The following is a 57,671-nucleotide window of genomic DNA, read 5'->3' on the forward strand; positions in this document are numbered from 1 at the left end:
TGCCTGAATGGCTTTCCCAAACTCATTTTAGGACGAGCAATATTCATTCATGCATAAAATACCACCCTGCCTCAAGCAATAAACCCACCGCGATCAAAATAAAAATCACAGCACAACCTCGATTAAGGTATTGCAACCTTTTTCCTTGATGCAGCCATTGTGCCAAAGTTTTTCCAGAATAGGCATAAATCAACTGCCATGTGATCTCAATTACAAAAAAACTGACAATTAAAATTAAATATTGTGGCAGAGTTGACGATGTTGTTTGTACAAATTGCGGGAAAAATGCGGCAAAAAATAAAATTGCTTTGGGGTTTGATAACGACACCCCCAGACCAATACGGAACAGCCTACTCGGCGTGGGTGCTACTTTAATGATGTCGGCACCCGACAAATCATGACTGCGTGCATGCCATGCCTGCCAACCTAAGTAAGCCAGATACAATGCACCCAATGATTTGCCGATTTCAAACCATGCAGGCCAGCGACTACTCACAATGGAGACCCCGCCAATAGATAGGCCCAATAAAATCAGCAAGCCCACACTCAATCCCAGTAAAGTGTAGACCGTTTTACGCAAACCATAATTCAAACCATACTGAAAAGCCAGCAACATATTGGGACCCGGCGTTGCCGAAATCACCACATTACTGAGCACAAACAGCCACCATGTACCCCAACCCATAGCGCACCTTCAACAATAAGGCTGCCTGAAAAACATTCAGGCAGCCTTAAATCAGTCACGGTTAATAGAAATTAGACGCCGAAATAATCCAAAATACTGTGTGCAGCATCGCGACCTTCAGCCACTGCAGTTACCACTAAGTCAGAACCTCGAGTGACATCACCCCCCGCAAAAACTTTGGCATTCGCCGTTTGTTGCTTGTGCTCGCCTTTGGCTTCTATACGACCACGGCCATCTACAGTAACACCCACAGCGTTTAGCCATGGCATGTCATGGGGTGCAAAACCAAACGCAATGATCACCGCATCACAAGGCAAAACCATCTCACTGCCAGCAACCACTTCGGCCACTCGGCGACCACGTGCATCTGGGCGCCCAATTGAGTTTTCACCAATTTAATGCCCGTTACATTACCCACCGCATTGGTTTCAATGCCTACCGGTTGCACATTAAATTGAAATTTCACGCCTTCTTCTTTGGCGTTATTGAATTCTTTTTTAGAACCCGGCATATTGGCCGCATCGCGACGATAGGCGCAAATCACTTCAGCCGCTTGCTGGCGAATAGAAGTGCGCACACAATCCATGGCTGTATCACCGCCGCCCAAAACGACCACTCGTTTACCTTGCATCGATACATACTGATCACTGGGCAAACCCATCACATGCTCGGTATTACCAATCAAAAATGGCAATGCAGAATACACGCCATTGGCTTCTTCATTTTCAATACCTGCCCGCAAGCCTTGATACGTGCCCACACCTAAAAATACCGCATCATATGTATCCACCAGCTGATTCAAGCTGATATCTTTGCCGATCTCGACTCCTAGCTTAAATTCAATACCCATTTCTCCGAATACTTGTCTGCGCCGCGTCATGACACTTTTTTCAAGCTTAAAAGAAGGGATACCAAATGTGAGCAAACCGCCGATTTCTGGTGCGCGTTCATACACTGTTACGTCAACACCATTGCGGATCAATACATCTGCACAACCCAAACCGGCTGGCCCTGCACCGATCACGGCCACTTTTTTACCCACTTTTTCGACACCACTGACATCCGGTTTCCAACCCATTTCAAAGGCTTTCTCCGTGATGTATTTCTCAACGTTGCCGATGGTGACTGCACCAAATTCTGCATTTAATGTGCAATCGCCTTCACACAAACGGTCTTGCGGGCACACACGCCCACAGACTTCAGGCAAGCTATTGGTGGCGTGCGCCAATTCAACCGCTTCAATAATACGCCCTTCATTGGCTAATCTTAGCCAATTTGGGATGTTGTTGTGTAAGGGACATTTGTTTTGGCAATAGGGATTGCCACAGGCCAAACAACGATCAGCCTGAGCAGCCGCTTGCGCATCGGTAAAATATTGATAAATTTCAACAAATTCAGACTGTCGGGTAGCCAGAGGGATTTTCGGCGGATCAACGCGCGGCAAATCAATAAACTGATACACGTTTTCTCGTTGGCTCATGGGTGTTTCCTTGAATATTTTTTTATTTATGCACAATGGCATGATTTGTATGTGCCCAGCGATTCAAGCAGCCTAGCTGGCTGCCTGAAAGCCAGATTATTGGGTTACCGCACGCAGTTCCGTGACAGTGCGACGCTTGTGCCCCAATAACGCGTTAACATCATTGGCTTTGGGTTTGACCAACACAAAGCGGTCAACATAGTTGTCCCAATCGCCCAAAATACGCTCACCCAGTGGGCTGTGTGTGTTTTCCACATGTTCGGCAATCAAACCGCGCAAATGCTCCTGATGCGTCGGCAAATCCGTAATGCTTAGGCCTTCGGTCAATTCGGTGTTCAGGCGATGGTCAAAACCGCCGTCCACATCCAATACATAAGCAAAACCACCGGTCATGCCTGCGCCGAAATTAATGCCTGTTTGACCCAATACACACACCACCCCACCGGTCATGTATTCGCAGCCGTTATCACCAATGCCCTCAACCACCACAGTGGCACCGGAGTTACGCACACCAAAGCGTTCGCCCGCTTTACCAGAAGCAAACAGTTTGCCGCCTGTAGCGCCATACAAACAGGTATTGCCAGCGATGGTGGCTTCTTCTGGTTTGAATGCGGTGCCGCCATGTGGCCGGATGACGATCTTACCGCCAGCCATGCCTTTGCCCACATAATCATTGGCATCACCTGTCAGATACAAATTAACGCCGCCAGCCAACCACACACCCAAACTTTGACCTGCCGTACCATTCAAACGAATATCAAACTGCTGTTCCAAATTACCACGATTGCCATATTTCTCGGCAATTTGGCCAGATAAAGTTGCGCCCACTGAACGATCGGTATTGTCAATGTCGTAGCTCAAGTCCACGTTACTACCGCTTGCCAACGCATCACCAATATCTTTCATGATGCTGCGATTGAGGCGCCCTTTATCAAATGGCGGGTTATTTTGAGTGCAATGCAATGCACTGCCTGCTGGTACTTTGGGCGAATACAACAAGCCACTCAAATCCAAAGTGGCGTGCTTGGGCGTAGTACCTGCAATAATTTCCAACAAATCCGTACGACCAATCAAATCCGTGAGCTTAGCAACACCTAACTGGGCCATAATTTCACGAACATCTTGAGCAATGAATTTAAAGTAATTCATGGCTTTTTCAGGCAATCCGTGGAAATGCTTGTTACGCAAAGTTTCATCTTGCGTGGCCACACCAGTCGCACAATTATTTAGATGACAAATACGCAAATACCGACAACCCAATGCTACCATCGGCCCTGTGCCAAAACCGAAGCTTTCAGCGCCCAAGATCGCGGCTTTGATAATGTCTAAACCCGTTTTGAGGCCACCATCAACTTGCAATCGCACCTTATGGCGTAGATTGTTTTCCACCAAAGCCTGTTGTGCTTCAGCCAAACCCAATTCCCAAGGGCTGCCTGCATATTTCACACTGGTCAACGGGCTTGCACCGGTACCCCCATCGTAACCAGAAATGGTAATCAGATCGGCATAAGCTTTGGCCACACCCGTAGCAATCGTACCCACACCAGGCAAAGATACCAGTTTTACAGAAATCAGCGCACGTGGGTTAATTTGTTTCAAGTCAAAAATCAGCTGCGCCAAATCCTCAATGGAATAAATATCATGATGTGGTGGCGGTGAAATCAAAGTAGCACCAGGCACGGCATAGCGCAGTTGGGCAATGTATGGAGTCACTTTATCACCCGGTAATTGGCCACCCTCACCGGGTTTAGCGCCCTGCGCCACCTTAATTTGAATCACATCGGCACTCATCAAATAAGCTGGGGTCACACCAAACCGACCAGAAGCCACTTGCTTGATGCGTGACACCTTTTCAGTGCCATAGCGTTTGGGGTCTTCACCACCCTCGCCCGAATTTGAGAAGCCACCCAAACGATTCATCGCAATGGCCAAAGACTCATGAGCCTCTGGACTCAATGCACCGATCGACATAGCCGCGCTGTCAAATCGTTGATAGAGATTTTCCGCCGCTTCAACTTTATCCAGCGCAATGGGCGTTTTATTCTCGATTTTCAAGCGCAATAAATCACGCAAAGTGGTGACTGGTCGGTTGTTCACTGCATCCGCATATAAGCGGTATTTGGCATAGTCACCAGTATTGACCGCTGATTGAAGTGTATTCACCACTTCAGGATTGTATGCATGGTATTCACCTTGCGGCTTGAACTTCAAAAAACCGCCCGAATCCAAGGATTTACTGCGCTGCCATGCGACTTTGTGAAAGCGCTGTAATTCAGCATCCAACTGCTCAAAGGTTGCTCCTTCAATGCGACTGGCCATCCCTTTAAAGCATAAATGAGCCACTTCATGATGGAAACCAATGGCTTCAAACAAACGAGCACAACGGTAAGATGAAATGGTGGATATCCCCATTTTCGAAATAATCTTGTACAAGCCTTTATTGATACCATTGCGAAAATTGGCCATGACCACACGCAAGGGCTTGGCAATCGCACCAATGCTGACCATGCGCGCCAAACTTTCATACGCCAAATAGGGGTACACAGCAGTGGCGCCCAAACCAATCAACACCGCAAAGTGGTGCGGATTGCGAGCAGAGCCAGTTTCCATAATGATGTTGGCGTCACAGCGCAAATTGGTATCGACTAAACGCTGCTGAATTGCACCTACTGACATCGGCGCAGGAATCTGGATTAAATCCTTACCAATTTTGCGGTCAGACACAATCAGCAACACTGCGCCATTTTTCACCGCATCCACTGCGGCATCACACAGTTTTTCAATGGCCTGTTCCAGCCCCATTTCTGCGGGATTGTAAACGGCATCCAAACGATGACTTTTATAGTGCGCTTCAGGCAACTTTAAAAGTTGCATCATGTCAGAGTACAACAGCACTGGTGATTTAAAATTAACCCGATGCGACATCCCTTCTGCTTCAAAAAATACACTCATTTCTCGACCAATACTGGTGGTCAAGCTCATCACGTGTTTTTCTCGCAAAGGATCGATGGGCGGATTGGTCACCTGCGCAAAATATTGGCGGAAATAATCGTAAATGAGACGGGGACGCTGAGAAAGCACGGCAAAAGGCGTGTCATCACCCATCGAGCCCACTGCTTCTTGACCGTTTTCGCCCAAAACGCGCAACACGCTTTCCATCTCTTCTTGATCATACCCAAACTGCTTTTGAAACACCGCCAATTTAGCGGGATCCAAATATGGCTCGCCCACCTGATCATCTGGCAATTGCTCAAAAGGAATCAGCGAAAGTACATTTTTATCCAACCACTCTCGATAAGGGTGCCGCGCTTTCAATTCATTATTAATGGCACTGGAATGCAGCAGCTTACCTTCCCTAGTATCAATTACCAACAATTCACCAGGGCCGACACGGCCTTTTTCCAACACTTCATCCGGCGCGTAATCCCAAATACCCACCTCAGACGCAATGGTGATCAATCCATCTTGGGTAATCACATAACGCGCTGGACGTAAACCGTTGCGATCAAGGTTGCAAGCCGCGTAGCGGCCATCACTCAACACAATGCCTGCGGGGCCATCCCAAGGTTCCATGTGCATAGAGTTGAAGTCGTAAAACGCGCGCAAAGCATCATCCATGTCTGGGTTATGCTGCCATGCCGGTGGCACCAATAAGCGCATAGCGCGGAATAAATCCATGCCACCATTCACAAACAATTCCAGCATATTGTCCAATGAGCTGGAATCAGAGCCCGTTTCATTCACAAAAGGAGCTGCCGTTTGTAAATCAGGAATCAGCGGTGTGTGGTATTTGTATGCACGCGCCCGCGCCCATGCCCGGTTGCCTGAAATGGTATTGATTTCGCCATTGTGCGCCAAATAACGAAATGGCTGAGCCAGCTGCCAGCGCGGTAAAGTATTGGTGGAGAAGCGTTGATGAAACAAACAAATCGCAGATTGCATGCGCAAGTCGGCCAAGTCTAGATAAAACTTAGGCAAATCTTTGGGCATGCACAGACCTTTATAAATGGTGACCTGATTAGACAGGCTGCATATATAAAAGTCGCGGTGGCTAATGCGTTTTTCAATGCGCCGACGCGTCATAAATAAACGCCGCTCCAAATCACGCGGCAGCCAACCCGCTGGCGCATTCACAATCACCTGACGAATAATGGGCATGTCAGCCAACGCAATCTCACCCAACACCGCTTGATTGATGGGTACTTCACGCCACATCGCTACGCCTAAGGTTTCTCGGGTCAGCTCTTCTTCAATAATGGCCTGATATTCTGTTGCCAAAGCCTCTTCATGAGGTAAAAACACCATCCCCACGGCAAAGTTCTTAGCCAAGGCAATGCCAGCTTCTTCCGCTACTGCTTGAAAAAACCGTTTCGGCATCTGCATCAACAAGCCGCAACCATCCCCAGTTTTCCCATCGGACAAAATAGCGCCACGATGCTGCATACGCGACAAACCCAAGATGGCAGTACGCACCACTTTGTGGCTTGGTTCGCCCTGTATGTGGGCAATCAATCCGAAGCCGCAATTTTCTTTTTCTAAGGTGCGATCATATAGTTTGGTCATTCCAAAACCTCTTTTGCTGGTAGTACTTTAGTAGTGTTCTTTTGGGCAAAGCAAGAGCGTTAAAATACAAAACTTTACCGCACTGCGTCAAAGTTTTTTTGCACTGCGAAACTAATTTTTTCATTTGTATGTCAGAATCATTTGAACAAATCCACTAGGTGCGTTTTTATTCAAATTACATCATGTGCCATTTTCAGCATTTTTCACCACATCCCACTAGTGAATGCCAGATTTATGGTTGATTCTCCTTTATAGAAGAACCAGCATCTATATCTCAATCCATGCGCCAGTGTACTGTGTACACAACAATGGCGCCGATTCTAGTTATCCCAAACACACCTGCCATTTAATCAGCGTTATGGGATGCCAATAAGGCCGGAAGCAAACGGACAATCCACTGCCGCAATAACATTAATTGCCCATGGAAAAAATGTCCGGCTCCCGGCACCACCACCACAGGCATGCCTTGCTCTGCAGCCCAAACCAAACCATTTTTCAAAGGGATCACATCATCATCCTCACCTTGGATCAGTAAGGTTCGCAAAGCATCAAATGCCGGTGGCGCAGGCACAGTGTATTTACCCACTGCAGGGGCAATGAGCAATAGCGCATCCGGCTTAGCGGTACGCGCCGCAAACAGTGCCACATAACCACCAAAAGAAAAACCCGACAATACAAACTGGGTGGCTTGAGGATGTTGTGCACGGGCATAATCAGCCACAGCCAAACAGTCCACCACTTCACCGCGGCCATAATCATGCTGTCCGTCACTCAATCCCACGCCCCGAAAATTGGGCAAATAGCAATGAAAGCCCAATTGCGACAAAGCTTTTGCTGCCGTTTGTACGACTTTATTGGTATTCAACCCGCCTTGCAGCGGATTGGGATGATTGATGACAGCCACACCGCGACCCATACCTTGCGCTGGCACATAAAGGGTTTCCAAACGCCCCACAGGTCCTGCTATCCACAATTGTTGCTGTTTAGCCAACATCCGAATTTTCCTCCTCTAGCGGATCCAGCAATAAACGCTCAACAGGGCGGCCTTTCGCCAAGTCCTCATCTAAGATTTCCTGTAAATCAGCGTCATCCACATAGGTATACCACCGCCCTTCAGGGTAAATCACCAAGCAAGGACCTTCGTCACAACGCCCCAAACAGCCTGATTGGCTAACACGCAGCTTGCCTGGACCAATTAATCCTTGTTTTTTGGCATGCCCTTTGATGTAATCAAGCGCACCAGCACCCACCTCGTCATCACCACAACTTTGACGACTCGGATCATTGCGTTGATTACAGCACACAAATACATGCCGTTGAAAATAAGCCATTTTGCATTCCTTTATCAAAGAGCGCCTAGATAAGCAGGCTGCCTGAAACCTTCATTCAATCAAAAGACAAGCCAGAATGATGATGGTGTTGTTGTGACTTAATCGCAGCCAACATAATGGGCAAATCCAGATCAAACTGAGCGGCTCGCTGTTGCGCGCGTTTCTTTAACGCTGCCCAATCGCGCATCGTGGGTGTTTCTTGGAAAGCCAGCACCGCCACATTGCCATGCGTTTGTGCAGGCACCATCAAAACACGATGATCAAACACTGCGCGCAAACGACGCACAAATGTCTGGAATCGTTTATCGCCCTGCCACCAATTGGTTACAAACACACCGCGATCACTTAATGCGGTGCGGCAGTCTGCAAAAAATGGCTCGCTAACCAATTCATCAATGATTTGTTCGCCATCAAACCCATCCACCAACAGCACATCCGTTTGGCCGCGCAAAACTTTCACATATTCGGCGCCATCCGCTTCAATCACTTCAAAGCGATCACTTTCAAACGGCAATTCAAACAGTCCACGGGCAATTTGGATCACTTGGGGATTGATTTCAATTGCAGTCTGGCGCGTTTCAGGCAAAAACGCATCAATCCAGCGCGCAAAAGAACCGCCACCCAAACCAATTTCAGTGATGTGTTTGGGCAACTCGTCCACGAACAACAGCCACGCCATCATGGCGCGGCTATACGACAATACCAGCTCACTGGGATTGTCCAAATTCATTGAGCTTTGTATGGTGGGCGTACCCAAGTGCAAAGAGCGAATATTGCCTTCTTCGGAAATACCCACCTCAGGCAAGGCGTGTCGCCCGGGACGCAGGCGGCGATAAGGATGTTGTGGCATAAATATCGAGAATCACGCTGCCTTTTCAGGCAGCCTTAGTGGTTTAAGCATCGGTGCCGGCCAATAAATGCAGTGCTTCCTGATATTTGGCCAATGTTTTGTCAATCACATCCGCAGGCACTTTCGGTGCAGGAGGTTGCTTATTCCAACCACTCTGCGTTAGCCAATCGCGGATAAACTGCTTATCAAATGAAGGCGGGTTGGTGCCCACTTGGTATTGGTCTGCCGGCCAAAATCGGCTGGAATCAGGGGTCAATACCTCATCCATTAACGTGAGTGTTCCGTGTTCATCCAAGCCAAATTCAAATTTGGTGTCGGCAATAATAATGCCTTTCTGGCGAGCAAATTCAGCAGCTTGTGAATACAAGGCAATGGCCTTTTCACGCACCTGGCGGGTTAATTCTGAACCCAGTAAACGTTCGCACTCAGCCAAGCTGATGTTTTCATCATGGTCTCCCACGGCAGCTTTGCTTGAAGGGGTAAAAATCACTTCCGGCAACTGCTGTGCTTCTTGCAAGCCAGTTGGCAGGGTAATGCCGCAGATGGCACCTGTTTTCTGATAATCCTTCCAGCCGCTCCCCGCCAAATAACCCCGCACAATGGCTTCAATTTTTAATGGCTCAAGCTTTTTAACCACCACAGCCCGCTTGGCCAATGCTTTGGCTTGCGCTGGTGGCAAAATATCATCAACCGTTTCGCCAGTAAAATGGTTAGGCATCACATTTTTGAGTTGTTCAAACCAAAAATTGGAAATTTGTGTGAGAATTTCGCCTTTCCCAGGAATCGGGTCATCCAAAATCACATCAAATGCCGATAAACGATCCGAAGCCACCATCAACATACGCCGGCCATCGATTTCATATAAATCACGTACTTTGCCTGAATAAATCTTTTTTAACCCCAATTCGCTCATGACCCGCCTTTCTGAATTTCAGGTGTGTATCGACTGGCGCAGCACCAAGACACAAATATGCAGATTGGCAATGTCCATACCAATATGTTAACGTTAATCGTCCTGCGCTCAAGCCAACAGCAAGACGTTTATTTTAACCGAAAATTACGTCTTTCAGGCAGCTTGTGTACTTGAAAATGGTGTTTTACCACCCAGATATTTTTCGTGGTACCCATTTTAATGCCAACATGGCCTTTAATTGTTATCTCCTGCACGAAAGGAAACCATCATGAGTAAAGATTTTGAAGCCCAGAAAAAAGAATTGATGAAGGAAGTGCGTTCCGTATTAAATGAAGTAGAAGATTTGTATGAGTCTTCTGTGGATAACGGTTCTGAGCAAGCCAAAGCGCTGAAACAAAAAGTCCAAGAAAAATTAACCAAAGCCAAAGACCACCTGTGGGACATGGAATCTACACTCACTGAAAAAGCACGTGAAACGGCAGCACGCACCGACGAATTAGTCAGGGAACAACCTTACTACGCCATGGGCGCCGCCGCTTTGACAGGTCTATTGGTGGGCTTGTTGATGAGCAGCAGTTGTAAACGTCGTTAATGGTGTGATTGATATTTCAGGCAGCCAAGTAGGTTGCCTGAAATAAATAAGCCACGTCATGAATCATTATATTGATAACCAACCACACTGGGACACACCATCATGGGCTTAGGCGATCATGCACGCCAATTTAAAAGCTGGTTAACCTATGGCAGCGAGCTGCTGTGGCTGCGCCTAAGAATGCTGCGTTTGGATGCCATTGCGCAATTGCGCAGCGTTATTTTTCTGTTTGTGGCGGCCTTGTTTTCGACGGTGGCCTTTTTTCTTGGTTTTATCAGCTTATTGTTCGCACTCAACAGCGTGCTTTCCCCTGTGGCCAAAATGTGGGTATTTTTTGGCTTAACGGGTTTGTTTTTCTTAGTGGTTATCGGTTTATTGTGGTGGGTGGCTCGACTATGGCAGCAACAGGGCCGCTTTATGGAAGACACTTTACATGCAATGGAGCAGGATTTTGCCTATCTAAACAACCGCGATACCAGCATAGGAAAGAAAAACGATGAGTAAACGCACACCCACTTGGCAGCAACAAAAAGAACTCCTCAACCTTAAAGCGGAAGTGGTGCGTTTAAAACTGGTTTCTGAACAATTAAAAAGCAGGTCCAGTCGGCAACAACCCACCCTGGATTGGTCGCGGTGGTTAGGCATGCTGGATGGCATCCCACTAACTGGATTGGCGTTTAAACTGCTCAACAAGCCCAAAAATTGGCGCAATAAAATCGTTTTGGGCGCCCTATTGAGTGCAATCACACTGTGGCGCAAACCACGTCAAGAAAACAAATAAACAATAAAAAAGAAGCAGGCATTTGCCTGCTTCTTTTTTATATTGATAATCAACTATTAAACGCCCCGCAACAAATCATTCACACTGGTTTTAGCACGGGTTTTAGCATCCACTTTTTTCACAATCACCGCACAATACAAACTGTGGCTACCATCTTTCGCCGGCAGGCTGCCTGAAACCACCACTGAGCCAGCAGGTACACGGCCATAACTGATTTCACCGGTTTCACGATCATAAATTTTGGTGGATTGACCAATGAATACACCCATTGAAATCACGCTGCCTTCTTCCACAATTACACCTTCCACAATCTCCGAACGCGCACCAATAAAGCAGTTATCCTCAATAATGGTAGGAGCCGCCTGTAAAGCTCGAGTACTCCGCCGATACCCACACCGCCACTTAAATGCACGTGCTTGCCGATTTGCGCACAAGACCCTACGGTGGCCCACGTATCCACCATGGTACCTTCGTCCACATAAGCACCAATATTCACATAAGAAGGCATGAGCACCACATTTTTAGCCACGAAACTACCGTGACGCGCTACAGCACCGGGCACCGCACGGAAGCCGGCTGCCTGAAAATCAGCCTGATTCCAAGTCGAAAATTTGGTGGGTACTTTATCAAAATAGCGGTTCACGCCATCATCAGCCAACGCATTATCAGCAATTCTAAACGACAACAGTACGGCCTTTTTCGCCACTCATTGACTTGCCAGTGTCCATTTTTTTTCTCGGCTACGCGCAAGACACCTGAGTCTAGCTGCCGAACTGTTTCCAAAACCGCTTCTTTGACTTCTGCGCTGACTGAAGTCGGGGTGATCTCAGCACGATGTTCAAAAGCCATTTCAATGGTATTTTGCAAAGACATAAACAATCCAATTCCTTATTACAGAAGTTAAGCTCAATCTTTATTTGCCCAATTATCTACCAACACTGTTGGCACAATAGGCATGTCCAAAGATTGAGGACAATATTGATCCAATGCATTTTTGAAGTCAGAAAAATCAATTTCACGGGCACCAAACCGTGCTAAATGATCGGTATGTACCTGACAATCAATCAAAGATACGCCTCGTGCGCGCAGGTAACGCACCGCATGGACAAATGCCAGTTTAGATGCATCCCGCACATGCGCAAACATTGATTCACCATAGAATACCCGGCCAATCACAATGCCATACAAGCCTCCGCTCAGGCGCCAATGCTGATATTCATCTTGTGTCCAACACTCAAATGAGCAAGCATGCCCGGCTTGGTAAAGATTGCGGTACGCCTCTTGCATTTCCGGCACCAGCCAAGTCCCCACTTGCCCTGGACGGTATGTGCGCGCGCAACGGCGAACCACTCCTTCAAAAGCGTGGTCGACAGTAATCCGATAAGTCGAATTACGCAATGTCTTCGTCAATGAGCGCGAAACTTTAAATTCTTCGGTCCACAACACCATACGCTTCGAAAACGCCCACCACATAATCGGGTGGGCATCATCATACCAGGGGAAAATACCCTGACGATAAGCGGCCAAAAACCGCGAAACCGATAAGTCGCCGCCTACTGCTACCAAGCCATCGCGCTGCTGTTGAGCCTCTTCAATATCGGGGAAAATAACTTCATCCGCTGTTAATTGAGGCAAATGAATGTTTGTTTTCATTCACACTCCACCATCACTTAATTGTATGCTAATCCAATCACAGCAAATGTTTGTCGTTTTTCTGGCAATCAGCACAAACACCATACATATATAAGGCATGGTCCACAATACGATAACCATTGGCTTTGGCTATTTTCTCTTGCAGGGCTTCAATTTCCTCACTGCAAAATTCGGTGACCTTGCCACATTTGACGCAGACAATGTGATCATGATGGCCACCACGATTCAATTCATATACCGCTTTGCCCGTTTCAAAATGATGGCGTAACAGAATGTCGGCCTGTTCAAATTGGGTCAACACCCGATAAATGGTGGCCACACCAATTTCCACACCTTCCTCCAGCAGCAACCGATAAACGTCTTCGGCACTCAAATGTTCTTCAGGGCGCGCCTCAAACAAGTCCAAAATTTTCAGACGAGGCCCCGTTACTTTCAAACCGTTGCCTTTTAATTGGGCTATATTATTATCCATGGCTGTTTCACCGCTGTTGGTCAATAATCGCTATAATACGCATTTTTAAAGCAATTGCCCACTGGCGCTTGCTCTGCGATAAATTGTATTTATCACCCTTGCCATGAGGTGTTTTCATGAAAAAAACGTTTTGCTTACTCACCGCTGCTCTACTGAGCGTGAGTGCCTGCTCAGTTGAGCGTGTCTCTAATTTCCCTTCTTATAAATTAAAAGTGGTTCAAGGCAACGAGTTGGATGCCCAAGCCATTACACAACTGCAAGCCGGGCTGAGTAAAGAACAAGTGCAAATGTTACTGGGTACGCCATTATTGCAAGACCCGTTTCATCGCGAACGCTGGGATTACGTGTTTGTCACAACCCGCAATGGACTGGTTCAAGAAAACACTGCGCTCACCTTGTATTTCAATGCAGAAGGGCAATTGATTAAAGCAGAAGGTGATGCTTTACAAAAAGCCCGTGAACAATTGACTGCACAAGCGGCCGCAGCAACACAAGCCGCAGCAGCCTCTGCAGCCCAATAAATTGGCGAGGTTACTGAACTATGTCTGAATCAGCATTAAAAATTGCTATCGCTGGCGCCAATGGCCGAATGGGGCGAGCCTTAATTGAAGCCATTGAACACAATCCCAATTGTGTCTTAAGCGGTGCATTGGAACATGACCAATCCCCCGCCATTGGACTCGACGCAGGATTTACGGTGGGCCTGAAAACTGGCATTACCATCAGCCACGATGCAATCAAAGTATTGAGTGAAAGTGACGTTCTAATTGATTTTTCGCGCCCGGCCAGCACCTTAAACTATTTAATGACCTGTGAAAAATTGAGTGTCAATGCCATTATTGGTACCACTGGTTTTGATGAAGCAGGCAAAGCAAAAATCGTGTCCGCAGCAGAAAAAATTGGCGTGGTATTTGCGCCTAACTTTAGCATTGGTGTCAACCTAACCTTTGCTTTGCTACAAACGGCAGCACGTATTCTGAATGACTACGACATCGAAATTATTGAAGCACATCACCGCCATAAAGTTGATGCGCCATCTGGTACCGCCTTGCGCATGGGAGAGGTGATTGCTGAAACATTGGGCCGAGATTTAAGAAAATGTGCAGTTTATGGACGAGAAGGCCATACTGGTGAGCGGAAAGCAGATACCATTGGCTTTTCCACCATCCGTGCCGGTGATATTGTGGGCGACCACACGGCTTTATTTGCCACTGATGGTGAACGTGTAGAAATTACCCACAAGGCCTCCAGTCGCGCCACTTTTGCCAATGGCGCAGTACGTGCTGCTTTGTGGTTGCGGCAACACCATCAAGGGTTATTCGACATGCAAGACGTGCTCGGTCTAAAGCCATAATCCGTTCCGCCTAATCACAAAATAGGTATTGGATTCTTCCGATACGAAACTACTCACCCAAAGGCCTCATTCAACAGAGGTCTTTGCGTATCCACAAATTTCCAAATGCCCACATCTACCAAGAAGACATCAGCGAATGGCTGATGGCGAGTGGCCAAAATATCGTTAATCCTGTTGGTAAACCTACCCAATTCTTTATTTTTCCTTATGAGTAAAGAGCTCCTAGCTGTAATGGCTGCCTGAAATAGTTTTACACATGCTACTGTTATTACTATCTATACCATAGTTTCTATATAAAGCTGGCAATAGTGTTCTTTTTAAAGGACTAGTGTAATGAGTGCAATTTTTCGAATGATATTGCGGCAATGACTTTGAGATAAACAGTATTAAGCAGTGAATTGAAAGCCAAAAAGTGAAAGTTTTGGTGCCCGCACCGCCTCGATATTTGCGCAAAAAGGCGATATGTATATTGATGGACACGCCAACAAATCCTTACCGAAGAAATATGACGGCGCTATTCAAAACGGGCGCAAGAAAATGGATATTTAACCATATGCTGGCAAGGGTATGACTTGATTGAAAATGGATTCCATCAAGAAAGTTTATCAAAATGGCCACGAGCCAAATGGTAAATCTAACCTCTTCCCATTACACAAACCAGCAATCACTAGCACAGTGCCAATAGCTCAAATACTCTAGCGGTCCGATACATATAAGATGAATCATTAAGGAAGAATTAATCGACTCAAATACTCTTGAACCCGCAGTTGCGCAAAAAATTTGAGTGCAGCCATCACCCCCCTCATGAAGCAAGTTAGTTGAAAGGCTTGCTGCGATTATGGGCATTAAAAACAAGGATGACGCCAAAAATTCATACCCAAAAATCGATTCCTTTGCCTTTTAAAAAAAGTAATTTTTTTAAAAGGATAGCATCTCCAACATACACTGTTTCAATTCAAAAATCTGAGCGGATATGCTTTACTGAGCCAAGAAATCTATGCGTCAATTTTCACAGATAGCCAATCGGCTATTTTTCTTGCCTACCTTTTGCTGAATCAGACGCGACAATCAAATTTCGCCGTAGGTGCATAAATAAGCCGTATCCATGTCTACTTTTAGCTGAAACTCTTGCTTGGAAGCCACTTGAAATGACGATCCGGCCACAAACGTTTGCCATTCGGCGCAATCCGGCAACTTCACAGTTAAAGCACCACTGACAACAGTCATGGTTTCCAAATAATCCGTGTTAAATGTGTACTCACCCGGCTGCATCACCCCCACCGTTGCGGGCAAATAAGCTGTTTTAAACGCAATCGACACCACTTTACCATCGAAATATTCGTTTACGCGCGCCATCATTTTATCCTTCAATTGTTTTCAGGCAACCAATCGCCATGATGCCTAGCTAGCATTCATTCAACAACCACACCCGCATGTTCGGCTTGGGCATCTGCATGATAACTAGAACGCACCATGCACCAATAGCCGCATGTTTAAACCCGATTTCATAAGCATGCGTTTCAAACGATTTAAACTGCCCCGGCGTCACATAACGCATCACGGGCAAATGGCCATTACTCGGTTGCAAATATTGGCCCACAGTAATCATTTCCACATTATGCGCGCGTAAATCGGCCATCACCCCCAATATTTCTTCATCGCTTTCGCCTAAGCCCACCATAATTCCAGATTTAGTGGCCACATCTGGCATCATCGCTTTATATCGTTTAAGCAAATCTAATGAATGTTGGTAATCAGCACCAGGCCGAGCCTGCTTATACAAACGAGGGGTTGTTTCCAAATTGTGATTAAGCACATCTGGCGGTGTTTTGGCCAAAATTGCCAAAGCCACATCCAATCTGCCTCGAAAATCCGGCACCAAAATCTCAATTTGGGTATGCGGGCTAGCTTCTCTTATCGCCGTAATACAGTCGGCAAAATGCTGAGCGCCACCATCGCGTAAATCATCCCTATCCACGGAAGTGATCACCACATAACGCAAATTCATGGCACGTACAGAATCAGCCAAATGTCCAGGTTCCGCAGGATCTAAAGGATTGGGGCGGCCATGGCCCACATCGCAGAATGGGCAACGGCGGGTACAGATATCACCCATAATCATGAACGTAGCCGTACCCTTGCTAAAACACTCACCAATATTCGGGCAACTTGCTTCCTCGCAAACGGTATGCAATTTTTGCTCACGCAAAATATTTTTGATTTCAAAAAACTTTTTTCCCGTAGGCAATTTAGCCCGTATCCACTCCGGCTTTTTCAGCTTTTCTTCCAAAGGTATCACCTTAATAGGGATACGCGCGGTTTTAGCAGCACCTTTGTGTTTCACGCCTTGGCTATTGTCTTGGTTCATACCGCTTCTTTCTGTTCGTGTGTGCCCATTGCTGACACATTGAGTTTGATGGCCAAATACTCAGTCAACTTTTCGGCTACTTCATTCACTGAGGGACAAGGTTGCAGATAATCGGCCATCTGGGTCATGGCCAGCCCCGCATAACCGCAAGGATTGATGTGAGTAAACGGTAATAAATCCATATTCACGTTCAAAGCCAACCCATGATATACCGCGCCATGTTTAATACGCAGCCCCAGGGATGCAATTTTCTTTTCTCCCACATAGACACCCGGCCGCTTAGGATCACTCGCCGCATTGATCCCATAATCAGCCAACGTGGCAATAATGCTGTTTTCCAGTTGCGTCACCAATGTGCGAACGCTGATTTTGCGGCGTTTAAAATCAATCAAGGTGTATACCACCAATTGACCTGGGCCATGGTATGTGACTTGTCCGCCGCGATCAATTTGCACCACGGGAATGGAATCATGCACCAAAATGTGTTCGGGTTTCCCAGCCATGCCTTGAGTAAACACAGGTTGATGTTCCACCACCCACAATTCGTCTTCTGTATCTGGCGTGCGCTGATCTGTGAACGTTTGCATGGCTTCAAAAACCGGCCGATACGCGCACAAACCCCATTGAACTACTTTCATTAGAGTACTACTTTCACCAACGGGTGCGCTGTTAAGGCACGATAAATATCGTCCAACTGTTTTTGGCTTTGGGCATTGATGGTCACCGTGGCGCTCAAATAATTACCTTTACTGCTGTCTCGGGTGCGAACGTGCTGCTCAGTGGTGTCGGGCGCATGTTCCTGCACTACTTTCAATACTGTTGCAGCAAATTCTGGATGTTGCGCACCCATAACCTTAATGGGAAAGTCTTGTGGAAATTCCAAACTGGTTTGGCGTTCTTCTGTCATGGCACATTCTTTCTTTAATAAGCGTAGCAACACAAGCGCTGACACTTTTCAACCCCCATTCACAATAGATTAATTCTACCGCAAACCCTCGCCAACTGCTATGTACCCAAAAGGAGGAAAGCAAGTCTGTTTGAGAAATGCAATCTACTGTTTTAGGATTCATTTTTTAAAAATAACCGCTTTGGTCCAGCGCCTCTTCTACCATAGGCATGCGGCATGAGCACTGGAAATCGGGTAAAATGCCGTTTTTAATGGATTGTTAATTTGGGTCTGGGCCACACCATGTTGGTATTGGGTATTGAATCTTCATGCGATGAAACGGGCGTCGCACTGTACGACACAAAAGTTGGGCTTATCGCCGATGAGCTGCACACACAAATTGCCATGCATGCAGAGTATGGCGGTGTGGTACCAGAACTTGCCAGCCGTGACCACATCCGCCGTTTGGTACCCCTTACACAAGCTTGCCTGAAAAAAGTGGGTAAATCCTATGCCGATATTGACGCGGTGGCCTTTACCCAAGGCCCAGGCTTAGGCGGCGCTTTGTTGGCGGGTGCCAGCTTCGCGAATGCACTGGCCTTCGCACTCGGAAAACCCGTCATCCCTGTTCACCATCTTGAAGGCCATATGCTTTCTCCACTGCTCGGTGACCACAAACCAGATTTTCCCTTCGTGGCATTATTGGTATCAGGCGGACATACTCAATTCATGGCGGTAAAAGGAGTTGGTCAATACACATTATTGGGCGAAAGCGTGGATGATGCCGCCGGAGAAGCATTCGACAAAACCGCTAAATTATTGGGTCTCCCTTATCCTGGCGGTGCCTTATTATCTGAGCTCGCTAAGCAAGGACGGCCGGGCGTGTTTACCTTTCCGCGTCCAATGTTGCATTCTGGCGATTTAAACATGAGTTTTTCAGGACTCAAAACGGCCGTGCTCACTGCCGTTAATAAAATCAAGGCCGAAAACACATCTTCCCAAGTCATACCAGACGATTTGCGCAACGATATTTGTCGCGAATTCCAAGATGCAGTGGTTGAAGTTTTGAGCACCAAAGCACAGCAAGCACTGAAACAAACCCATTATAGTCGTTTGGTTGTAGCTGGCGGCGTGGGTGCCAATTGGCAGTTGCGCGACACCTTGAACCAGTTACCCAACACCGACACGTTCTTCCCACCCATGCGCTTTTGCACCGACAACGGGGCCATGATTGCGTTTGCTGGCGCCATGCACCTGCAACAAGCCAAGCCAGTAGCCGGATTCAATGTCAAACCGCGCTGGCCGTTAAGCGACATTGTCAGCAGCCCCTTCCCTGCCTAATTCAGGCAGCCTGATGCCTGCCCAATACACAGCCTCGATACCATGATAGAACTCAAAAAACTTACCTTACAGCGCGGTACCAAAGTCCTGCTTGAACACGCCAATTTAAGCATCAATCCGGGCCAACGGGTGGGCCTTATCGGTAAAAACGGTACCGGCAAATCAAGCTTGTTTGCACTGATCAAAGGTGAAATTAACCAAGATGGCGGTGATATTCTCATTCCCAAACATTGGCGTTTGGCGGCAGTAAAACAAGAAACGCCAGCACTGGATGAGGCGGCGTTGGTTTATGTTTTGCAAGGTGATGCCGAGCTGCAAAATTTTCAGGCAGCCTTAAAAGCAGCGGAAGCAGATGGCGACGGTATGCTGCAAGCCGAATACCATGCCAAACTGGAAGAAATTGACGCCTATACAGCGCCTGCGCGCGCTGCACGTTTACTCAGTGGTTTGGGATTTTCGGAAACAGCGCAACAGCAACCTGTTAAATCATTCAGCGGTGGCTGGCGCATGCGCTTAAATTTGGCACAAGCATTGATGTGCCGTGCTGATTTGTTGCTGCTGGATGAACCCACCAACCATTTGGATTTAGAAACCGTATTGTGGCTAGAAAACCATCTGGCGAGTATGGCCAGCACACAAATCATCATTTCTCATGACCGTGATTTCCTCAACGCCACCACCACCCAAACAGTGGAATTAAGCCAGCATCAGCTCACTTTATATGGCGGCAATTATGATTTTTACCAACAAGAACGGGCACAGCGTTTAGCCCAGCAACAATCCGCTTACGTCAAACAACAAGCCCACATCCAACACCTGCAATCGTTTATCGACCGCTTCAAAGCCAAGGCCACCAAAGCCGTGCAGGCACAAAGTAGGATGAAAGCATTGGCGAAGCTTGAGCGCATTGCACCAGCACACTTAGACAGTGAATTTTCATTTGAATTTGCGCAACCAGATCATTTACCTAATCCTTTACTGAAGCTGGATCACATTAGCTTGGGTTATGGCGAACATGCCATCTTGAACAATGTGGACTGGTCTATCGAATCGGGCGCTCGTTATGGCTTATTGGGGGTGAACGGCAGCGGTAAATCTACTTTGATCAAAGCCATTTCAGGCAGCCTCACGCCGCTTTCAGGCGATATTGTTCGCGCCGAAAAATTAAAAATCGGCTATTTTGCACAGCACCAACTGGATACGTTGCGCACAGATCAAAGCCCGATTTGGCACATCCAACAGTTGTCTCCAGACATACGCGAGCAAGAAATTCGCAATTTTTTAGGTGGATTCCATTTCGTTGGTGATATGGCCTTACAAGCCATTGAACCTTTCTCTGGTGGAGAAAAAGCCAGACTGGCGCTGGCCATGATCGTGTGGCAAAAACCCAACTTATTACTGTTGGACGAACCCACCAACCACTTGGATTTAGACATGCGCCATGCACTGACACTGGCACTACAAGGCTTCCAAGGTGCGTTGATTGTGGTTTCGCATGACCGTAGCCTATTAGAAGCCACAACCGATGCCCTAATGTATATCGACCAAGGCTGCCTGAAAACCTTTGATGGCGATCTGGCTGGCTATCGCCAATGGCGTCTGGCACAAGAATCAGACAATCATCCAAGCGCCTCTAATCTCAGTCAACCTGCAACCAGCCCCAACCGCAAAGATCAAAAGCGATTGGAGGCACAAATTCGCCAAGAAATAGGTCGTCTGAGCAAACCACTGCAGACCAAAATCATTCAAGCTGAAAAAAGCATGGCCGAGGGGCAGCAAAAGCAAGCCGAATATGAGGCGTTTTTGGCCAGTGAAGACGCTTATACCGAAGCCAATAAGGCACATTTACAACAAGCACTTAGCCAATTGGCTGAAATTAAAGTAAAATTAAACGCATTGGAAGAACAATGGCTGTCTTGGCAAGAAGAACTGGAACACATCCAGCAAGACATACCAGATCGCTTTCAGGCATAAGGTACGGGTTATGAATGAATTAAACAAACAAAGACCACAGACAATTTTCGCTTTGGGCATCGGACTACTGCTGATCAGCACGCCCAGTTTGGCTAAGGTTTATACATGCATTGAAAATGGCGACGTAGTCTATACCTCCAACCCCAAAGGCAATTGTGCAGTTGCCCAGCTGCCTAAAATCGGCAGTTACAGCGACAGTCGCCCCAGCTATCGTACGGCCAGTGCGGCACCCAGCGTGCGCGCTAAGCCACAACCCGTGAGCAGTCGCCGCAGTGCCGCTGTAGCCGGGCCTCAGCCAGCGGTGAACATTGTACCCAAAGGCAGCGATAATTCTCGCCGATCCATATTACAACAAGAGTTGGCCAATGAGCGTCGCGCGCTTACCCAAGCCCAGCAAGCATTAAGCCAAGGGCGCGCCATGAAAGGCAGCAATTACAACCAATACCAAGCCAATGTCCGTCAGTTGGAAGGAGCAGTTCTGGATCGGCAGCAAAACATTCAAGCGTTGCAACGTGAATTAGGCCGCATGTAAACGCGGCTCAAGTTAAAGCAGAAACGAGACCATCATGAAGCATCAATCTATCCTATTTTATGGTTTAGTCGTAACCGGCTTACTGATGAGCACAAGCGCTATGGCACAGGTGTACGAGTGCCGCGACAGCCGTGGTAACCGGCTCTACACTGAGCAACCCAACGGCAACCACTGCCGTGCTGTTGCTGTTCGAAATACCGGTACCTTCTCAAGCGTTCCAGCCTATCAGGCGCCCACCAGCAGTAGCCAAAGTCCAGCCGCCAAGGAATCTGCTGTACCACAAAACCACGGCAATTCAGCCCAAGTTCAGGCAGCCCAAAAACAGCTGCGTGACGCCCAGCAAGCTCTGGAATCAGGTAAACAAGTTCGCTACGGCAATGAGCGCAATTACGCCAAATACCTTGAACGCATCCAAGGCCTAGAAAATAATGTCAAAGCCAAGCAACAAACTTTGCAACAATTACAACAAAATGTTGAATAAGATACATAATATTTAATAAAGCACATGGAATTATATAAACACTGATGACGTTGGCATCATCGGTGTTTATTTTTTAGCAGCCCTCAATTTATCTTGGCTAGCCAGCTCCCGTGACAAAACCAAACGCTTCTGCTTTTCGGTCGCCGCTTTCAAAGATTCTTCCACAAAATCAATATGAGCGCAGGCCATATCAGCAGCTTTTTTGGGCTGCCGCCGCTTAATGGCTTGATACAAGGCCCGATGCTGGGCCATTAATTGCGGCTGCCAGTCAACCACCCCAAACATATTGGCTAAATTGTCTTGAGTGTGCTGATGCAACATCCGCAATAGGCTGCCTGAAAGTTGGGCAAATAAAATATTGTGTGCCGCCTCTGCAATACTTTGATGGAATGAAACATCCGCTTGAGATTGTTGCGCCACTTGCCGCTGCTCTGTGCCCGTTTCTTCCATTTGCTTTAACCAAAACTGCATGCGTACCAAATCTTCTTCAGTACGACGCAATGCAGCCATGGATGCCAAGGTACCTTCCAAATAACGACGGAAATCCAACACGTCATCACGCAAATAATCATGCCGGTCAATCAAGTTTTGCCAACTACCCAAGAAATCTTGATGTAAATGGGCGCTCACATAGTGCCCTCCGCCAGGTCGGGTTTCCAATAAATGCCGTGCCGCCAATAGGCTCAACGCGTCGCGCAAAGGCGGGCGTGATACACCAAATTCCTCCGCCAAATGTCGCTCTGCAGGCAACCGCTCGCCCACGGCATAAATGCCATTTAATATCCGTTCTTCCAGTACATCGGCAATTTGATCCGACAGTTTCTGCACCGCAACACGACTCACCTCATCTCCTTATATTATTTTAATTTGATTTAAATAATTCATTTTTACATATAAAAAAATTTATTATTATGATTTTAAATAATTATTTTTTTAAATTTATTCAAAAAAACGATTAACCAGATGCCGATTCATCAAAATATTAATAGCAACATAAATTTTAACAAATCAAAGCATTGACCAGCGTGGTTAATTTTTTTAAAGTATTATCCCTATTTGTAAATTGGTATTACCAATTTACCGAATAACCCGCAACACATCAAGTTTGATAAAGATTTTTTGAACCACAGAACAATATTATTTATTCTGCTTTAGGAGAACCAAATGGAAACTTGGGTACAAAACTACTCAGCCGTTGGCGGTAATCTGTATTTAACCGCCGCCATTGCGCTGATTCCCATTGTTTTTTTCTTTGTTGCTTTGGCCATTTTGCGTATGAAAGGCTATTTGGCTGGTGCCATTACCTTATTGTTGGCAATCGGAGTAGCAATTTTTGCTTACAACATGCCCACCGGCATGGCCATCTCATCTGCATTGTATGGCTTTGCATACGGCCTTTGGCCCATCGCTTGGATTATTATTACCGCAGTTTTCTTATACAAAGTCACCGTAAAAACAGGCCAATTCGACATCATCCGAGCCTCGGTACTCTCCATCACCGAAGACCAGCGCTTGCAAATGTTGCTCGTAGGCTTCTGCTTTGGTGCGTTTTTGGAAGGGGCTGCAGGCTTTGGTGCACCAGTAGCGATTACCGCCTCATTACTGGTTGGATTAGGCTTTAATCCTCTGTATGCTGCGGGTTTGTGCTTGATTGCCAATACGGCTCCAGTGGCCTTTGGTGCTTTGGGTATCCCCATTCTGGTGGGCGGCAAAGTATCTGGCTTAGATCCCTTCCACATTGGCCAATTGGCTGGTCGCCAATTGCCTATTTTGTCAATTATCGTTCCATTTTGGCTAGTCGCCATGATGGATGGCATGCGCGGCATTCGCCAAACCTGGCCAGCCATTTTGGTTGCAGGCATCACATTTGCAGTAACGCAATTTTTTACCGCCAATTTTATTGGGCCCGAACTGCCAGATGTAACCTCTGCATTGGTGAGTTTGGTGTGCTTGTCGGCATTCTTGAAAAAATGGCAACCCAAAGAAATCTTTACTTTTGCAGGCATGAAGGTACCCAATTTAAATCGTGCGGGCAGCGGGTATTCTGCAGGGCAAATCATGAAGGCTTGGTCACCTTTTGTAATATTGACGGTATTTGTTAGCATCTGGACGGTAAAAGCCATCAAAGGTGCGTTGGATAACATCAGCCAAATCAGCATTCATTGGCCCAATCTCGACAATTTGGTGATGAAAGCTGCACCTATTGTGGCCGAACCCAAACCTTATGAAGCCGTATTTAAATTAAACTTGCTCAGTGCAGTGGGCACATCCATTTTGCTAGCGGCACTGGTTTCAGTGTGGTTGCTCAAAATGAAACCTAGCAATGCAGTGAAAACTTTTGGTGAAACCCTACACGAGTTGCGCTACCCCATTTTATCCATCGGCTTGGTATTGGCCTTTGCCTTTGTAGCCAACTATTCCGGTCTCTCCTCCACCTTAGCTCTGGTGTTGGCCGATACCGGTAAAGCATTCCCATTCTTCTCTCCTTTCTTGGGTTGGTTGGGAGTATTCCTAACAGGCTCGGACACGTCAGCCAATGCCTTATTTGGTGCTTTGCAAGCCAGCACTGCGCATCAAGTGGGTATGCTGCCAGAACTAGCCGTGGCTGCAAACACAGTAGGTGGGGTAACGGGCAAGATGATTTCACCACAGTCTATTGCCATTGCCTGCGCAGCAGTGGGCCTAGCAGGCAAGGAATCCAACCTATTTCGTTTCACAGTAAAACACAGTTTGATCTTCTGTTTTTTTGCTGGTGTGATGTCGTTAATCCAAACGTATTTGATTCCATGGACCCTACACTTGTTTTAACCTTTGATTAATATAGTGAAACATCATCATACCCTACCATCTGGTGGGGTATTTTTGCTTGTCGGCGCAGGTTTAAATTGTGTAACCCAAACCAGAGTAGCTCAAGTAGTTTGGCCGGACACCTAAGATTGAATGAACTTCTGCTGAAAATATATGGAAGAACGTCATTAAACTACATGAGAACGATTGTAAGCACGACGTTTAGCACGAAATGGCGCGCGCCCATGACGAGTGATGACTCAGGCTGCCTGAATTGCCTATGCCGACAAAACAACACCAAAAACGCAACCACACCGCGTTTATATACACGCCTTGTATCATTTCATTGGTGCTTTGCACAAATTGGCTGTGGTTTTTATCGTAATTGGGCTAAAATAAATCCCCTTTTCTCAAAGAAATCAGCGCCGCCAGAGCGCGAATGGAACACGCATGAGCAGCCATCCCGCACAACGCATACGCGAAATCCCCTATAATTACACCTCTTTTTCCGATCGCGAAATTGTCATCCGCCTATTGGGCACCGACGCTTGGTCCGTGTTACAGGACTTACGCGGACAGCGACGCACAGGCCGTTCGGCACGCATGTTGTTTGAAGTACTGGGTGATATTTGGGCTGTGATTCGTAACCCATACCTAATCGATGACTTACTTGAGCATAAGCATCGCCAACTGGCTCTGGTGCGCGAGATGCGCCATCGCCTCAGTGAAATTCAAAAACGACGAGATAATAATGAGCAAGTACTGATTTTGCTTCAGGCCGCCGAAAAAGCAGTCACCACCTTTGATGAAAGCTTCGCCATCACACGCAACAAACGCGAGCAAGTATTCAAGCGCTTAAGCAAAATTACACATAAAGACAACATCCAGTTTGACGGTCTGGCACGAGTGAGCCATGTAACCGATGCCACTGACTGGCGTGTTGAATACCCATTTGTGGTACTCAATCCTGATCATGAAGATGAAGTGGCGCCATTGGTGCGCGCTTTAATTGAGCTGGAACTCACCATCATTCCGCGCGGCGGTGGTACCGGTTACACCGGTGGTGCCATCCCGCTGGATGCCATGAGTGCCGTCATCAATACTGAAAAATTGGATCGACACAGCGGCGTCCAGTTGGTTCAACTACCAGAACTAACCGGCTCTCGTCCTGTGATTGCTTGCGGTGCTGGCGTGGTTACCCGCCGAGTAGAGGAAGCCGCAGCCGCAGCTGGATGGGTATTTGCAGTGGACCCCACTTCCGCCGATGCCTGCTGCGTAGGTGGTAATGTGGCCATGAATGCGGGCGGGAAAAAAGCCGTATTGTGGGGCACTGCATTAGACAATCTGGCTTGGTGGAAAATGGTTAATCCACAAGGCGAATGGTTGAAAATTGAGCGGGTTCGCCACAATTTCGGCAAGATTCACGATGAAAAAACCGCAGTATTCGATGTACATACGCTAGACCAAGACGGAAAAAATATTGTTCATACCCAACGACTCGAAATTGAAGGCCACCGTTTTCGCAAAGTAGGCTTGGGAAAAGATGTCACGGATAAATTTCTTGCAGGGGTACCCGGTGTACAAAAAGAAGGCACAGACGGCATCATTACCAGTGTGGCGTTTGTCTTACACCGCATGCCAAAATTTACCCGTACCGTCTGTATGGAGTTTTTTGGCACCGTGGCCAATGCCACCCCTGCCATTGTAGAGGTGCGCGATTATTTACTGGGCCATGAAAGCGTTCAACTGGCGGGTTTAGAGCACTTGGATTGGCGCTATGTCCGTGCAGTTGGCTATGCCACCAAAGCAGCAGGCAAAGGGCGCCCCAAAATGGTATTGCTGGCAGACATCGTGTCTGATGATGAAGCTGCTGTTCAGGCAGCCGCTGCCCACATTGTACGCCTAGCCAATGCCCGAGATGGCGAGGCTTTATCGCAGTGACCCCAGAAGCGCGCAAAACATTCTGGCTCGATCGCTCACGCACTGCTGCCATCGCCAAACACACCAATGCGTTCAAAATCAATGAAGATGTGGTCATCCCGTTAGAGCGACTGGGTGAATATTCTGACGGCATTGAGCGCATCAACATTGAATTGTCCATTCAAAACAAGCTGGCCCTGTGCGATGCTTTGATTGATTATTTGCAAACCAAGCTGCCTGTCGACAAGCTGGATACTGACCTCTCCAGCAAAGAATTGCTGGGTTCGCGCAAACAACATGCCCTGGATTATGTGCGTCAAATTGAGGAACGTTGGCGCTGGCTGCTGACCCATCTGGATGCCCCGCTCACCGAATACTTGCATGAGTTTCCGCAAAAATTGGAAGATGATGCGCCTGCTGGCGAGCATTCCTGTTTCATTGCCATGCGCGATTTCCGTTTGCGCGTATCAGTGAAGCGCGACATCATGAAGCCGTTGTCTGAAATTTTCAGCGGCAAAACCGATACCCTGATTTTACAGCAACTGGCCAAAATCCACGGCCAAGTGGTGCGCGGCCGGGTATTTGTGGCCTTGCACATGCATGCCGGTGATGGCAATGTGCACACCAATATTCCCGTCAATTCTGACGACTATGACATGCTTCAAACGGCACACCAGGCTGTCGCCCGCATCATGAAACTCGCTCGCCATCTCAACGGCGTCATTTCCGGTGAACATGGCATTGGCATTACCAAGCTGGAGTTTTTGAGTGCGGAAGAAATGCAGCCTTATTGGGACTACAAAAAACAGGTCGACCCAGAAGGACGCTTTAATCGCGGCAAACTCATGCCAGGCGCCAATCTGGAAATGGCCTATACCCCTTCATTTGAGCTTTTGGGCGTGGAATCACTGATTCTGGAGCAATCCGACTTGGGTACCATTGCTGATTCGGTTAAAGATTGCTTGCGTTGTGGTAAATGCAAACCTGTGTGTTCTACTCATGTACCGCGAGCCAATTTACTCTATTCCCCGCGCAACAAAATTCTTGGGGTGGGCTTATTAACAGAAGCTTTTTTGTATGAAGAACAAACGCGTCGAGGCGTATCTTTAAAACATTTTACCGAACTCAATGATGTAGCAGATCACTGCACGGTCTGCCACCGCTGTGTTAAACCTTGTCCGGTGAATATTGATTTTGGTGATGTAACCGTGGCCATCCGCAATTATTTGCGCAAAACCGGGAAAAAACGCTTCAACCCCACGGTAGCGATGGGCATGGCTTTTCTGAATGCGACGGATCCCAATACAATTAAAGCTTTGCGCGCAGGTGTGGTGCGCATGGGCTTTAAATTGCAAAATTGGGGTTATGAACTGGGCAAGTATTTCAGCTTGGGTCTGATTAAAAAACAAAAAGCAGCACCACGCGCAACGTTAGGCAAACCGCAGATCCGTGAAGAGGTCATTCACTTTGTGAATCGACCACTTCCACGGCATGTGCCCATCAAAACCGCTCGGGCACTTTTAAACATCGAAGACGACAAAACCGTGCCCATCATCCGCAACCCCGCCATCGGCGAAGAAGCGGAAGCGGTTTTTTATTTTCCAGGCTGCGGCTCGGAGCGCTTATTTAGCCAAATCGGCTTGGCCACACAAGCCATGCTGTGGCATGCAGGCGTGCAAACCGTGCTGCCACCGGGCTATCTGTGCTGTGGCTACCCTCAGACTGCAGGCGGCAACAAAGATAAAGGCGACCAGATTACCATGGAGAATCGGGTTTTATTCCATCGAGTGGCCAACACGCTGAATTACCTCGACATCAAAACCGTGGTAGTGAGCTGCGGAACGTGCTATGACCAGCTGGCAGATTATCACTTCGATAAAATTTTCCCCGGTAGCCGCGTCATCGACATCCATGAATTTTTACTGGAAAAAGGCATTAAGCTTGATGGTATTGAGGGCCGCCAATACCTGTATCATGATCCCTGCCACAGCCCTATGAAAACCACTCAACCAATTAAAATTGTGAATGAGTTAATGGGCCAATCGGTGCCATTGAGTGACCGGTGCTGCGGTGAATCAGGGATGTTTGCCGTGAGCCGGCCCGACATCGCTACCCAAGTGCGATTCCGTAAATTGGAAGAGATTGAAAAAGGCAAAGCGCAGCTGCCGCAAGGTGAGCCGGTAAAGATCCTCACCAGCTGTCCTGCATGTTTGCAAGGTTTGAGTCGCTATGAAGATGATGCCGATATCAAAGCTGACTACATCGTCATTGAGATGGCCAAACACATCTTGGGTGACAACTGGCAAAACGAATTTGTCCAGAGAGCCAGCCACGGTGGCATTGAAAGGGTGTTGCTGTAATTGGTTTAGGTAAATAAAAAGGCTGCCTGAACGTTTCAGGCAGCCTTTTTTGTCAATAGACAATCTTATTTATGGGTATTCTGCCACGTATCGCGCAAGGTCACCGTGCGGTTAAATACAGGTTTTTCAGCAGTGTAATCATAGCGATCTGTCACAAAATAACCCAAGCGTTCAAATTGATAATGCGCTTCCGGTGCCAAAGTTTTGGCCACAGGTTCCACCCAAGCATCAATTTCGGTCATGGAATCGCCATTCAAAAAATCAGTAAAATCAAGGTATTGACCATCTTCACCACGCACAGCATCTGGGCGCTCTACAGTAAATAGGCGGTCATATAAGCGCACTGTTGCCGACACAGCATGATCAGTCGAAAGCCAATGGATAACACCTTTTACTTTGCGACCTTCTGGTTTTTTGCCCAACGTATCGTGATCAATTCGGCACTTGAGCAAAACCACACGACCGCTGCTGTCCTGCACCACTTCCTCACATTTGATGACGTAGCTGTAGCGCAAGCGCACTTCACCACCTGGCGTTAACCGTTGCCACCCTTTCGGCGGCTCCATGGCAAAGTCGTTGGCTTCGATATACAGTGTTTTGCTCAACGGCATCATCCGCTCGCCCATTTCAGGCTGATTGGGGTGAAATGGCGCCATGCGGCTTTCAGTGGCGGCTTCGTCATAATTGACCAATTCCACTTTAATCGGATTCAGCACCGCAATCATGCGTGGTGCGGCATGCTCCAACTCTTCTCGAATGGCACTTTCCAACACACCCATGTCAACCACATTTTCACTCTTGGAAATACCAACCCGTTTGGCAAACAGGCGTAAACCCTCTGGGGTATAACCTCGGCGACGCATGCCGGAAATCGTGGGCATGCGGGGATCATCCCAACCTTGCACATGACCTTGAGTAACCAATTGATTGAGCTTACGTTTAGAGGTAATGGAATACAACAATTCCAAACGTGAAAATTCATACTGATGTGGATGATTGTCAATGGCAATGTTGTCCACCACCCAGTCATACAAAGGACGATGTGCTTCAAATTCCAAGGTACACAAAGAATGTGTGATGTGCTCTAATGCATCTGAAATCGCATGGGTAAAATCATACATGGGATAAATCACCCATTTATCGCCGGTACGATGGTGGTGCACACGCCGGATGCGATAAATCACAGGATCTCGCATATTGATGTTGCCTGCGGCCATGTCGATTTTCAAACGCAAGGTTTTACTGCCATCGGGGAATTCACCGGTGCGCATGCGTTCAAATAAATCTAAATTTTCGTCAATACTGCGTTCACGATAAGGGCTATTTTTGCCTGCTTGGGTCAATGTTCCACGGTACTCGCGCATTTCTTCTGCATCTAAATCATCGACATACGCTTTACCATCACGAATCAATTGCAGTGCAAACGCGTATAACTGATCAAAATAATCAGAAGCGAAATGTTCTTCATGCCAATGAAAACCCAACCATTGCACATCTTCCTTAATGGCGCGCACATATTCTTCGGATTCTTTTTCCGGATTGGTGTCATCAAAACGTAGATTGCACAAGCCGTCATAGAGGTAAGCCAAGCCAAAATTCAAGCAAATGGATTTGGCATGGCCGATGTGTAGATAGCCATTTGGCTCAGGCGGAAAGCGCGTTTGGATGCGGGCGTATTTGCCGCTGGCCAAATCTTCTTCAATAATGGTGCGAATGAAATGATTATCGGCGAATTGATCTTTGTTTAACATAACCGGTCGATTGAGTGAGTAAGCGATTGCTGACGGTTTTAAAGCAAATTTTTGCCCCTAAATTAGCCCGCCAAACTGTTTTTTATTATACCTGATTTTGCTCTGCAACATCGGCTGCCTGAAAACACAACAGCCTCTGCAATAAGCAGAGGCTGTTGCTGTTAACCTACCTTAATTACTGGCAGCTGAAGCCGTGGAAGCTGCAGCAGCATCTTTACTACCACTGAAATACTTGGCATAAATTTTATCATACTCACCATCTGCTTTAATGGCCGCAATACCATCATTCAGGGTTTTCAGTAATTCATCATTACGGCCTTTTTTCACTGCAAAGCCATAAAATTCTTTTTCGAATGCCGGATCAACCATAGTATGCAATTTAGCATCTGGATTGTTGTTAACAAAATTTTGTACCACCCCATTGTCGCCCACAGACGCATCTACGCCACCATTGAGCAATTCTTTTAAAGCCAGCGGCATAGATTCAAAGCGTTTGATACTGGAACTTTCTTTACCCAATAATTTCTGTACCACCTCATCCCCTGTCGTGCCTGTTTGTACAGACACCAAATGCCCTTTTAAATCAGCAAACGATTTAATACTGCTGCCCTTAGCGCCAGTCACAATCATTTGCGTGGCTTCAAAATAAGGCTCAGAAAAATCCATGCTTTGTTTGCGTTCATCTGTGATGGTGACGCTGGACGCCACAATATCCGCATCGCCTGTATTCAACGTTGCAAAAATACCTTCCCAAGGCGTATTTTTAAACTGCAATTTGATATTTTGCTTAGCGGCGATGGCATCCAATACCTCGCGAGTGAAGCCGACAATCTGCCCATTCTCTTCATATTCAAAGGGTGCATAAGTGGCATCAGTAGCCACCACATAAGCTTTACCTGCAGCAGCGGTGCTGGCGGCAGAAGCGCCCGATGCCGCAGGCGCGCTTTTTTCACCCGAACATGCACCCAATGTCAATGCAGCTGCAATCGCAGCCAATGAATAAGACCATTTTCCTTGCAACATGTTTTTCTCCCTCAAGATATGAATGGCGATTGCCAGCTGGTGCTTATCATACACAGGCTGACCATGCTTGCAAGAAATAACAAAAAATCTGATGTAAGTAAACCTTCGCGGCCAAGGGCGGATTATGACACCGTTGATTTAGCCGATGAAGCCAACGCCAAATCAGTCGTCTCGTTGCCATCATCTGCCTGTTGGGGATTTATAGCCATTTTATCCGTGGTTTGAGGCGAACGCACAGAAGCCTGAATCACCTGCCAACTGGCCTCAGCCAAAGCCTGCCTGGTCATACTGGCCGCTGTTATATTAGGCAGCAGTGTCAACGTCACACCGTTGTGGCGCTGACACAATAAAGCCAGCAGCGACTGCCATAAAGTGGTGTCTGCGGCATAACTGGCCGCCGCACGCCAATGCCTATTTTCATCAGTATATCGAATTGATAGCGGTTGAACCTGGGTTTTGGCGTCGATAGCGGCCTGAAACAATGCCGATTTAAATGGCAATACATCAAACCCCTCACTGGAAGTGCCTTCTGGGAAAACTGCCACACCCTGTCCTTTTTTCATTTGGCGGGCCATTTGTGCGGCCATGTGCTGCGCAGCCTGACGAGAACCACGCCGTAAAAACAAGCCGCCCGTGCTGGCCACCAACCAACCTATCAGCGGCCATTGCGCAACCTCATCCTTGCATACAAAACCAACCGGCTGCCAAGCATTAATCACAAACACATCCAACCATGACACATGATTGGCCACCAGCAAGTTGCCTGAAGCCATTTTTTTCATACCTGCAGAGTGATGCTCAACAATGCATTCGACGGCGCAAATGGCCAGTAATTGGCGCGACCATCGTTGTATCCATCGCTTTTTTTGGGCGACACTGGCCCAAGGAAATAGCAAAGCCACTTTCAGGCAGCCCAATAATAAATGAGCACCGAAACGCATCAAGCGATAAAGCAACCGGATTTCATTCATGCAAAGCGCCTGTAGAAAAATGGCGAGCATAACGGCCATTTAAACGGGAAAGCGGCAACATAACCAGCATATCAGCCGAATGAAAATCAGCATCCCAGTGTGGTTCCCCACAAATATAGGCCCCAGCACGCAAATAGCCCTTAATCAATGCAGGGCAATCTACTGGCAATTCCTGTTGCAAAGCATGAATAGGTAAAGGATTTTTGGGGAATACGCGGTACTCAGCAGGTGCATAGTGCTGTTGTTGAATCTGATGGAACAAGCTCGCGGCAAAATGACCACCATCAGCCATACTCACACTGCCGCAACCCATCATGTATGAGCGTTGCGTCTGCTGCATAAACTGCATCAGCCCTGCCCACAACATGGTAATCACCGGGCCGCCGCGAAAATCGGCATGCACACAAGCTCGGCCCAATTCAACGGTTTGTGGCAAAACATGTTGTAACCGAGTCAGATCAAACTCACCGGCAGAATACCACCCACCTGCGGCATGGGCTGCTTCCGCGGTCAATAAGCGATAACACCCAACGACCCTATCCTCTTGGTGCTCACGCACGATCAAATGGCGGCAAAACGAATCATGATGATCCACGTCCAAACCATCTTGCGCCACGATATTGGCGCCCATTTCTTCAGCAAAGACCCGATAACGCAGTCTCTGAGCTTCAGCCACTTCGCGATCACTGTGCGCCAAACTCACACTGAATCGGCTGCCACGAATACTGACTTGGGTGCGACTTTGTATGCTCAACATCCCTTTGGTTCCTTCTAACAGGTTCTCAGGATGCCTACTTTACAAAGCCAATATGACAAAATTAAGATGCGTAATCAAATTCTCGCTACCCATACCCCCGAGGTCACGCCTAATATCATAATTCAGTGCAGCGTAGGTTGCGGTAGCCATGCGTTAACAAAGCCCATGTGATGCATCCACTCGCGCAACAGCAGCAATCGTGCAGGGAAATCGGATTCAGTAGGCAAGTTTCGGGGCATCGGTAACCCTTCCGCCGTGGCCGATAAGGATTTAAAAGCAGCCTCGATCACAGTCAAAGATAATTGCGCAGGCCCTTGCTCAGGGCGCAAGGCGCCTGGTAAAGCCGCAAAAACAGACTGGCGTATCCACAATGCGGCGTCCGCTATGATCAGCGTTCGCATCGGTGCGATGGCGTCTTCAACGGTTTGAATCGCCATTTCCCAAGCGTAAGCACTGGCCGGATTATTTGAAAAAAAACGTTGCGTTAACGTATGCGCGCCCAAAGGCAAGGTGTGTTGCTGCCATCCCGTCAGCGAATGCATCATCACCCGCAAAACATCATCAGCCAAATCTAAGCACACCAGATTACTTTCAGGCAGCCCAGCCGGCAGCCAAATGGGCATTGCACCATCCATGATTCACTCCTTTTGTTGACTGTCTAGTGGGCCTCAATGGTTTTTCAAGAAAAATGTCACATCACCATGTGTGCCATTCAGGCATCACCATCCAAAATAAAAGCCAAGCAAGGCTTGGCTCTGATTCGAATCAATTATTTCGTCTACCCCGCCACTCGCTGTTGTTCTGTCGTAGCCGAGAGTTGCAAACTCGCTGATGTCCATGCACGAATTTCACCCACCAATGCGGGATCTGCCGCCAAGCGATGCCCATAACTGGGAATCAAGGCCTGTAATTTTGACTGCCATTGGCTACGCATCAAATCAGGAAAACATTGAGCCAGCAATTCCAACATGACTGATACCGATGTTGACGCACCAGGAGAGGCACCCAGCAAAGCCGATAAACTGCCATCTGCGGCTTTCACAATTTGTGTACCAAACTGCAAAGTGCCCCCTTTAATCGGGTCTTTGCGAATCACTTGCACGCGGTTGCCTGCCACTTCTAAACGCCAGTCTTCCTTTTTTGCTTCCGGATAAAAGCGGCGTAATTGAGTGATGCGGTCATTCAGTGATAACTTAACCTGCTGAATCAAATAGCGTTCCAAACCCAAATTATGAAAACCCACTTTCAACATCGGGCGCACATTGCTGCCACGAATGGTTTTGAATAAGTCGCTGTAAGAGCCTTTTTTCAAGAACTTTGTCGTGAACCCAGCAAATGGGCCAAACAATAACGCTTCTTTGCCGCCAATCACCCGTTTATCCAAATGCGGTACGCTCATAGGCGGGGCACCCAAAGGTGCTTTGCCATAGACTTTGGCATGATGTTGCCTCACCACCTCTGGGTTGTCGCACACCAACCATTGTCCAGACACAGGGAATCCACCGAAACCTTTACTCTCCGGAATACCACTTTTTTGCAGCAAATGCAGCGCGCCACCACCTGCGCCAATAAACACAAAACGGGCACTGATTTTACGACGCTGCCCTGTCGTCAAATCTTTCACCACCACACACCAACGCTTATCAGGCAGCCGCCGCAAATCCACAATCTCGTGTTCAAATTGAACATCACAACCTTGCGCTACCAAATAGCGCATCATGGCCCGGCTCAGTTCGCCGAAATTCACGTCTGTACCTAAATTGCAGTAAGTAGCTGCCAACTTGTCACCAGCGCCGCGGCCCGCCATCATCAAGGTACCCATTGAGCAATTTGGCGCGTATTCTCGGAATACACCATATTTTGAAACAAACAGTATTGCTGCAAAGCCTCAAACCGTTTTTTCAAAAATGCCACATTGGCATCACCTTTCACCACACTCATGTGCGGCACACTACGAATAAAATGCTGGGGATTACCCAATTTTTGTGCATCCACCAATGAAGCCCAAAATTGCTTGGATACCTCAAACTGCTCCATGATATTGATGGCTTTGCTGACGTCAACCTGACCATTGGCCTGCTGCGGCGTGTAATTCAGCTCACACAAAGCAGAATGCCCAGTACCAGCATTATTCCAAGCATTGGAACTCTCGCTGGCTGCTTCAGGCAACCTTTCAAAAACCTGGATACGCCAATCGGGCTGCAATTCTTTCAAAAAAGCACCCAAAGTAGCGCTCATGATGCCGGCGCCAATTAACACCACATCCGATGAGCTGTCACACTTCGTGTTCATGATACCAAATATCTCAAATTAAAATCGTTCAGACGGCGTATTGTTAGCCAGTGGAAATGGAACAAATAATTCATTTCATTGCTATTATTCATCTATTATCTGCATTTAATCACTTTAGCGCTTGCGCATCAATACAGGATGATTAAAGAACGGTCAAATTTAGATAAATAATTATTTTATATCATGATTTATTTTGTGCGATGCACAAATATACAGCGATTTATCAATCATTGAAAATAAATAAAAACATGGCGATCATGCAACCCTTATGCTCCATAACCATTAATCCAACTATTCAAATTTTGCCCCCAAACCGGTAGTGCTTCACTCAAATAAAAATACAACAGCGGCCCATACAACAACAGCAAAATAAAGCACAAAACGCGCCAACCTGCGACCCAAGCTTGGGCTTCCGGCCTTAGCTGATGGTGCAATGGCCAACAAACACAAGCCATACTCAACATCCCCAACAATACAGACAGCCCAACATTTTGGTCATCCAGCCACCATGCTTGAACACCAGCCACTAGACCTGCCAATAAGGCGCTCAATAGCACCGTGCACCAAAACCGAGCGTTTTTTAACCACAGCGCCAAGCAGCCAGCCATAAGCGCAGGCAACACGCCCAACAATATGGATGCCAAGAGAAAAGCGCCTACCCACCGGTGATCAGCATGATTGATGAGGTTATACGATCCAAATTGCAACACCTCGCGCACCCGCCAATACGTTACGCTAAAATGCACTATTCCATACAAGCTGGCGCCCAAAGCCACAAACCAAAGCAAGATAGTCAAACGCGGGCGGATGGCCAAATAAAAATGAGTCACGAACACTCTCTGTTGAGATTCAAGCTGCCATTGTAATCCAAAGCCAGAAAACACAGCCAACACGACGGTATTTTGAAAACAATGATGGATTGGGCACAGCTACTGGACATCATGCGTCGATGCGCTATCAGCCAGTCAGCCCACCAAACAATAATAGAATCACAAAACGGACATTGAACACTGCTGGACCGGCCAATCCAAACAAAATATAAGGCTGCCTGAAAAGGCGGCCTAAAACAGCAAAACCATGTTTAACCAACACGAAGGGGATTATTTCAATAGCACCTCATTGGTTAACTCATTGGCGTTCGCGTCCACACGGGGAAACGCTTGCACCAAAATATCAGTAATCTGTCCCAATCCCACATTTAAACCGCCAATAAAGTCGCCATGCTTGAAAGACTGCAGCATGGCATCACACACCGATTGCCACACCGCATCGGCAACATGCTCAGTGATACCCCGATCAGCCACAATTTCCACTCGGTGATCAGCAAAAGACACATACACCAAAACACCACTATTGTGTTGTGTATCCCACACCCCCAATTCACTAAACCATTGCCAAGCACGCGCACGCGGCGTCACTCGATGCCACACTGCCGCCATATCCATATTTGACTCAATCACAAATCGAATTTGCCCGACATGGCGGGTTTCAGAACGACCAATATCTTCACTCAATGCGCGTAATTGTACAGGCGGGAAGTGGCGTGCCACGCACCAACGCGGATGCAGCCAGTGCTGCCATAGCCGTTGCCACACATTGCATTTCTTCATCACCAATCCCCCGAAGCACCACCACCGCCAAAACCACCGCCACCACCACTGAAGCCACCACCCGAACCCAAGCCACCACCGAAACCGCCACCACCCCAATGGCTGATCCGCCACCGCCGCCAATAAAAGCTTGACTGCCCAATACAAAAGTCAATACACAAGCCACAAAGGCAGCCAACAAGCACAATAGCAATGCCCAGCCAAACACCAAGCCAGCCACCAATACCAAGCCACCGGTCAGACCACTGCCAACCACACGCCCAAATAAGCCTTTGAGTAGGCCGCCGCCCACGAGCACCAGCAGCAATAAAATTGGCACTGCCGACAGCGCATCATCGCCATCAGAGGCCTGGCTTGCAGCCGGCAATTGCTCTCCCGCAATGAGTTTTTCAATCTGCAAAACAGCCTGTTCTATGCCTGCATCGGTTTGTCCTTGTTGCAAATAAGGGCGCAATACATCCTGCAAAATCCGCTTTGCGTACACATCTGGAATAGCGCCTTCTAAGCCTCGCCCCACCGCCAGATGAGTTTTCCGTTCATCGCGCACCAGCAGCAGCAACACCCCATCGTCCACATTTTGACGACCAAGCTTCCAGCTATCCATCACTCGGGTGCTGTAATCAAATGGCGTTTCAGGGGCAATGGTAGGCACAGTCAACACCACAATTTGACTGCCATGCTCCCGTGCATATGCCGTCAGTTGCTGGTTCAAAGTAGCGCGCTGCTCTGGCTGCAACATATGCGCGGTATCCATCACTGGCGCAGTCAGCGCCGGGATTGGCTGCACATCGTTAGCCCACGCAAACATACTCACGAACACACTGAGTAATACAGTTAACGCATATTGCCAGCAACGCTGCATAACACTCCTAACTGCCACGTGGCACCAATACAATCACCGCCATCCCCATCAAGCATAAAAATGCACCCAGGCCGTCGGTCCATTGTAGCCGTATACCTTCAACCCAGCGCAACCACAACAAAGCCACCACAATATACACGCCGCCATAGGCTGCATAAGTGCGTGCCGCTGCCTGCGGGTGCAATGTAAGCAACCACACAAATGCAGCCAAACTCAGCGCCGCAGGCAGCAATACCCACACGCTGGCTTGTTGTTTCAACCACAACCAAGGCAGATAACACCCTGCTATTTCACACACAGCGGTCAGCGCAAACAACAACAGCGTTTTCATCCTATCCCCATGCGATGATTTTCAGGCAACCTCACTCTGCTACTGGGCTGACTACCAGAAAACAAAAAATTAAAATTCAACCTTAGGCGCTTGTTTCACCGCCGCTTCATTTTCCGGTTGAAAATTTGGGCGCACATGCAAGCCAAACATTTTGGCAGTTAAGTTATTGGGAAATGTGCGCACTGACGTGTTATACGTCTGAACAGCTTGAATATAGCGGTTTCGAGCCAGCGCGATACGGTTTTCCGTGCCTTCTAATTGCGCTTGTAAGTCGCGAAAATTCTGATCAGCTTTGAGATTGGGGTAGTTTTCTGTCACCACCAACAAACGACTTAATGCGCTACTCAACTCACCTTGTGCTTGAGAAAACTGCTTCATTTTGGTCTCATCAGTGGCATCAGACTGAGTCATATTGACACTGCCCACCTTGGAGCGTGCATTGGTTACCTCCGTCAACACCTGCTCTTCATGTTTGGCATAACCCTTGACCGTATTCACCAAATTAGGAATCAAATCGGCGCGACGCTGATACTGATTTAAAACCTCAGACCAAGCAGCATTGGCGGCCTCATCTTGTGTTTGCAAGGTATTGTAGCCACAACCACTCACACCCAAAGTCAGCACAAAAACAGCCATCACAGCCAAAAATCGACGAAACATCACACGCCCTCCCTCATTCACATAAAATTCAGCAGGCCAACCCTGCCATTCACGTCTTGCTTATTGATTAGTTTAGCATGATTCATGCCGAGCCGATTCGGGTGCTGGTAAAACAGCCAAGCAGGGCGGCAAGGCTTAAGGTATAATCAATTCACGATATTGAGTGGTCGTTGGCACATGCCAAACGACGTATTTTGATTCCCTCTTTTAAGGATGTTGCTATGTTTCCAGAATACCGCGACTTAATCGCCAAACTGAAAGTGGAAGACACCCGTTTTGCACGCTTGTTTGATGCCCACAACAAATTGGATGATAAGATCACCGGATTAACCAATAACCCCGTAACCGGAAACTTGGATGAGTTGGATGAATTGAAGCGCGAAAAGTTACGCTTGAAAGATGAAATGCACGTTATTTTAAAAGAAGCCGCTGAAAAAGAAGGCAAATAATACTGTTTTTCGCCTTATCATGACCGAGCCTTCTGGGTTCGGTTTTGTTTTGCATATCAATAACGTGTCGACTCCCTGTCATTACGTGTAGAGCGTGTGATTCATGCATCGATACCATCACAGAACACAGCCAAAACACTTTTAACCCAGCAATGAATGTTGATCAGCGTATCAATAGCCTAAGATACGGTGCTATATCCTAACACCAACGTCACCAACACTTGCCTGCTTGCCCACATGCTGGCAGTATGAACACCGTTCCCTTAACACCATCAATATGGAGACAAGCAAATGGGTATTCTTTCTTGGGTTATTTTTGGTTTAATTGCTGGTATTTTGGCAAAATGGATTATGCCGGGTAAAGATGGCGGTGGTTTTTTTGTAACCATTATTTTGGGCATCGTGGGCGCCGTGGTTGGTGGTTGGATCAGCACTTTATTCGGCTTTGGCAAAGTTGACGGTTTTAATTTCGGCAGCTTTGTGGTGGCTGTAATTGGTGCATTGGTGGTTTTGTTTGTGTATCGCAAACTTAAAAAATAACCCAGACAGCCACAAAATAGCCCGGTTTATTATGGCCGGGCTGTTTACATTGGCAACCATACTTTCTTTGTTTTTGTTTCACTCAAAACGAAAACCCGTGACAGCTTTATCCACCACAATTTCTGCATCTTCATATAGGTATTTCATCTTTTTCTTTTTCCCATGGGTTTCACACAATGGTGCAATCCATTCAAACGCCTTGGGCGAACAATACAAAAACACCGGCTCATCCCCACCTTCGCTCAGAAAAGCTTGATAGGTTTCATGCAAAATTTGCTCATTTTGCGCCAGTTTTTTCTTGATTTTTTTCTTCACCGAGCTGGCTTCCCAATTACCCTTTCATATCGCCATTATAAACACAATCCACCCACAGAATTGTGACAATTTCCGTATCGTTTTGCGGCTCAATGAAAATACGCTTTCTTACTGAACCAAGCCTTTGACTGGGCATTTAACGGATATGGCCATTTGTGTTAAATTAGGCCCAGCCTGAGCATTTAAGCAGACGGCATAACCAAGCGCATTGCTCGGTATTACTTTTTCAATATAAGGGAGCCTTTATGGATGATCATGACTTTCGCCAGCAATACACGCCGCCTACTAATGCCACGCTGCTCATCGATGATGCTTCAGATGACGACTATTTGGGCGAGCCGCGCGGCATGCCAGCCAGCCATGCCACACAATGGATAGGTGATACTTGGTTGTTATTTAAGCAGCAACCCGGCATGTGGATTTTGGCGTTTGTGATTTATTTGGCCATCACCATAGCATTGCAATTTATTCCTTTTATTGGCTTCATCGCGCAGATTTTCATCGCTTTTATTTTGCAAGCTGGCTTTGTTTACGCTGGCGAAAAAATTCGTACTGAAGGCGCATTTGAACTGGGCGATGTGTTTGCCGGATTCCAAATCAATTTAAAATCGCTGCTGCTACTGGGCTTATTGTATCTGGTTTTGTTTATTGCGCTTTTTGCTTTGATATTTGCCTTCACAGGCGGCAGCAGCGCACTGCTGCTCGGCTCAGGAGATACCGAGCAAGAATTGGCCACCATGGTTGGCGCGGGCATGGGGCTGAGTATCGTTGTGCTTTTCATCATTGGCACATTGATTCTCAGTATTGCCTTTTTCCTAGCACCCACGTTGATTGTCTTGGAAAGCGAACCAGTGCTTCAAGCCATAAAACTAAGCTTACAGGCTTTTGGCCGAAATCTTGTCGGCGCCTTATTCTGCGTCTTGTTATCAATCGTTTTGTGTGTGGTTGCGATGATTCCGTTGGGACTCGGCTTTTTGGTGGTGGGCCCAATGATGTTGCTGTTGCCATTCACGATCTACCGCGACTTGTTTTATCGCGAAGCTTAAAGCTGGCAAACACTGCCTGCCCATTGGGCTAGGGAACGCACCGAGGCCAATAACAAAAAAGCACACGATAACGTGTGCTTTTTTGTTATTTAAAGTTGCTTGAAAGCAATAGCCAGATATACATATCCCACTCTATCTTACAACCCAACTCACCGAATATTACGCAGCGCTGGGCGCATCCTCTCGACGTAGCAATGTAATCAATTGTGCTAAGCGATTCTTTAACATACGCCGATCCACAATTTGGTCTACTGCACCTTTTTCCAACAAGAACTCTGCGCGTTGAAAACCTTCTGGTAAAGTTTCTCGCACAGTTTGCTCAATCACGCGCGGGCCAGCAAAACCAATCAAAGCCCCTGGCTCAGCCAGCACCACATCCCCTAAAAAAGCAAAACTTGCGGAGACCCCGCCCATGGTGGGATCAGTGAGCACAGACACAAACGGCAAACCATGATCATCCAATAAATGCAATGAAGCACTGGTTTTGGCCATTTGCATCAAAGAAGTCAAGCCTTCCTGCATGCGTGCACCGCCAGAAGCCGCCACACACACAAACGCCGCATTGTGTGCCACTGCCTCGCGCACACCCCGCACAAACCGTTCACCCACAACAGAACCCATGGAGCCGCCAATAAACCGAAATTCAAATGCTGCCACCACTGCTGGTACGCCATTAATGGTGCCGCGTTGCACCACTAAGGCATCTTCTTCATGTGTGAGCTTACGCGCCGCACTCAAACGATCGGTGTATTTTTTATTGTCTCGAAATTTCAAAATATCTACAGGTTTAACATCTGCACCGATTTCCTCGCAAACGCCCTCATCCAACAGCAAATCCAAGCGTTCGCGTGCACCGATAGGATTGTGGTGGCCGCATTTAGGACAGACTTCCATATTTTTGGTTAGGTCCGTGGCATACAGTGTGGCGGCACACGATGGGCACTTTTGCCATAAACCTTCTGGTACACCAGATTTACTGGCATCTTCTTTTTTGATTTTTGGCGGTAATATTTTATCTAGCCAGCTCATGGCTGCTTCCTCCGTGATTCAGGTAGCCGCGGCTACCTGAAGAATTTGAGTGCGTATGGCTTAATCGGTAATGGCGTGTTTGAGTTCTGCCACCACTGGCGCCACTGCGGCTGTTTCTTGGCCAGGATGGCTGTCAATGGCCTGAACAATACGGCTACCTACGATAACCGCATCGGCAACAGCCCCTACTTGGCGCGCGCTTTCGGCATCTTTGATGCCAAAACCTACCCCTATGGGTAATTGTATCCATTGACGCAAATGCTGGATTTTACGTGAAACCTCGGCAGTATCCAACCGTGCAGAGCCGGTGACGCCTTTGAGCGATACATAATACACAAAACCACTGGCTTTAGCGGCGATGGTGCGTATGCGGTCATCAGTGGTGGTGGGCGCTATCAGGAAAATACAATCCAAACCTTGCTGTTGCAATTGCTGGTGCAATTCATCAATGGTTTCTGCGGGGCAATCTACCGTTAATACACCGTCCACACCCGCTTTGGCGGCTGCTTCGGCAAACACGTCATAACCCATATGGTAGACGGGATTCAAATAGCCCATCAATACCACCGGGGTGGTGGCATTGGTCTCACGAAACTGTGCCACCACCGCCAACACATCGTCCAAGCTCACATTGTGCTTGAGTGCACGTTCAACTGCGGCCTGAATAACAGGCCCATCAGCCATCGGGTCGGAAAAAGGCACGCCCAATTCAATGATGTCGGTACCATTGCCAGCCAAGGTGTGCATCAACGCCAAGGTAGTGGCCACATCAGGGTCGCCACAAGTAATGTAAGACACCAAAGCGGTTTGGCCATTGAGTGTTTGAAAAGTGGATTGAATTCTGCTCATGATTCTTTCTTTACTGTTTCAGGCAGCCTACAGCATTGTTTGCCAAGGTCGCAGGCTGCCTGAAATCATAACACGTTCCCCATCACAATAAGTGCGCAAACGCACCGCTTATTCCTGAAGAATTAATTTTTCATGGATTGCACCGGAGCCGGAATACGCCCGCCTCGATTCACAAACACCTCGCACGAACCAGATTTCACCGGCATCACTGGTGCGTAACCCAACAGACCGCCAAACTCCACCGTATCCCCCACGTCTTTTCCGGTCACGGGGATCACGCGCACAGCCGTCGTTTTGCTGTTAATCAAACCAATCGCAGCCTCATCGGCAATGATGCCGGAAAGCGTACTGGCTGGCGTGTGCCCGGGTACCGCAATCATGTCCAGGCCCACGGAACACACCGCCGTCATCGCTTCCAATTTATCTAAAGTCAGCACCCCTGATTCAGCAGCCGCAATCATGCCCTCATCTTCCGATACAGGAATGAATGCGCCACTCAATCCACCCACTGCACTGGAAGCCATCATCCCGCCTTTTTTGACCGCGTCATTCAACAGTGCCAGCGCCGCTGTGGTGCCGTGAGTACCACACACGCTCAAACCCATGGCCTCAAGAATGCGCGCCACACTATCTCCAACCGCAGGCGTGGGTGCCAATGACAAGTCCAAAATACCAAAAGGGATGCCCAACATCTGGCTGGCTTCATGTCCAATCAGCTCACCCACTCGGGTAATTTTAAAGGCCGTTTTTTTCACTACTTCAGCAACTTCAGTGAGTGTTTGCGCACCCGAATTTTCCAGTGCGGCCTTCACCACCCCAGGCCCAGATACCCCCACATTAATCACACAGCCCGCTTCGCCCGCTCCATGAAATGCGCCCGCCATAAACGGGTTGTCTTCTACTGCATTGCAAAACACCACCAATTTGGCACAACCGAATCCCTCTGGTGTCAAATCGGCAGTACGTTTGATGGTTTCGCCCATCAACTTCACCGCGTCCATATTGATACCGGCGCGGGTAGAACCAATATTGACTGAGCTACACACAATATCGGTACAAGCCAATGCCTCAGGAATGGAGTCAATCAATACTCGATCTGCAGCACTCATGCCCTTGTGCACCAACGCTGAAAAACCACCGATAAACGATACGCCAATAGCCTTGGCGGCCTTATCCAGCGTTTGCGCGATGGACACATAGGAATCGGCGCCCGTCGCTGCGCCAATTTGTGCAATCGGGGTGACTGCAATGCGCTGGTTCACAATCGGCACGCCATATTTGGCCGACAAATGCGCCGCCGTCGACACCAAATCCCGGCCCACATGGGTTATTTTGTCGTAGATTTTTTGGTTGAGCCGATGAATATCGGCATCAATGCAGTCATGGAGATCAATACCGATGGTAATCGTGCGCACATCAAAATGTTGATCGGCCACCATGCGAATGGTTTCGAGAATCTCGTTATTCTGAATAGAGAATGCCATGTTGATGCTCCTAAATACGGTACATGGCTTGAAACAATGCCTCATCTTGCAAGCGCATATCCAGAGCCCTTTTCTTGCCCTCTTCGGCCAAAATAGTCAACATTTCCGCACGCGATATGCTGCAGGCTTCTGTGTCCACCAAAATAATCATGGTAAAAAAATCCTCCATCAGCTGCTGGCTGATGTTGAGAATATTAATGTGGTACTCCGCAAGCAAGGTGGCCACTTCTGCCACAATACCAATGCGGTCTTTCCCAATCACGGTTAACACTGAATGATCCGACATAATACTTTTTCCTTTCAAGCAGGCTGCCTGAAAGCAACCTCAATCAATAATTTTATGTGTTCAATACAAGCTTCAAGCAGCCTGCATGCCATCTGGGTTGGCTTTGAACATCAGCGCACATACCAACATCAACACAGACACGGCCAAACCCAACGCCGCCACGCCCACCCAAGCAAATTGAGCATACACGGCTGCAGAGGCCAGCGAACCCAATACCCCGCCGATAAAATACAAGCTCATGTATCCTGAGGTAATGCGGCCTTTGAGCGCGGGATCAGTGCGGTAAATCAGGCTTTGGTTAGTGATGTGTACCGCTTGCACAGCAAAATCCAACAACACAATGCCCACCATCAAAGGCCAAAGCTGCGTGCCACCCAAATACAACAATAGCCATGCGACCACAAACAACACACACCCACCAATGGTCACCAACCGTGCTTGTCCTTTATCCGCCAAGCGTCCAGCCATAGAAGCACCAAACACCCCTAATGCACCCAACAAACCAAACAAACCAATGGTACCCAAGCGATAATGATAAGGTTCATGGGTCAGCAATAAAGTCAGCGATGTCCACAAAATGGCAAATAAGCTGAAATCCAAAGCACCCAAAATCCCTCGCTGACGCAATAGTGTTTTACCCCAAGTCAATGACCACACCGATTTGAGCGTTTGACCATAACTTAATCCACTGCGAGGTCGGCTGGCTTGAGGCAAGTATTTGTGCAAGGCAGCAGCCACCAACAGCAGCAATACCGCACCCAATACATAAACGGCGCGCCAACCAAACCACTGTGCCACAAAACCAGAAACCGTGCGCGAAAGCAAAATGCCCAGCAATAGTCCACTCATGATGGTGCCGACCACACGCCCTTGCTGTCCCGGTTTGGCCAAACTCGCCGCCAAAGGCACCAATACCTGAGCCACGGTACAAAAGCCCCCGACCAGCAATAGTCCCAGACTAAATAGCCACACATTGGGCGCGACCGCAGTCAAGCCAGAGCCGATACCCACCAATCCATACAAGCGCACAATCAGTTTCTTGTTGTCCAATAAATCACCCAGTGGCACCAAAAAAATCAGCCCCAAGGCATAGGCAAACTGGGTAAGCGTCACAAACAGCCCGGTTTCATCCGCTGGCACGCCAAAATCATGCCCGACAACCGCAATCAATGGATGGACATAATAATTACTGGCCACCGCCAAACCGGTGGCCAAGGCCATCAAGAAAACCAACTGCTTATTTAAACTCATCTGTGTCCAATTAAAATATAATGATTCAGGCTGCCTGAAAACAATAAATAGTATTGAAGTTCGTTTTTATCTTTTTCGTAAAAATAGCAAATAATTAAATAATTTACATTTTATTCAAATATTTATTTTGCGTTGTCTTGCAATGAAATGTATTCATAAACCATTCTTATTAAACTAAATTAGATATCCAAGTAAAGCAAAAGAAATTTTTTAATCGTTAATTTCCTGCTCTTCTAGTGCTTTTAATGTGACAAAATCAGAATTTTTCCAGAACTCACGTCCATTTTGATTGCCCCCAACGATAACGGCAGCAGCCGCACTTGGGCTTGAAAATTCATAATCCTCAGTAAAAAGATAACTCTCGCCTGTTGAAGCTAAAACACCCGATTGAATTAACCCAGCTCTCAGTTTTTTAACCCAATGTTGCTCATCTCTTGCTGAATTTCGCTCTTGAATCGCTGCTTGTGAGCCTTTCAAGACAACTACCCCATTAGCAGTAATTTTAGCTTCTGCTTTCAGCTTTCTGTATGAGCCCCCAAAAATCTCATTTTCAATGTTATTTGATTTATTGGCTTGACTAGCCTCTGATACAGAAGGATGAATAGGAACAAATAAATCCATCCCCAATGGAGGCAGCAATTGCTTCATTTTTTCGATGAAAAATGCCATATCCGCAATATCGGATTCTGGTAACTTCGCGCTGCTCTCTACAACATTCATTAATTTCATTCGCCCAGCAGTCCGGGCCATAACAATCATCTGACTTTCTAAGTAACGGATGTGCGCTTTTGTCAAATTCTCATCTTTACTCACAAAAAAAACCGCATGATTCCAAAATTCTTTTGATACATGCTGTTTCAGACGTACCTTAATCGATTCAGCTTCTCCAATGTACGCCGCAGTCGATCCTGAGTCTGGATCAGTACCTGTCAGGATATAAACACCACTACCCTCAGCCTCAGGACGCTGCAGAATTTGCTCAATATCAACCCTTGGACCAGCAACCGCTTTTCCCGTCCAGTTGGAAATCTCACCTATCCTTAATTTTTTCGGATCCCCATATAATAGAAAGATTTTTATGGTTGTACGCGTAACCGTTTCCATTAAAGCGTGTCCTCATTTACAACGTAATCCCATCCAGCTTGGCCACAGTATTGATGTCTTTGTCGCCACGCCCAGATAGGTTTACCAAAATCACTTCGTCCTTGCCCATTTTGGGCGCATTTGCTACAGCCCACGCCACAGCATGGCTGGATTCCAAAGCAGGAATAATACCCTCTTGGTGACAGAGCAAATGAAAGGCTTCCAAAGCGGCCTCATCGCCTACAGCGGTGTAGTCAACGCGGCCAATATCGTGCAAGAAACTGTGTTCGGGGCCGACGCCCGGATAATCCAAACCAGCAGATACTGAATGCGTACTGGACACCTGTCCATGCTCATCTTGCATCAAATAACTGCGAAACCCATGCAATACCCCCATAGGGCTGCCTGAAGTAATTGGCGCCGCATGTTCATGCCCATTCAAGCCATGTCCACCTGCTTCCACGCCCACTAAGCGCGTGCTCATTTCATTGATGTAAGGATAAAATAAACCGATGGCATTAGAGCCCCCGCCCACGCAGGCCACGGCCACATCCGGTTGCCGGCCGATCAACTCAGGCATTTGAATTTTGGCTTCATTGCCAATCACACACTGGAAATCGCGCACCATGGCCGGATAAGGCATAGGGCCTGCGGCGGTGCCGATGATGTAGAAGGTATCATCCACCCGTGCAACCCATTCACGCATGGCTTCATTCATCGCATCTTTGAGGGTTTTAGAACCAGAATCCACACCCACCACTTGTGCGCCCAACAGTTTCATCCGATAAACATTGGGTGCTTGACGTTGAATGTCTTCCGTTCCCATGTACACAGTACAATCCATGCCAAAGCGCGCCGCCACCGTGGCCGAGGCCACACCATGCTGGCCAGCCCCCGTTTCAGCAATCACCCGCTTTTTGCCCATGCGTTTGGCCAACAACGCTTGGCCTATGGTGTTGTTGATTTTATGAGCACCACTGTGGTTGAGGTCTTCACGCTTTAAATAAATCTGAGCGCCACCCAAATAGCGACTAAGTCGCTCAGCGTGATATACAGGGCTAGGCCGACCCACATAATATTTCAGGTCACTGTGGTATTGTGCCCAGAAGCTGGGATCGGCTTTGGCTTCAGCATAAGCCTGCTTCAATTCAGTGAGTGCTGCAATCAACGTTTCCGACACATACAAGCCACCATGGTCGCCAAAAAAACCCAGTTCATTGGGGTAATTGTAATTCTGCACGTTTGATTCCTTCCATCAGCGCGGCCATTTTGGCCGCATCTTTAATGCCGGGCGACGATTCTACGCCGCTGGCGATGTCTACTGCCATGGCGCGGGTTTGCACAATGGCTTGGGTAATGTTGTCTGGATTCAGCCCGCCAGACAATATCCACGGGCTATTTAAGTGTTCAGGTAGCATCTGCCAATCAAAGGTTTGACCTGTACCGCCATATTGACCTGCCACGGCAGCATCAAACAGCAAAGCCCGAGCATCGGCATACGCATCAGCAGCTGCCTGAATGTGTTCGCGAGCACCAACACGCACCGCTTTAATATATGGGCGGCCAAACTGGCGACAAAACGCCGGCGACTCATCACCATGAAACTGCAATACATCCAAAGGCACTTGCTGCAAAATAGCGCCAATTTCATCGGCAGCCATATTCACCATCAAACCCACCGCCGTCACAAAAGGCGGCAACGCACGCACTACGCGCTCTGCCTGCGCTGGGCTCACATAACGTTTGCTGCCTGAATAAAAAATCACCCCGATGGCATCGGCGCCCAAATCAGCCGCCAACAGCGCATCTTCAGGCCGAGTCATGCCACATACTTTGCAACGAATCACACTCATCCTATTTGCTCCTGCTTCGGCTGTGCGGCCTAACCTTTATATCGGTACAAGAGCCTTCGTCGCAATAGGCGCGCGCCCACAATGATTCGCCACTTAAATCAGTTTGAATACACTCAATGAGCATGCCCGCATCATCCATAATCACCATGCAATAACCCTCTATCATTTCATGTGAGCCCAGTATCAGAGCGCTGCTTCAATGGCTGCCGGAAGGTGGCTTAAATTAAAATCCACATGTGGCATGGTTTTAATCAAATCCCAATGGTAAATCTGTGTCAAAACAATGCCATTGTATCTTAATGTATCTCGAATTATCGGCCGTGCGCATGCCAGTTTTAGCTGAGCATCCCTCAAAGTCGTGGGCATCCATGATGATCACGCCGGCATCACGGAATTCATCATATTCATCTTGCTTTCATAGGCGCCTTATACCAAATTGGGCCACAGCCAAACTGGTAACTGCGGCGTGGGCAAATTGAATTCGGGCGGATAATCCACGCCCGTTAAATACAAACCATCGGCCATCATCGTGGGCGGTGCAACACGACGACTTTTGGCCGCCAATAAATCAGCAAATTGAGCCACAGTCATTTTACCGGCGCCCACATACACCAGCGCCCCCACAATATTGCGTACCATATTGTGCACAAAAGCGCTGCCGTGCAAGTCAATGGCCATCAACTCAGGGCTGCCTGAAAGACGCATGTCATACAGGGTTTTTACGGGTGATTTAGCTTGACACTCTGATGAGCGAAAGCTAGAAAAATCATGTTCACCCACCAATAAAGCCGCAGCTTCACGCATGGGCACTATCGCCAAAGGCCAGTGCGTCCAACCCATTTTGCCGAGCAACTGCGGCATACGCACGCTGCTGGATGTCAATAGGTAGCGATAATGCCGGCCAAAAGCATCAAAGCGAGCATGGAAATGGGCAGCCATTGGCTGCGCAGCCAGAATACGCACATTCTTGTCCATGGTGGCATTACCGCCACGCACCCATGTCTGAGCACTGCGCCGAACACATGTGTCAAAATGTACCACCTGAGCGGTGGCATGCACGCCCGCATCGGTACGGCCCGCTACCGTAACCGCGATGGGTTCGTCGGCAATTGTACTTAGTGCGGTTTCCAGAACGGTCTGAATCGTATCCAAGCCGCCAGGCTGCTTTTGCCAGCCATGAAAAGCAGCACCATCATAAGCCAAGGTTAATGCCCACCGTTGAGTAGTCGACACACTCATGAAGTGATTTCTGCTGATGTAGTGTCTGTCGGCCAAATGATTGCCTGAGCCGCAATCACGGTTTTGCGATTGGGGTCATAAGTTATTGATGGCGAACCATACAACACATAGCCTTGAGTCAAGGCATCGCTTACGCGATGACAAAATGCGGCGTCATCCGAGCCCGTCAGCAACCGATATCGCGGCAACCCTGCTGGTGGTCTATCAATCATGGCATATCCTGCAAACTACAATCTTTCAGGCAACATCATAACAAAAAACGCCCGCATTATGCGGGCGTGAGCAAGCTTAAGGCTAACCACCCAGTTGCTGCAACAGGCTTTGCGCTTCCGCCAATACCTCACCATTGGCTTCATCCACCAATTCATGCAAGGTTTTGCGCGCCGTCGCCGCATCGTCAATTTCCAAATACATTTTGGCCAGTTCCAGCTTGGCCTCCATCGGGACAGTTAAATTCACTGCCTCGTCATTTACCACTGCAGCAGGCTGTGTTTCTGCTTCGTTTGCAACATTGGGAGGAACAATGACTGACGTTTGATCTGGGGTGGCGGCAGCAGGCTCAACATGCTCATCTGCCATACCTTCAACGCCCGCAACATCCAACGCAGGGGCAGTGGTGATTCCCGTCATCTCCAAATCAGCATTGAAATCCACGTCACTAGGCTGCTGGCTAGGATGATCATCGGATGATAATGACAATGAAGTCGCATTCAAACCTTCATGCGTGCCATGTTCTTCTGTCTCCTGCACAGCTCCTTTTGCATTCTGGATAACAGCTTCTGACTCAGTGGTTTCATCCACCAAGCCCAGCGCACCCCAATCAATGTCATCCGCCACCAAAGCATCGCCAGTCGCGGCGAATGCTTGTTGATGCTGGGGCTGCAGTGCATTGACTAATGGTGAATCTTCTCGCTCCAGCGGTTGGTCATCTGGCGCATCATCAGCAGAAGCTGGCGCCGTGAATGTTTCTGCCAAATCATGCTGATGATCTGTAACTACGCTGATGGCAGGTGCTTCAGCAGCGGTGGGTTTGGCCGCGGGCACAACTGGTGCATCAATAATGCGCGTCGTTGCGGCAACATCGGCGTCTGCATCGGTAACAGACCATTCCAACACGCCATCATCCGCTTTGTCTTCAACATTCACCGAGGACGTTACGTCTGGAATTTCTGTCGGTACAACAGTCGGAAGTGGAGAAGTTGCATCCATCTCTGCATCTTGTGTGAGCCAATCCATATCCGCCAAGTCTTCATCTGCTGCATGCTGGCCAGCTGGAGTGGCTGCCGTAGTCGGCGCTGGTGACATAGATTGCGGCTGAGTGCTTACCTCCGGCACTTCATCCAATACATCAAATTTCAACCACTCTTCATCACTCGCTGCAGAAGATGCGCCTATCGCATTTTCGGCGGCAGTTGTCGGCGAAGGTGTTTGCACTGCAGTTGCAGTCAATGGGCTTTGTTCAATTTCTTTAGTTGCATCATCATTCAGCCAGTCCCAATCGTCGCGATTTGCTTCTGCCGTTTCCATCTTGGGCTGATTGGTTGCAGGCACTTCCGCAGCCGAAGCGCGGTCAGCAACCACGGCAGCAGTTGTTGCTGCTACCACAGAGGGCTTTAATAGGGATGCAGGCGCTGCTGGATTGGGTATCTCAGGTACAGCACTTTCTTTCCCATCCACATCCATAAACACCACATCCTCATCATCCAGATGGTCATCCGCTGAAGATGATGGTGATTCTGGCTCGATGGGTTCAGGTTCATTCGCATCGACGCCGTCGCCTTGCTGACGCTTGTGTCGATACAGCAACAATGCCAGCAACAACAAAATACCCAACCCACCCAATAAAGCCCATTGCAACCACCCATCAAATAGCCCGGTTTCTTCTACAGGCAATGGCATTGGCTGTGGTGTTGCTTTAGCGGCTGGCTTCGGCGCAACAGACGCCGCTGATGCAGTGGGCACAGACGCAGACACAGTGGCTGAGGCTGCAGTAGGCACACTGGTTGCATCCGCTGCAGATGCAGCAGCATTGATATCTGGATTAGGCGCCGCGGTCCCCTTGGCTACAGGCTCAACTGATGTTTTAGCGGCGGGGCGTACACTTGAGGCTCCTTTTGCCAATTCACGCAAACGTTCAGCGCTGGGGATATCCAGAATAGCATTGCGGTACATCAGATCGGGGTTGCCATTACGGAAAGCATGTGGATTGGCATTGATTAAAGCCCGCATGGTTTGAGCTAGGCTCAAGCCATGCGGCTGTATTTTTCGCGCCACATCAATTAAATATTCATTATTCTCAACACGGTAACGCTTGCCAATAGGTGTGGCGCTTTGCGTTGGTGCCGTATTTTTTTTCGCAGTTTGAGCCGGTCCGCCTGTTTTTTTACGCGATTCAGCAGGTTTAGCTGGGTGCTTTTGGGTGGGTCTTGTCACATTGGCATGCGAGGCAACGCGATCAGACTGATAGCTTGGAGGATCAAGTAATGCCGTGTATTGCCGACCTTGATGGCCAACTGAAACATTAAATGTTAGTAAAGGATCACGAATGGGTTGGCTGGAATGGAGGCGGATCACTGCACCATCGCCTTGCGCTACCACTTGGGCTTGCAACGATGCGCCACTGATATTGGGCTTTCCCTGTTTCAGCAAGACTTTGGCTTCATCTCCGCTGACCACAATTGTGCCAGAAAAAGGTTCACCCAGTGCCGATTTCACTTGCAAACCGCCCAATGCACCCCAAGCAGAGCCGGCCAGCATAGTACACAAAGAAATGGCAATAATTTTCAGCTGATGTCTGTTATTCAAAACGTTGCTCCCACCCAGTTTAAAAGCATGCGATCCAACCTGTGTAAACAAAACAATCAGGCTGTTAAAAATGGGTTAAAACCGCAGGCAAAATGAATTATTGTATGAAACACGCGGTATCATAGCTTTTTCATGGCGATTATGCCAAGTTTAATCCCTTGGAATATTCGTCTCATGCCCAAAATACTGTCTTTTTCTAACACAACCCAGATACGATACTTAGCCCGCTCTGCTATACCTCCTAATGGCGATTGTGTGCAAAAACAAAACCAACACGGTATGATGTTGGCTTGCTGCACATGGGCCCTCCGCCGTTTTCCTTGCCTAGATACTGCGCAAACGCATTGATGACCTTCAACTTCGGATACCTTAACTTCATATGAAAGCTGCTTTCGAATTTCTCGTGGTGGTGCTGTTTTTCGCCACTTATATGATCAGCAAAAACATTATTTTGGCCACTTCAGTTGCCGTGATTGCAGGCATCATTCAGGCAGCTTGGTGTTGGTTTAAATACAAAAAATTACAGACTATGCAATGGGTTAGCCTATTACTTATTGTTATTTTTGGTGGTGCCACCATTGTTTTTAAAGATGCTCATTTCATCATGTGGAAACCCACTGTGTTATTTTGGCTCATGGCCATGGCATTGGTGGTGGCCCAGTTAATGGGTAAAAACATACTCAAGTCCACCATCGGCAAAGAGGTGGTAGTGCCCGATTCGGTTTGGCGCAATCTCACTGCTGCGTGGGCTGTGTTTCTCATATTTTTAGGTGTCTTAAATTTGTGGGTGGCTTATCATTTCACCCAAACGCAATGGGTCAGCTACAAACTCTTTGGTAGTACAGGACTCTTGATTGCGTTTGTGATTGCGCAAACTTTTTATTTAAGCCGATATATGGAATCGGAACAACAGACAAAGGATTAACTCAAAATGCTGTTTATGTTGATGGCCACCGATGCCGACAATACCCATGAAGCACGCATGGCTGCTCGGCCTAAACATTTGGCCCGATTACAAGCCCTAGCGGATCAAGGTAGACTAGTAATAGCCGGCCCCAACCCATTGCCCGAAGACCCAACTCATTTTTCAGGCAGCCTGGTGATTGCCGATTTCGATTCTTTAGATGAAGCCGAAGCCTGGGCGCAACAAGACCCTTATGTGGATGCAGGCGTCTACGAAGAAATTCTGATTCGGCCTTTTAAAAAAGTCTTGCCCGCATGACCGTAATCGAAGATATCCGTCAACGTTTACAGGCACTAAGCCCGCAAAAATTGGAAATCATAGACGACAGCCACCTACATGCAGGCCATGCGGGCAACCAGCAAGGCGGTGGTCATTTTCGCCTGCTGATTGTCAGTACGGCATTTCAACAAGCAACTCGGCTGGATCGTCAGCGATTAATCAAAAACCTTTTGCACGATTTATTCGCACAACGCATCCATGCGCTCAGTATTCAGGCGCTGACGCCAGATGAATTTAACCACAAATCTGCCCAATAAGATTAGAATAGCATCCATCAGAAAAAAGGATTGAATTATGAAAAAACACCTCATCGCTGCCGCCATTATAGCCAGCTTGGCCGGTTCTGCTCTGGCGCAAACGGTTGCCACTGTTAATGGTACCAAGATTGACAGCAAAGATGTTGACGCTCAAGTATCTTTGCTGATTAAAGAAAGCCAAAACCAGTTACAAGACTCTCCGCAACTACGCGACAGCATTACCAAACGTTTGGTAACGCGCACGCTGATGATTCAGGAGGCCAAACGATTAAAATTAGACCAAAGTCCTCAATACCAAAATGCATTGAAACAAGCTGAAGCTGAAGCCAAGCGTTTGGGTGATGATAAGAAACCAGGATTCAAACAAGACTGGGCTACATTTCAAGACAATTTGCTGACTCAAGCCTTTCTGGCTGCGGTATTGGGCAGCAATCCGGTGACTAAGGCTGAGTCTGACTCCTCATATGCCGAAATGAAAAAATATTATCAAGGCACTCAAGAAGTTCAATTGGGTGAAATTGTGACGCGCGATGCAGACAGTGCCAACAAAGCCGTAGCTGATCTGAAAGCGAAAAAGAATTTTTCTGCGGTGGCACGTCAATATACCATTGACCCAGCAGGCAAAGAAGCTGGTGGCATTCCCAAAACTTATGTTTCCTTAAAAGATTTGCAAGAAGGCGCAGCGCCGGTATATGAGGCAGTAAAAGACCTGAAAAAGGGCCAGTTCACCACTGCCCCGCTGCAAGGTAATAACAATATTTTTGCGGTGTTCTACATCAACGATAAACGCAACGTTAAAATCCCTGCCTTTAAAGAAGTAGAACCGGCCATCGTGCAGCGACTGCAAGAAGCACGCGTTCAGGCAGCCATTGCACAGCTATACCAACAAGCCACCATTAAATAATTGATAAGGAATAATGCACCATGAATAAACGTGCAAGCTGGCTGGCTGGCTTAACCATCATCGCCACTGGTTTGGCTTTTGCTGATGCGCCTAAAATCGACAGTGCGCGCTTGGATGCCGCACTCAAGCAGATTCAAGCGCAAATGCAATCTCAGGCACAGCCTGGCATGACGATGCCGAATAAAGCACAATTGACTCAACAAGTTACTCAGGATTTACAAACAGCGGATGTATTAAAAGAAGAAGCCATAAAGGCAGGCTTAGACAAACAACCGGAAACGCAAGCAGCTTGGCAAAATTTGCAATCCCAGTTTTATGCCAGCCAATATGTGAATTACCTGAAGTCACAGATTGAAGTCAATGATGCTGATCTGCGCAAGCAATATGAAGCCACTACCAGTGAAATCAATTTACTGGTGATTCCTTTTGCCTCCAAAGAAGCAGCTGAGCAAGGCTTGGAAAAACTCAAAAAAGGCTTGAGCTTTGAAGCCTTAATGAAACAGCAAGACCCCAAAGCCGAAACGCAAATGTGGACCAATCCCCAGGCATTGCCTGCTTCGGTCGCGCAAGTGGTCAGCATCATGAACGTGGGCCAAATCACTGGCAATGTAGTGACCTTTAACGGTCAATCGTTTCTGATGAAATTGGCAGGCAGCCGCCATGCGGAAGGCGCCCCTTCATTTGAACAAATGAAAGCGCAACTGGTGGATCAAGCCAAAAACCAAAAAGTTCAGGCAACCATCCAGCAATTATTGCAAGAACGCGGCATCAATCCTGCAGCAACTCCAGCTCAATAAGCCTTGATTTGCTGGTGACAAAAAACGACGCCACGGCGTCGTTTTTTCTTAATCATATTCTAAGGCTGATCGCGGACATATCCATATCGACCCCTTCATTGTGACTCCGATCAGACCCTAAGATACATTGGGATAAAGTATCAACCGAAGACCCAGGCTACATCATATCTGCTATGCTATGGCCAGCAGCCGAGTACAACCGAATCTCAACCGATCCTGCATGCAAACGCCGCTATCACAGACTGTATCCATGGCGGCTTGCACACTCAAATATATTATCCTTACCACACTCAACTCAACCACTGATCCACAGCAGCAACCCATTGCTGTAATAAGTGTTGTGTCCTGCTCTCGACAAGGACACCCTGCTCATCCAAGGCACTTTGAATCCGAGCTAAATAGGCTTCGGGCTGCACCAATACCGTCACACCCAGCATCTGTAAAATCTGGCGCAAATGTAGCCCTGAATTAATGCCGCCGTATCCCCCTATGGATGCAGTCAGCACAGCGGCTTTTTTACCTGCCCACACACTACGGCCGGCAGGGCGCGAAGCAATGTCCAATAGATTTTTTAAAGCAGCGGGGATACTGCGGTTATGTTCTGGGGTTACAAACAGGATGCCATCTGCCGCCGCTATCTGACTGCGCACGCGCTCGTAGC

Annotated in this window: 55 protein-coding genes and 4 pseudogenes (1 of these 59 running past the window's edge); 19 read left to right on the forward strand and 40 right to left on the reverse strand. The window is 47.8% G+C overall.

Annotated elements, in window-relative coordinates:
* Nucleotides 1-43 precede the first annotated feature (43 nt).
* From A2F46_RS07890 to A2F46_RS07920, 8 genes are all read right to left on the reverse strand, one after another.
* Complete coding sequence (locus tag A2F46_RS07890) at nt 44-685, reverse strand: LysE family translocator (RefSeq protein WP_066568953.1); 642 nt, start codon at nt 683-685, stop codon at nt 44-46.
* A gap of 71 nt (nt 686-756) precedes the next feature.
* Nucleotides 757-1,008, reverse strand: a complete 252-nt coding sequence (locus A2F46_RS13450) for an FAD-dependent oxidoreductase (protein ID WP_369796322.1) — start codon at nt 1,006-1,008, stop codon at nt 757-759.
* Complete coding sequence (locus A2F46_RS07895; protein ID WP_369796323.1) at nt 984-2,207, reverse strand: FAD-dependent oxidoreductase; 1,224 nt, start codon at nt 2,205-2,207, stop codon at nt 984-986. The genes A2F46_RS13450 and A2F46_RS07895 overlap by 25 nt, the downstream gene beginning before the upstream one ends.
* A 54-nt stretch (nt 2,208-2,261) precedes the next feature.
* A complete protein-coding gene (gltB, locus tag A2F46_RS07900; protein WP_066568955.1) occupies nt 2,262-6,728 on the reverse strand; it encodes a glutamate synthase large subunit in 4,467 nt (1,488 codons plus the stop codon).
* 346 nt (nt 6,729-7,074) lie between these two features.
* The gene (locus tag A2F46_RS07905) at nt 7,075-7,719 is read right to left on the reverse strand and encodes an alpha/beta hydrolase (RefSeq protein ID WP_369796324.1); all 645 of its coding nucleotides are present in this window, start codon (nt 7,717-7,719) and stop codon (nt 7,075-7,077) included.
* Nucleotides 7,712-8,059, reverse strand: a complete 348-nt coding sequence (locus tag A2F46_RS07910; RefSeq protein ID WP_066568959.1) for a ferredoxin — start codon at nt 8,057-8,059, stop codon at nt 7,712-7,714. The genes A2F46_RS07905 and A2F46_RS07910 overlap by 8 nt, the downstream gene beginning before the upstream one ends.
* Before the next feature lie 55 nt (nt 8,060-8,114).
* A complete protein-coding gene (locus A2F46_RS07915; protein ID WP_066568961.1) occupies nt 8,115-8,909 on the reverse strand; it encodes a polyamine aminopropyltransferase in 795 nt (264 codons plus the stop codon).
* Between the two features lie 43 nt (nt 8,910-8,952).
* Complete coding sequence (locus A2F46_RS07920) at nt 8,953-9,822, reverse strand: phosphoribosylaminoimidazolesuccinocarboxamide synthase (protein ID WP_066568963.1); 870 nt, start codon at nt 9,820-9,822, stop codon at nt 8,953-8,955.
* 268 nt (nt 9,823-10,090) lie between these two features.
* On the opposite strand from A2F46_RS07920, the gene A2F46_RS07925 reads away from it, so the two are divergent.
* The 3 genes from A2F46_RS07925 (at nt 10,091) to A2F46_RS07935 (ending at nt 11,195) form a co-directional block, all read left to right on the forward strand.
* A complete protein-coding gene (locus A2F46_RS07925; RefSeq protein WP_066568964.1) occupies nt 10,091-10,414 on the forward strand; it encodes a YqjD family protein in 324 nt (107 codons plus the stop codon).
* A 102-nt stretch (nt 10,415-10,516) separates the two neighbouring features.
* A complete protein-coding gene (locus A2F46_RS07930; protein ID WP_066568966.1) occupies nt 10,517-10,918 on the forward strand; it encodes a phage holin family protein in 402 nt (133 codons plus the stop codon).
* Nucleotides 10,911-11,195 (forward strand): hypothetical protein, encoded by a 285-nt coding sequence (locus A2F46_RS07935; RefSeq protein ID WP_066568968.1) that lies wholly within the window; start codon nt 10,911-10,913, stop codon nt 11,193-11,195. The genes A2F46_RS07930 and A2F46_RS07935 overlap by 8 nt, the downstream gene beginning before the upstream one ends.
* Nucleotides 11,196-11,251: 56 nt before the next feature.
* On the opposite strand, the pseudogene dapD reads toward A2F46_RS07935, so the two are convergent.
* From dapD to fur, 3 genes and pseudogenes are all read right to left on the reverse strand, one after another.
* Nucleotides 11,252-12,068: pseudogene (gene dapD, locus A2F46_RS07940) on the reverse strand (2,3,4,5-tetrahydropyridine-2,6-dicarboxylate N-succinyltransferase).
* A 33-nt stretch (nt 12,069-12,101) separates the two neighbouring features.
* Nucleotides 12,102-12,848, reverse strand: coding sequence for a leucyl/phenylalanyl-tRNA--protein transferase (gene aat / locus A2F46_RS07945; protein WP_156471602.1), 747 nt, complete (start codon nt 12,846-12,848; stop codon nt 12,102-12,104).
* A gap of 37 nt (nt 12,849-12,885) precedes the next feature.
* On the reverse strand, nt 12,886-13,320 hold the full coding sequence (gene fur / locus A2F46_RS07950) for a ferric iron uptake transcriptional regulator (protein WP_066569131.1): 435 nt from the start codon (nt 13,318-13,320) through the stop codon (nt 12,886-12,888).
* A 116-nt stretch (nt 13,321-13,436) separates the two neighbouring features.
* On the opposite strand from fur, the gene A2F46_RS07955 reads away from it, so the two are divergent.
* Together A2F46_RS07955 and dapB are read left to right on the forward strand one after the other, a co-directional pair.
* Nucleotides 13,437-13,841 carry an outer membrane protein assembly factor BamE gene (locus tag A2F46_RS07955; RefSeq protein ID WP_066568974.1) on the forward strand — a complete coding sequence of 135 codons (405 nt, stop codon included), beginning with the start codon at nt 13,437-13,439 and terminating at the stop codon, nt 13,839-13,841.
* Between the two features lie 20 nt (nt 13,842-13,861).
* The gene (gene dapB, locus A2F46_RS07960) at nt 13,862-14,674 is read left to right on the forward strand and encodes a 4-hydroxy-tetrahydrodipicolinate reductase (RefSeq protein WP_066568976.1); all 813 of its coding nucleotides are present in this window, start codon (nt 13,862-13,864) and stop codon (nt 14,672-14,674) included.
* Between the two features lie 1,068 nt (nt 14,675-15,742).
* On the opposite strand, the gene A2F46_RS07965 is transcribed toward dapB, so the two are convergent.
* The 4 genes and pseudogenes from A2F46_RS07965 to A2F46_RS07980 form a co-directional block, all read right to left on the reverse strand.
* Nucleotides 15,743-16,030 (reverse strand): pyrimidine/purine nucleoside phosphorylase, encoded by a 288-nt coding sequence (locus A2F46_RS07965; RefSeq protein WP_066568978.1) that lies wholly within the window; start codon nt 16,028-16,030, stop codon nt 15,743-15,745.
* Between the two features lie 56 nt (nt 16,031-16,086).
* Nucleotides 16,087-17,042, reverse strand: a pseudogene (lipA, locus tag A2F46_RS07970) (lipoyl synthase).
* Nucleotides 17,039-17,680 carry a lipoyl(octanoyl) transferase LipB gene (gene lipB / locus A2F46_RS07975; RefSeq protein ID WP_066568980.1) on the reverse strand — a complete coding sequence of 214 codons (642 nt, stop codon included), beginning with the start codon at nt 17,678-17,680 and terminating at the stop codon, nt 17,039-17,041. Before lipB ends, lipA begins: the two are co-directional and overlap by 4 nt.
* Nucleotides 17,680-17,949, reverse strand: coding sequence for a YbeD family protein (locus tag A2F46_RS07980; protein ID WP_066569133.1), 270 nt, complete (start codon nt 17,947-17,949; stop codon nt 17,680-17,682). The genes lipB and A2F46_RS07980 overlap by 1 nt, the downstream gene beginning before the upstream one ends.
* 282 nt (nt 17,950-18,231) lie before the next feature.
* Between A2F46_RS07980 and tsaD the strand changes: the two genes are divergently transcribed.
* Genes tsaD through A2F46_RS08000 form a run of 4 tightly spaced genes read left to right on the forward strand, consistent with a single transcriptional unit; the run spans nt 18,232 to nt 22,256 of the window.
* On the forward strand, nt 18,232-19,269 hold the full coding sequence (tsaD, locus tag A2F46_RS07985; protein WP_066569136.1) for a tRNA (adenosine(37)-N6)-threonylcarbamoyltransferase complex transferase subunit TsaD: 1,038 nt from the start codon (nt 18,232-18,234) through the stop codon (nt 19,267-19,269).
* A 42-nt stretch (nt 19,270-19,311) separates the two neighbouring features.
* Nucleotides 19,312-21,243 (forward strand): ABC-F family ATP-binding cassette domain-containing protein, encoded by a 1,932-nt coding sequence (locus tag A2F46_RS07990; protein WP_066568983.1) that lies wholly within the window; start codon nt 19,312-19,314, stop codon nt 21,241-21,243.
* A gap of 10 nt (nt 21,244-21,253) precedes the next feature.
* The gene (locus tag A2F46_RS07995; RefSeq protein ID WP_082783632.1) at nt 21,254-21,775 is read left to right on the forward strand and encodes a hypothetical protein; all 522 of its coding nucleotides are present in this window, start codon (nt 21,254-21,256) and stop codon (nt 21,773-21,775) included.
* Nucleotides 21,776-21,809: 34 nt separating this feature from the next.
* Nucleotides 21,810-22,256, forward strand: coding sequence for a DUF4124 domain-containing protein (locus A2F46_RS08000; protein ID WP_082783633.1), 447 nt, complete (start codon nt 21,810-21,812; stop codon nt 22,254-22,256).
* A gap of 66 nt (nt 22,257-22,322) precedes the next feature.
* On the opposite strand, the gene A2F46_RS08005 is transcribed toward A2F46_RS08000, so the two are convergent.
* Complete coding sequence (locus tag A2F46_RS08005) at nt 22,323-23,099, reverse strand: FadR/GntR family transcriptional regulator (RefSeq protein WP_082783634.1); 777 nt, start codon at nt 23,097-23,099, stop codon at nt 22,323-22,325.
* Nucleotides 23,100-23,420: 321 nt separating this feature from the next.
* On the opposite strand from A2F46_RS08005, the gene A2F46_RS08010 reads away from it, so the two are divergent.
* Nucleotides 23,421-25,064 carry a lactate permease LctP family transporter gene (locus A2F46_RS08010; RefSeq protein ID WP_066568985.1) on the forward strand — a complete coding sequence of 548 codons (1,644 nt, stop codon included), beginning with the start codon at nt 23,421-23,423 and terminating at the stop codon, nt 25,062-25,064.
* Between the two features lie 429 nt (nt 25,065-25,493).
* Nucleotides 25,494-29,323 (forward strand): annotated as a pseudogene (locus tag A2F46_RS08015) (DUF3683 domain-containing protein).
* Nucleotides 29,324-29,388: 65 nt separating this feature from the next.
* Here the strand turns inward: A2F46_RS08015 and A2F46_RS08020 are convergent.
* The 11 genes and pseudogenes from A2F46_RS08020 to A2F46_RS08070 all read right to left on the reverse strand — a co-directional run bounded on the left by A2F46_RS08020 (nt 29,389) and on the right by A2F46_RS08070 (nt 39,580).
* Nucleotides 29,389-31,074 carry a glutamine--tRNA ligase/YqeY domain fusion protein gene (locus A2F46_RS08020; RefSeq protein WP_066568987.1) on the reverse strand — a complete coding sequence of 562 codons (1,686 nt, stop codon included), beginning with the start codon at nt 31,072-31,074 and terminating at the stop codon, nt 29,389-29,391.
* A 171-nt stretch (nt 31,075-31,245) separates the two neighbouring features.
* Complete coding sequence (locus A2F46_RS08025; RefSeq protein ID WP_066568990.1) at nt 31,246-32,097, reverse strand: basic amino acid ABC transporter substrate-binding protein; 852 nt, start codon at nt 32,095-32,097, stop codon at nt 31,246-31,248.
* A gap of 122 nt (nt 32,098-32,219) precedes the next feature.
* On the reverse strand, nt 32,220-33,068 hold the full coding sequence (locus tag A2F46_RS08030) for a 1-acyl-sn-glycerol-3-phosphate acyltransferase (RefSeq protein WP_066568993.1): 849 nt from the start codon (nt 33,066-33,068) through the stop codon (nt 32,220-32,222).
* Entirely contained in the window at nt 33,061-33,825 is a 765-nt protein-coding gene (locus tag A2F46_RS08035; protein WP_066568996.1) for a GNAT family N-acetyltransferase, read from the reverse strand. Before A2F46_RS08035 ends, A2F46_RS08030 begins: the two co-directional genes overlap by 8 nt.
* A 122-nt stretch (nt 33,826-33,947) precedes the next feature.
* A complete protein-coding gene (locus A2F46_RS08040; RefSeq protein WP_066568998.1) occupies nt 33,948-34,460 on the reverse strand; it encodes a hypothetical protein in 513 nt (170 codons plus the stop codon).
* Nucleotides 34,461-34,603: 143 nt separating this feature from the next.
* Nucleotides 34,604-36,117: pseudogene (mqo, locus tag A2F46_RS08045) on the reverse strand (malate dehydrogenase (quinone)).
* Between the two features lie 266 nt (nt 36,118-36,383).
* Complete coding sequence (locus tag A2F46_RS08050) at nt 36,384-36,947, reverse strand: hypothetical protein (RefSeq protein ID WP_156471603.1); 564 nt, start codon at nt 36,945-36,947, stop codon at nt 36,384-36,386.
* Nucleotides 36,948-37,217: 270 nt separating this feature from the next.
* Nucleotides 37,218-37,631, reverse strand: coding sequence for a TPM domain-containing protein (locus tag A2F46_RS08055; protein ID WP_231867749.1), 414 nt, complete (start codon nt 37,629-37,631; stop codon nt 37,218-37,220).
* The gene (locus tag A2F46_RS08060; protein WP_231867750.1) at nt 37,624-38,589 is read right to left on the reverse strand and encodes a YgcG family protein; all 966 of its coding nucleotides are present in this window, start codon (nt 38,587-38,589) and stop codon (nt 37,624-37,626) included. Before A2F46_RS08060 ends, A2F46_RS08055 begins: the two co-directional genes overlap by 8 nt.
* A gap of 7 nt (nt 38,590-38,596) precedes the next feature.
* Nucleotides 38,597-38,920 (reverse strand): YnfA family protein, encoded by a 324-nt coding sequence (locus tag A2F46_RS08065; RefSeq protein ID WP_066569013.1) that lies wholly within the window; start codon nt 38,918-38,920, stop codon nt 38,597-38,599.
* 69 nt (nt 38,921-38,989) lie between these two features.
* Complete coding sequence (locus A2F46_RS08070) at nt 38,990-39,580, reverse strand: LemA family protein (RefSeq protein ID WP_066569016.1); 591 nt, start codon at nt 39,578-39,580, stop codon at nt 38,990-38,992.
* A 221-nt stretch (nt 39,581-39,801) separates the two neighbouring features.
* Here A2F46_RS08070 and A2F46_RS08075 point away from each other — a divergent pair, with 221 nt between their 5' ends.
* Both A2F46_RS08075 and A2F46_RS08080 read left to right on the forward strand, forming a co-directional pair.
* Nucleotides 39,802-40,029 (forward strand): YdcH family protein, encoded by a 228-nt coding sequence (locus tag A2F46_RS08075; protein ID WP_066569021.1) that lies wholly within the window; start codon nt 39,802-39,804, stop codon nt 40,027-40,029.
* 291 nt (nt 40,030-40,320) lie between these two features.
* Entirely contained in the window at nt 40,321-40,569 is a 249-nt protein-coding gene (locus tag A2F46_RS08080; RefSeq protein ID WP_066569022.1) for a GlsB/YeaQ/YmgE family stress response membrane protein, read from the forward strand.
* A gap of 78 nt (nt 40,570-40,647) precedes the next feature.
* Here the strand turns inward: A2F46_RS08080 and A2F46_RS08085 are convergent, their stop codons facing one another.
* Nucleotides 40,648-40,884 (reverse strand): hypothetical protein, encoded by a 237-nt coding sequence (locus A2F46_RS08085; RefSeq protein ID WP_066569024.1) that lies wholly within the window; start codon nt 40,882-40,884, stop codon nt 40,648-40,650.
* A 245-nt stretch (nt 40,885-41,129) separates the two neighbouring features.
* Between A2F46_RS08085 and A2F46_RS08090 the strand changes: the two genes are divergently transcribed.
* Complete coding sequence (locus A2F46_RS08090) at nt 41,130-41,930, forward strand: BPSS1780 family membrane protein (RefSeq protein ID WP_066569027.1); 801 nt, start codon at nt 41,130-41,132, stop codon at nt 41,928-41,930.
* A 159-nt stretch (nt 41,931-42,089) separates the two neighbouring features.
* On the opposite strand, the gene accD is transcribed toward A2F46_RS08090, so the two are convergent.
* The 11 genes from accD to A2F46_RS08145 form a co-directional block, all read right to left on the reverse strand.
* Nucleotides 42,090-42,959, reverse strand: a complete 870-nt coding sequence (gene accD, locus A2F46_RS08095) for an acetyl-CoA carboxylase, carboxyltransferase subunit beta (protein WP_066569030.1) — start codon at nt 42,957-42,959, stop codon at nt 42,090-42,092.
* A 60-nt stretch (nt 42,960-43,019) separates the two neighbouring features.
* Nucleotides 43,020-43,808: a tryptophan synthase subunit alpha gene (gene trpA, locus A2F46_RS08100; RefSeq protein ID WP_066569033.1), complete on the reverse strand. Its 789-nt coding sequence runs from the start codon at nt 43,806-43,808 to the stop codon at nt 43,020-43,022.
* Nucleotides 43,809-43,930: 122 nt separating this feature from the next.
* Complete coding sequence (locus A2F46_RS08105; protein WP_066569036.1) at nt 43,931-45,292, reverse strand: PFL family protein; 1,362 nt, start codon at nt 45,290-45,292, stop codon at nt 43,931-43,933.
* A 10-nt stretch (nt 45,293-45,302) separates the two neighbouring features.
* A complete protein-coding gene (locus A2F46_RS08110; protein ID WP_066569038.1) occupies nt 45,303-45,578 on the reverse strand; it encodes an ACT domain-containing protein in 276 nt (91 codons plus the stop codon).
* A 72-nt stretch (nt 45,579-45,650) separates the two neighbouring features.
* Nucleotides 45,651-46,829, reverse strand: a complete 1,179-nt coding sequence (locus A2F46_RS08115; protein ID WP_066569040.1) for an MFS transporter — start codon at nt 46,827-46,829, stop codon at nt 45,651-45,653.
* 210 nt (nt 46,830-47,039) lie between these two features.
* A complete protein-coding gene (locus A2F46_RS08120; protein ID WP_066569042.1) occupies nt 47,040-47,933 on the reverse strand; it encodes a GIY-YIG nuclease family protein in 894 nt (297 codons plus the stop codon).
* A gap of 16 nt (nt 47,934-47,949) precedes the next feature.
* Nucleotides 47,950-49,152 (reverse strand): tryptophan synthase subunit beta, encoded by a 1,203-nt coding sequence (gene trpB, locus A2F46_RS08125; protein WP_066569049.1) that lies wholly within the window; start codon nt 49,150-49,152, stop codon nt 47,950-47,952.
* The gene (locus A2F46_RS08130; RefSeq protein ID WP_066569051.1) at nt 49,127-49,765 is read right to left on the reverse strand and encodes a phosphoribosylanthranilate isomerase; all 639 of its coding nucleotides are present in this window, start codon (nt 49,763-49,765) and stop codon (nt 49,127-49,129) included. Before A2F46_RS08130 ends, trpB begins: the two co-directional genes overlap by 26 nt.
* Before the next feature lie 426 nt (nt 49,766-50,191).
* Nucleotides 50,192-51,004 (reverse strand): tRNA pseudouridine(38-40) synthase TruA, encoded by an 813-nt coding sequence (gene truA, locus A2F46_RS08135; protein WP_066569056.1) that lies wholly within the window; start codon nt 51,002-51,004, stop codon nt 50,192-50,194.
* Nucleotides 51,001-51,216, reverse strand: a complete 216-nt coding sequence (locus A2F46_RS08140) for a DUF1737 domain-containing protein (protein WP_066569059.1) — start codon at nt 51,214-51,216, stop codon at nt 51,001-51,003. Before A2F46_RS08140 ends, truA begins: the two co-directional genes overlap by 4 nt.
* An 82-nt stretch (nt 51,217-51,298) precedes the next feature.
* The gene (locus A2F46_RS08145) at nt 51,299-53,809 is read right to left on the reverse strand and encodes a FimV/HubP family polar landmark protein (protein WP_156471604.1); all 2,511 of its coding nucleotides are present in this window, start codon (nt 53,807-53,809) and stop codon (nt 51,299-51,301) included.
* 379 nt (nt 53,810-54,188) lie between these two features.
* On the opposite strand from A2F46_RS08145, the gene A2F46_RS08150 reads away from it, so the two are divergent.
* Genes A2F46_RS08150 through A2F46_RS08170 form a run of 5 tightly spaced genes read left to right on the forward strand, consistent with a single transcriptional unit; the run spans nt 54,189 to nt 57,010 of the window.
* On the forward strand, nt 54,189-54,734 hold the full coding sequence (locus A2F46_RS08150) for a septation protein A (protein WP_066569067.1): 546 nt from the start codon (nt 54,189-54,191) through the stop codon (nt 54,732-54,734).
* Nucleotides 54,735-54,740: 6 nt separating this feature from the next.
* Nucleotides 54,741-55,031, forward strand: coding sequence for a YciI family protein (locus A2F46_RS08155; protein WP_066569070.1), 291 nt, complete (start codon nt 54,741-54,743; stop codon nt 55,029-55,031).
* On the forward strand, nt 55,028-55,309 hold the full coding sequence (locus A2F46_RS08160; protein WP_066569072.1) for a BolA family transcriptional regulator: 282 nt from the start codon (nt 55,028-55,030) through the stop codon (nt 55,307-55,309). The genes A2F46_RS08155 and A2F46_RS08160 overlap by 4 nt, the downstream gene beginning before the upstream one ends.
* A 37-nt stretch (nt 55,310-55,346) precedes the next feature.
* Nucleotides 55,347-56,213 (forward strand): SurA N-terminal domain-containing protein, encoded by an 867-nt coding sequence (locus A2F46_RS08165; RefSeq protein WP_231867751.1) that lies wholly within the window; start codon nt 55,347-55,349, stop codon nt 56,211-56,213.
* 20 nt (nt 56,214-56,233) lie between these two features.
* Nucleotides 56,234-57,010 carry a peptidyl-prolyl cis-trans isomerase gene (locus tag A2F46_RS08170; RefSeq protein WP_066569076.1) on the forward strand — a complete coding sequence of 259 codons (777 nt, stop codon included), beginning with the start codon at nt 56,234-56,236 and terminating at the stop codon, nt 57,008-57,010.
* 290 nt (nt 57,011-57,300) lie between these two features.
* Here the strand turns inward: A2F46_RS08170 and A2F46_RS08175 are convergent, their stop codons facing one another.
* On the reverse strand, nt 57,301-57,671 hold the 3' portion of the coding sequence (locus A2F46_RS08175; protein WP_066569079.1) for an NADPH-dependent FMN reductase. 178 nt of this gene lie beyond the right edge of the window; the window shows 371 of its 549 coding nt (coding positions 179-549); the start codon falls outside the window, past its right edge — the gene reads right to left on this strand; it ends in the stop codon at nt 57,301-57,303.

The sequence above is a fragment of the Snodgrassella sp. CFCC 13594 genome, assembly GCF_001590725.1.
Lineage (GTDB): Bacteria > Pseudomonadota > Gammaproteobacteria > Burkholderiales > Neisseriaceae > Snodgrassella.

What these genes read in the sequence shown, in the direction of transcription:
- A2F46_RS07890 (WP_066568953.1), bottom strand. Translation starts at nt 685, where the DNA reads ATGGGTTGGGGTACATGGTGGCTGTTTGTGCTCAGTAATGTGGTGATT.
- A2F46_RS13450 (WP_369796322.1), bottom strand. Translation starts at nt 1,008, where the DNA reads ATGGTTTTGCCTTGTGATGCGGTGATCATTGCGTTTGGTTTTGCACCC.
- A2F46_RS07895 (WP_369796323.1), bottom strand. Translation starts at nt 2,207, where the DNA reads ATGCCATTGTGCATAAATAAAAAAATATTCAAGGAAACACCCATGAGC.
- gltB (WP_066568955.1), bottom strand. Translation starts at nt 6,728, where the DNA reads ATGACCAAACTATATGATCGCACCTTAGAAAAAGAAAATTGCGGCTTC.
- A2F46_RS07910 (WP_066568959.1), bottom strand. Translation starts at nt 8,059, where the DNA reads ATGGCTTATTTTCAACGGCATGTATTTGTGTGCTGTAATCAACGCAAT.
- A2F46_RS07915 (WP_066568961.1), bottom strand. Translation starts at nt 8,909, where the DNA reads ATGCCACAACATCCTTATCGCCGCCTGCGTCCCGGGCGACACGCCTTG.
- A2F46_RS07920 (WP_066568963.1), bottom strand. Translation starts at nt 9,822, where the DNA reads ATGAGCGAATTGGGGTTAAAAAAGATTTATTCAGGCAAAGTACGTGAT.
- A2F46_RS07925 (WP_066568964.1), top strand. Translation starts at nt 10,091, where the DNA reads ATGAGTAAAGATTTTGAAGCCCAGAAAAAAGAATTGATGAAGGAAGTG.
- A2F46_RS07930 (WP_066568966.1), top strand. Translation starts at nt 10,517, where the DNA reads ATGGGCTTAGGCGATCATGCACGCCAATTTAAAAGCTGGTTAACCTAT.
- A2F46_RS07935 (WP_066568968.1), top strand. Translation starts at nt 10,911, where the DNA reads ATGAGTAAACGCACACCCACTTGGCAGCAACAAAAAGAACTCCTCAAC.
- aat (WP_156471602.1), bottom strand. Translation starts at nt 12,848, where the DNA reads ATGAAAACAAACATTCATTTGCCTCAATTAACAGCGGATGAAGTTATT.
- fur (WP_066569131.1), bottom strand. Translation starts at nt 13,320, where the DNA reads ATGGATAATAATATAGCCCAATTAAAAGGCAACGGTTTGAAAGTAACG.
- A2F46_RS07955 (WP_066568974.1), top strand. Translation starts at nt 13,437, where the DNA reads ATGAAAAAAACGTTTTGCTTACTCACCGCTGCTCTACTGAGCGTGAGT.
- dapB (WP_066568976.1), top strand. Translation starts at nt 13,862, where the DNA reads ATGTCTGAATCAGCATTAAAAATTGCTATCGCTGGCGCCAATGGCCGA.
- A2F46_RS07965 (WP_066568978.1), bottom strand. Translation starts at nt 16,030, where the DNA reads ATGGCGCGCGTAAACGAATATTTCGATGGTAAAGTGGTGTCGATTGCG.
- lipB (WP_066568980.1), bottom strand. Translation starts at nt 17,680, where the DNA reads ATGAAAGTAGTTCAATGGGGTTTGTGCGCGTATCGGCCGGTTTTTGAA.
- A2F46_RS07980 (WP_066569133.1), bottom strand. Translation starts at nt 17,949, where the DNA reads ATGACAGAAGAACGCCAAACCAGTTTGGAATTTCCACAAGACTTTCCC.
- tsaD (WP_066569136.1), top strand. Translation starts at nt 18,232, where the DNA reads ATGTTGGTATTGGGTATTGAATCTTCATGCGATGAAACGGGCGTCGCA.
- A2F46_RS07990 (WP_066568983.1), top strand. Translation starts at nt 19,312, where the DNA reads ATGATAGAACTCAAAAAACTTACCTTACAGCGCGGTACCAAAGTCCTG.
- A2F46_RS07995 (WP_082783632.1), top strand. Translation starts at nt 21,254, where the DNA reads ATGAATGAATTAAACAAACAAAGACCACAGACAATTTTCGCTTTGGGC.
- A2F46_RS08000 (WP_082783633.1), top strand. Translation starts at nt 21,810, where the DNA reads ATGAAGCATCAATCTATCCTATTTTATGGTTTAGTCGTAACCGGCTTA.
- A2F46_RS08010 (WP_066568985.1), top strand. Translation starts at nt 23,421, where the DNA reads ATGGAAACTTGGGTACAAAACTACTCAGCCGTTGGCGGTAATCTGTAT.
- A2F46_RS08020 (WP_066568987.1), bottom strand. Translation starts at nt 31,074, where the DNA reads ATGTTAAACAAAGATCAATTCGCCGATAATCATTTCATTCGCACCATT.
- A2F46_RS08025 (WP_066568990.1), bottom strand. Translation starts at nt 32,097, where the DNA reads ATGTTGCAAGGAAAATGGTCTTATTCATTGGCTGCGATTGCAGCTGCA.
- A2F46_RS08030 (WP_066568993.1), bottom strand. Translation starts at nt 33,068, where the DNA reads ATGAATGAAATCCGGTTGCTTTATCGCTTGATGCGTTTCGGTGCTCAT.
- A2F46_RS08035 (WP_066568996.1), bottom strand. Translation starts at nt 33,825, where the DNA reads ATGTTGAGCATACAAAGTCGCACCCAAGTCAGTATTCGTGGCAGCCGA.
- A2F46_RS08040 (WP_066568998.1), bottom strand. Translation starts at nt 34,460, where the DNA reads ATGGATGGTGCAATGCCCATTTGGCTGCCGGCTGGGCTGCCTGAAAGT.
- A2F46_RS08060 (WP_231867750.1), bottom strand. Translation starts at nt 38,589, where the DNA reads ATGCAGCGTTGCTGGCAATATGCGTTAACTGTATTACTCAGTGTGTTC.
- A2F46_RS08065 (WP_066569013.1), bottom strand. Translation starts at nt 38,920, where the DNA reads ATGAAAACGCTGTTGTTGTTTGCGCTGACCGCTGTGTGTGAAATAGCA.
- A2F46_RS08070 (WP_066569016.1), bottom strand. Translation starts at nt 39,580, where the DNA reads ATGTTTCGTCGATTTTTGGCTGTGATGGCTGTTTTTGTGCTGACTTTG.
- A2F46_RS08075 (WP_066569021.1), top strand. Translation starts at nt 39,802, where the DNA reads ATGTTTCCAGAATACCGCGACTTAATCGCCAAACTGAAAGTGGAAGAC.
- A2F46_RS08080 (WP_066569022.1), top strand. Translation starts at nt 40,321, where the DNA reads ATGGGTATTCTTTCTTGGGTTATTTTTGGTTTAATTGCTGGTATTTTG.
- A2F46_RS08090 (WP_066569027.1), top strand. Translation starts at nt 41,130, where the DNA reads ATGGATGATCATGACTTTCGCCAGCAATACACGCCGCCTACTAATGCC.
- accD (WP_066569030.1), bottom strand. Translation starts at nt 42,959, where the DNA reads ATGAGCTGGCTAGATAAAATATTACCGCCAAAAATCAAAAAAGAAGAT.
- trpA (WP_066569033.1), bottom strand. Translation starts at nt 43,808, where the DNA reads ATGAGCAGAATTCAATCCACTTTTCAAACACTCAATGGCCAAACCGCT.
- A2F46_RS08105 (WP_066569036.1), bottom strand. Translation starts at nt 45,292, where the DNA reads ATGGCATTCTCTATTCAGAATAACGAGATTCTCGAAACCATTCGCATG.
- A2F46_RS08110 (WP_066569038.1), bottom strand. Translation starts at nt 45,578, where the DNA reads ATGTCGGATCATTCAGTGTTAACCGTGATTGGGAAAGACCGCATTGGT.
- A2F46_RS08115 (WP_066569040.1), bottom strand. Translation starts at nt 46,829, where the DNA reads ATGAGTTTAAATAAGCAGTTGGTTTTCTTGATGGCCTTGGCCACCGGT.
- A2F46_RS08120 (WP_066569042.1), bottom strand. Translation starts at nt 47,933, where the DNA reads ATGGAAACGGTTACGCGTACAACCATAAAAATCTTTCTATTATATGGG.
- A2F46_RS08130 (WP_066569051.1), bottom strand. Translation starts at nt 49,765, where the DNA reads ATGAGTGTGATTCGTTGCAAAGTATGTGGCATGACTCGGCCTGAAGAT.
- truA (WP_066569056.1), bottom strand. Translation starts at nt 51,004, where the DNA reads ATGAGTGTGTCGACTACTCAACGGTGGGCATTAACCTTGGCTTATGAT.
- A2F46_RS08140 (WP_066569059.1), bottom strand. Translation starts at nt 51,216, where the DNA reads ATGATTGATAGACCACCAGCAGGGTTGCCGCGATATCGGTTGCTGACG.
- A2F46_RS08150 (WP_066569067.1), top strand. Translation starts at nt 54,189, where the DNA reads ATGAAAGCTGCTTTCGAATTTCTCGTGGTGGTGCTGTTTTTCGCCACT.
- A2F46_RS08155 (WP_066569070.1), top strand. Translation starts at nt 54,741, where the DNA reads ATGCTGTTTATGTTGATGGCCACCGATGCCGACAATACCCATGAAGCA.
- A2F46_RS08160 (WP_066569072.1), top strand. Translation starts at nt 55,028, where the DNA reads ATGACCGTAATCGAAGATATCCGTCAACGTTTACAGGCACTAAGCCCG.
- A2F46_RS08165 (WP_231867751.1), top strand. Translation starts at nt 55,347, where the DNA reads ATGAAAAAACACCTCATCGCTGCCGCCATTATAGCCAGCTTGGCCGGT.
- A2F46_RS08170 (WP_066569076.1), top strand. Translation starts at nt 56,234, where the DNA reads ATGAATAAACGTGCAAGCTGGCTGGCTGGCTTAACCATCATCGCCACT.